The following is a 57,392-nucleotide window of genomic DNA, read 5'->3' as shown; positions in this document are numbered from 1 at the left end:
CGGCACGACGAGGGCGCCAACTTCCTGGAGGCCATGCGCGGCGACTCGGCGCTGGCCAGCGTGCCGGTCCTGATCCATACCGGACACCGTGTAAACCTCGGCCAGGAGCAGGGGCTGCGGGCCCTGGCGGGCGACCGGCCAATGGACTTCCTGGCCAGCCTGGACGATCTGCGCGAGCGCATCACCCTGCACCTGTCCGCCGAGCAGCCGGGCGACGTGCTGTCGCTGGTGCGCCCCGAGGAGCCGCAGCGCCCCGCCGCCCAGGCGGTGGACGACTCCTTTGTCGGCCGGACGGTCCTCGTGGTCGACGACGACGCGCGCAACCTCTTCGCGCTCAGCGGGGTGCTGGAACTGCACGGCTTCCAGGTCCTGCACGCGGACAACGGCCGCAAGGGCATCGAGATGCTGCTCGCCCACCCGGACATCTCGCTGGTCCTGATGGACGTGATGATGCCGGAGATGGACGGTTACGCCGCCACCGCGGAGATCCGTTCGATGCCGCAGTACGCGGAGCTGCCGATCATCGCGGTCACCGCGAAGGCCATGCCCGGCGACCAGGAGAAGAGCCTCGCGTCGGGTGCCAACGACTACGTCACCAAACCCGTCGACACCGGCGACCTCATCGCCCGGGTCCGACGGTGGCTGCCCGCGTGAACGCACGCCGAGACCACCAGCCGACCGCGTGACGTCCCAGCCGAGGAACAGGCCCACCGTGAGTGATCTCCGCCAGCCGCCCGAGTCCCAGAGTCCTGCCGTGGACGACCAGCCCGCCCTCCACGGCAGCGACAGTGACGGGCAGTCCTCTCCCGTCGGCAGGCTGGCGGCGACCGTGGAGCGGCTGCGCCGCGAGGTGCGGGCGGCGCAGGCCGAGGCGGACGGGCGGGCCCTGATCGAACTGGCCAAGGGCATCCTGGTCGAGCGGCTGGGCTGCGGTCCGGCGCAGGCCTCGCGGCAGCTCGCCGAGCTCACGGCACAGGCGGGCGTGACGCCGTTGGAGTTCGCGGTCGAGGTGATCAACCAGGCCTCGCGCGACCGGGTGTCGGAGGTGACCAGCGCCTTCCTCGCCGCCACCGCCGACCCTCCCGGCAGGCACTCCTCCGCCGTACGGCTGCGCACCGCCGAGAGCGGTGTGCTCGCCGCCCAGGACACCCAGGCCGTCGCCGACTCCCTGCTGGAACACGCGCTGACCCCACTGGGCGCGGAGGCGGTGGCCATCTGGGCCCTGGGTGCCGACGGGTCCCTCGCCCTGGCGGGCAGCGCCGGGTTCTCCACGGCCGAGGCCGGACGCTGGCGGCATGTGCCGCCGGGCGTGACGACCGTGGCGCGCCGCGGGCTCGCCGAGCGCACCGGGCAGTGGATCCGCAGTCTGTCCGACACCGGGCTGCCGTCCATCGGCCAGCACCACCACTGCGACGGCGGCCGGGTCGCCGTACCGGCGGAGACCGGCGGGCGCATACACGGCGTATTGGAGATCGCCTGGGCCGCGCCGCTGGAGCCCCCTCCGCCGCAGATCGTCCGTCAGATCGAGGCGCTGGCCGAGCTGTGCGCGCACACCCTGGAGACGTACGCGCTCCACCATCCCGACGGCGCCCCGCTCCCGCACGTCCTGCCGGACGTCTCCGAGCTGATGGACCTGGCCGACGGCCTTCACGACCCGGCGCTGGTGCTGGTGCCGCACCTGGACGCCGACGGGCACCTCGTCGACTTCCGCATCCACCACGTCAACAGCCGTTTCCTCGATCCGGCGGGCCGGCCGCGGGGCGTCGTGAGCGGCGCATTGCTGCTGGAGGCGTACCCGATGGCCGCCGGTCACAGCGAGCTGTTCGAACGAATGGAGCGCGTCTACGCCACCGGCGAGCCCTTCCGCGCCCACCGCATGCGGCTCACCGCCCTGGTGGACGACGTCCCGCTCGCGGCCGTCGCCGACATCAACATCAGCCGGCACGGCGGCAGTGTCCTGCTCATCTGGCGCATCGAGGACGAGACGGCCCGCCTGGCGAGCCTGCTCCAGCACGCCCAACGCCTGGGCCGCATCGGCGGTTTCGAGGAGAACCTGCTGACGGGCGAGATCACCTGGAACGGTCAGCTCTACCACCTCTACGGCAAGCAGGTCTCCGACGCCGCCGTGCCGCTGGAGGAGCTGCCCGCCCACGCCCACCCCGACGACGCCGTCGCCATCGGCCGGTTTCTGCGCACCCTGCTCCACCAGCGCCGTCCCGCGTCCACCGCGTTCCGTCTGCAACGCCCCGACGGGGTCACCCGGCACATCCGGGTCGTGGCGGAACCTGTGCTCGACTCCGCCGGTCAGCTGTATGTCGTGCGCGGCGCCTACCAGGACATCTCCGCCCACCACTGGACCGAGGTCGCCCTCGCCGCCACCCGGGACCAGCTCGCCCACAGCGAGCAGCAGGCCAGCGAACGCAACCGGCTGACTCTTCAGCTTCAGCACGCCATCATGCCCCCGACGCGGGCGCCGCTGGAGGTTCCGGGGCTGGACGTGGCGGTGCGCTACCGGCCCGCGGAGACCCAGCATCTGGTCGGCGGTGACTGGTACGACGCGGTCGTGCTGCCGTCCCGGCTGGTGCTGCTGTGCGTGGGCGACGTCGCCGGGCACGGCATCGAGGCGGCCACCAGCATGGTCGTCCTGCGCAACGCGCTGCGCGGGCTCGCCGTGACCGGCGCCGGGCCCGGCCAGCTGCTGTCCTGGCTCAACATGGTGGCCCACCATCTGACAGGTGCCGTCACCGCCACGGCGGTCTGCGGCCTGTACGACCCCGAGAACAACACCCTGCGCTGGGCGCGGGCCGGGCATCTGCCGCCGGTCCTCGTACGCGGCTCGGATGCGGCACCGCTGCCGCTGGTCAAAGGGCTGCTGCTGGGTGCCGTACCGGAGGCCACGTACGAGGAGCACGAGGTCCAGCTCGCCGTCGACGACACGCTGCTGATGTACACGGACGGTCTGATCGAACGCCGGGACCGGTCCGTGGAGGAGTCGCTGGCGCAGTTCCTGGCGGTGGCGCGTGCGGTCCCGCCCACACTGGACCAGCAGTTGGACCGTCTGCTCACCCACAGCAGGTCCGACACGGACGACGACACCTGCATCGTGGGAATCCGCGTGGCCTGAGGCACGGTCAACCCCGGTAAATGAGCTGGAGGCTTGTGTCCGGGCAGGTGGGGAACGCGTTGTCCCGAACGATCGGGGAGACGTCATGCCACGAGTCAAGGAGTACGCCGTCGCTGCGTCCGGTCGGTGGACGGACGAAGAGGAGGGCCGCCGTCGGCTGCCCGCCGGAGAAGTCCACGCCTGGGAGCCGGGCACGAACCAGACGGTCTGCGGCCTTTCCCTCAGGGCAGGACGTCGTGGGGGCGACACCCGCCCGAGGTGGCACCGCACCACCCCCAGACCGTGAAGGGAATGGGCATGCCCCACAAGAGGAGTCCCAGCGTCTCGGACCGGTTGGCGCGGACCGCCGACGACGTGTTCGGCTGGAGTGACCTGCGGCCGGGGCAGCTGACCGCGATGGAAGCGGTCATGCGGGGCCGGGACACTCTGGCCGTCATGCCCACCGGCGCCGGGAAGTCGGCCGTGTACCAGGTGCCCGGCCTGCTGCTGCCCGGGCCCACAGTGGTGGTCTCCCCGCTCATCGCCCTCCAGCGGGACCAGATCGCCGGCCTGCTCCGTCACGACGACGCCCCGGACGCCGTCGCGGTCAACTCCGCGCAGGCGGCCGGAGAGGCGGACGCCGCCTGGGACGCGGTCCGGCACGGTGACGCGGAGTTCCTGTTCCTCTCCCCCGAGCAGCTCGCCAAGGACGAGGTGGTCGAGCGCCTGGCCCGGGCCGCACCGTCGTTGTTCGTCGTCGACGAGGCCCAGTGCGTCGCCGCCTGGGGCCACGACTTCCGCCCCGACTACCTCCGCCTGGCCCAGGCGGCCCAGCGCGTGGGCAGGCCCCCGGTCCTCGCTCTGACCGCCACGGCCGCCCCACCGGTACGCGAGGAGATCGTGGAGCGGCTCGGCATGGAAGATCCGGCGTTGGTCGTGGCCGGTTTCGACCGGCCGAACATCGCGTTGGAGGTGCGCCGCTTCCTGGGCGACACGGACAAGCGTCGGGAGGTCGTGGAGCGCGCCGCGGCGGAGCCCAAGCCGGGCATCGTCTACACCGCCACCCGCCGGGACGCCGAGGCGTACGCGGACGACCTGGCCGCGCTGGGGCTGTCGGCCGCCGCCTACCACGCCGGGCTGACAGCCGGTGAGCGCTCCCGGGTGCACGATGCCTTCCTGGCCGGCGAGACCGACGTCGTGGTCGCCACCTCGGCCTTCGGCATGGGCATCGACAAGGAGGACGTACGGTTCGTGCTGCACGCCTCCGTACCCGGCTCGCTCGACGCCTACTACCAGGAGATCGGCCGTGCGGGACGCGACGGCGGGCCCGCACTCGCCGTCCTCCACTACCGGCCGCAGGACAGCGGCCTCCAGCGCCTCTTCGCGACGCGCGCGCCCGACGAGGAAACCCTGGGCACGGTCGCGGAGCGCATCCATGCGCGCGACACTCCGACCGAGCCGGACGACATCCGGAAGGAGACGGACCTCTCGCGCAGACGCGTGACAGCGGCGGTCAATCTCCTGGAGCAGGCGGGTGCCGTGCACACCGAGGACGACGGGCGGGTACGCGCCGTTCCCGGGACGACCCCCGAGGACGCGGCCGCACGTGCGGAGGAGGAGGCACGGTCACGCAGCAGACTCGAGCAGTCGAGGCTGGCCATGATGCTGGGGTACGCCGAGACCACGGGCTGCCGCCGCCGCTTCCTGCTCGGTTACTTCGGTGAGCCGTACGACGCCCCGTGCGGGGCCTGCGACGTGTGCGCGTCCCCCTCGTCCGGGGACACCGTCGTCGAGGGGGTGGGCGACACGAGCGACGAGTCCGACTCGCAGGCGGCTGCCGTCGCCTATCCGGCGGGCACACGGGTGCGGCACACCGAGTGGGGACAGGGGACGGTGATGAGTGAGGAGGGCGACCGGATCACCGTGCTGTTCGAGTCCATGGGATACCGCACGCTGTCCCTGGCGGCGATCACCGGCAAGGGCCTCCTCACGGCGGACCCGCTCAGTGCCGCGCCACCACCCGCAACGTCTTGACCGAGGGGTCGGCGGCGTCCGGGATCAGGACGCCGTGGTCGACGCCGCTGCGCAGATAGTCGAGGACCTCGTCGGTGATGACCTCACCGGGAGCGATCACCGGCACACCCGGAGGGTACGGGCTGATCATCTCCGCGGCGATGCGCCCGGCGGCACGGTCGGCGGGGACGTGGTCGACCTCGGCGAAGAAGGCCTCGCGCGGCAGCATGGCCTGCTCCAGTTCCAGGGCCGAGGGCTCGGGCAGACGTACCGGCGGCCTGCGTTCGATGGATTCGGCGCCCTCCGTGAGGGCGCGCAGGGCGTCCAGCAGCGTCTTCTCCGTCTCGTCGTCGTCGGCGTACGTGATCGACGCGCTGATCCGGCAGGTGTCGGAGCCGCCGATGTCCACGTGCTGTTCGGCCCGCAGCCACTCGGAGGCCTGCATGCCGCTGATCCCGAGCTCGCGTACGTCGATCACGACCTTCAGGGGGTCGAACTCGGCGGCGAGCCCCTCCTCCACCACCTCCTGCCCCATGGGCCGCAGTCCCGGCAGGTCTCCGGCCGCCAGCCGGATCCGTTCCGCGCGGTGCAGCGCGGCGTCCAGGAGGTCGTGGCCCTGCTCGACCATCTGGCGGCGCCAGCCGTCCAGGGTCAGGTACACCAGGGACGAGGCACTGGTGGTGCCGAGCAGGTCCTCCCGCTGCTTGAGCGCTTCCGGCGAGACCCGGTCGTACTGGAGGTGGAAAACGGAGCTCTGTTCGATCGCGCCGCCCATCTTGTGGACGCTGGTGACCACCAGGTCCGCCTCGGCGTCCATGCCCCAGGCGGGCAGCCCGGGATGGAACGGCAGGTGGGCGCCCCAGGCCTCGTCGAGGATGAGGGGGATGTCGAACTCGTGGCACACCCGGGCCACGCCCCGGACGTCGGCGCAGGTACCCCAGTCGGTGGGGGTGATCAGCAGCATGGCCTTGGCGTCCGGGTGCTCCTCGAGACGGCGGCGTACGTCGTCGGGCTCCGGCGGATGGGCGAGGTGCCGGTCACGGTCGAACTTGGGATGGACCCAGATCGGTTCGACGCCGTTGACGACCACGCCGGAGATCACGGACTTGTGCGCGTTGCGCGACAGCAGCAGCTTCTCCCCGGGGCCTGCCGCGGCCAGCATGGCCGTCTTGACGGACAGGGAGCTGCCGCACGTGGAGAAGAACGCCTGCTCGGCCCCGACCGCGTCGGCCATCAGTTCCTGTGCCCGGCTGAGCACGCCCTGGGACTGACGGCGGTCGTCCAGCCCGTTGAGGGACAGGACGTCCGAACGGAACACGTCGAGCCCGACGATCTCCGCCACCCGCGGGTCCACGCCGCGGCCCTGCTTGTGCCCGGGCGGACCGAAGACCGTGTCTCCGCGACGCCGGAACTCCTCCAGCGCCTCCAGCACGGGCACCCGCGAGTGATCCATGGTTCCTCCCAAGCCGTCCCGCTGGTCTGAACACCGTGTTGACCGCCTGCGCCCGCCGAAACGCTCGGCGCAGCCGTCCCGGTCCCCCCGGGGGCTCAGAAGGAGTGGAGGTGCCGCTCCATCCAGTCCGCCGCGGTCCGGCGGAACAGGCGCCGGTTGTCCGCGCGCAGGAAGTCGTGCCCCTCGTCACGCAGGACGAGGAGCTCGGCGGGGACACCCCGCTCCCGGGCGGCCCGTACGAACTGTTCCGACTCCCCCGGCGGCACGTTGGTGTCGTGCTCGCCGTGGACGGCGAGCAGCGGGGCCCGCAGCGCGTCGACACGGCTCATCGGTGACAGGGCGCGCAGCAGCTCGCGGTCGCGCTCCGGGTGGCCGTACTTGTGCGCCGCCGATTCCGCGATCCAGGGCTCGGTGCCGGCGAAGAAGGTCAGCAGGTCGGACATGCCGCAGACGGCGACGCCGGTGCGGAAGAGGTCCGGGTGCCACACGAGGGAGGCGAAGGTCAGGTAGCCGCCGTACGAGCGCCCCATCACCGCCAGCCGGGTCGGGTCCGCGGGGCCCGCCGTGACCGCGTGCGCCGCGCAGTCCGCGACGTCGTCGAGCGCGGCGTAGCGGCCGGTGCCCAGGTCGGCGTCGACGAAGGACCGGCCGTGTCCGCCGGAGCCTCGGACGTCGGGGGCGAAGACGTCCAGGCCGCGCCCGAGCAGCTCGTGGTAGAGCGGGTCGAACGTCGGGCGTTCCTGGTCCTCGGGGCCGCCGTGCAGGTGGATCACGCAGGGCGCCGGCTCGCTCGGGGCGCGTCCCGGAGCCCGGTAGTACCAGCCGCTGAGGGGCAGGCCGTCCCTGGCGGCGAGGCGCGAGAGGACAGGTCGTACGGGCGGGCGGCCCGGCGGGACGGCGTCCTCGTCCCGGGAGGACCACGGGGTGCGCAGCAGGGACACGCCTTCGTGGGCCCACCACACGCCGGGACGGCGTTGTGAACCGGACAGTGCCAGCAGCAGCCGTCCCGTCCCGGCCGCCGCGACCCGCGTGACGACCTCGTGGGGCAGCGGTACCGGCCGCGCCGGTCCGGCGGCGTCCGGGGCTCCGTGCGCCGGGGAGGTCTCGACGACCTCGAGTTCACTGGCGCCCCGCACGTTCCAGGCCAGCACGGCCGTCCGCCCGTCGTGTGCCATCGCCAGCAGTTCGAGTCCGCTGTCCTCGCGTTCCGCCACGACGGTCCTGCCACGCGGCGTGCCGTCCGGGCCGAGAGCGACGGCGGACAGGGCCGCGTACTCCCGGTCGGCGTCGCTGCGCAGCCACAGCGTCCGCCCGTCGGGCGAGAACCGCCCGATCCATGGGTCACCGTCGGCGACCCGCAGTTTGAAGGTGGTCGCCGCGTCCGAGGTGCGCCGGACGACCGCCTCCCGCCGCCCGCGCGGCCCCCGGCGCAGCAGTGCGAGCCGGCCGTCGCGGCTGAGGTCGCACACTCGGAGCGTGGGGGCGTCAGGTTCCGTGGCGAGCAGTACGGGTGAGGCCAGAGCGTCGGGATCGATCAGGTAGGCGGACAGTCCTCCGCCCGGCCGGGTCGCCGGTGTCCCGCCCGGCCCCACGGCGTACGCGGTGGGGCCGAGGAGGGTCGCTGGGCCGTCCCTGGCCGTCCAGTGGGCCGGGACGGCGTCCGTCGACTGCCACACCGCCTGGGCGCGGGCGGTGGGTGGTGCGGCGAGGGTGACGGCGACGGCCGAGCCGTCGTGGGCCCAGCAGCCGAGATAGGCGGAACTCTCGGGGTCGGCACCGGCCAGCAGGCGGCGGCCGGTGCCGTCGGGGCGCACGCACAGCACGCGTGAGTGCTCACCGCCGCCCGGCGCGGCGGTGTACGCGATCCAGCGGCCGTCGGGTGACCAGGACACCTCCTTCACGGGATCCGGGGAGGAGTCGAGCAGCCGGATCCCCTCCCCGTCCACGGGCCCGGCCCACAGCTGGGGGACACCGCCCCGGTCGCAGATGAAGGCCACCTCGGTGCCGTCGGGAGCGGCGGAGGGATACCAGCAGCCGTGCGCGTGCAGCCGGGTCACGGCGTCCCGCGGGCCTTCGGCCTCGGGCAACGGCATCGAGGCGGGCGCCGCGGCGTGGGCGGGCCCCTGCGCCGGGGCCGGAGCTGCGGCGCGGGCGTGCTCCTGTGCCGGTGGGGGCGCCGTGGCACTGGCCGGTCCGTGCGCCAGTGCGGGGCCGCCTGCGGCGCGGACCGGCTCCTGCACCGACGTGGGCTCCGCACCACGGGCAGGCAGCCCCGGCGGCGATGCAGGCGCCGCCTCGTGCGGGGACCGGGTGCCGTGTCGCCCGGTCACGTGATTCCGTGCGTCTGCAGCCATGTCTCCAGCAGTGCGACCTGCCACAGGGCGTTGGCGCCTCGTTTGGTCCGGTGCTCGTCGGGCGCCGCCAGGAGCTCGGTCACGTACGACTCCTGGAAGATCCCCCGCTTCTTCGCCTCGGGTGCCGAGAGGGTCTCGCGCACCCGGTCCAGGACGGGGCCCGCCATGTGCCGGATGGCCGGGACGGGGAAGTAGCCCTTGGGCCGGTCGACGATCTCCCGCGGCAGGAGCTTGCGTCCGGCTTCCTTCAGTACGCCCTTGCCTCCGTCGGCGAGTTTGAGCTCCGGCGGGCAGGCCGCGGCCAGCTCCACCAGCTCGTGGTCGAGGAAGGGCACGCGGGCCTCCAGTCCCCAGGCCATGGTCATGTTGTCGACCCGCTTCACCGGGTCGTCGACGAGCATGACGTGTGTGTCCAGTCGCAGCGCCGCGTCCAGGGCGGTCTGCGCGCCGGGAAGGGCCATGTGTTCCCTGACGAAGCGGCCCGACACGTCGTCCGGGGGCAGCATGTGCGGCTGGAGGATCCGCGCCAGGTCGGCGTGGGGACGGTCGAAGTACGTCTCGGCGTACCTCTGCGGCTCCTCCTCGCGCGCGACCGCGGCCAGCTCCGGGTACCAGTGGTATCCGGCGAACACCTCGTCGGCGCCCTGCCCGCTCTGTACGACCTTCACCTCCTTGGAGACCTGCTCGGACAGCAGGTGGAAGGCGACCACGTCGTGGCTGATCATCGGCTCGCTCATCGCGGCGACGGCGTCGTACAGACCGGTCGAGACCCGCTCCGAGGGCACCATCAGCCGACGGTGGTCCGTGCCGAACTCCCGGGCGACCAGGTCCGAGTAGCGGAACTCGTCGCCCTTCTCCCCGCCTTCGGCCTCGAATCCCACGCTGAACGTCTTCAGGCCTCGCTGACCCTCGTCGGCGAGCAGTGCGACGATGAGGCTGGAGTCCAGGCCGCCGGAGAGCAGCACGCCGACCGGCACGTCGGAGACCATCCGGCGGCGTACGGCCGTGCGCAGGGCCTCCAGCACGGCGTCACGCCACTCGTCGGGCCCCATGTCCGCGTACTCGGCGCGACGCGTGTAGGACGGCTGCCAGTAGCGGTGGTCGCGGTGGCTGCCGTCCGGTTCCACCACCCGTACCGTGGCCGGCGGCAGTTTGCGCACGCCGTTGAGGACGGTGCGCGGCGCGGCGACCGTGGCGTGCCAGCTCAGGTACTGGTGGACGGCCACCGGATCGACGGAGGTGTCCACGTCTCCGGCAGCCAGGAGAGCGGGCAGGGAGGAGGCGAACCGCAACCGGTCCGGCGTCGGCGCCAGATACAGCGGTTTGATCCCCAGCCGGTCACGGCCGAGCACGACACGGCCGGTGCGGTGCTCGACGAGCGCGAAGGCGAACATGCCGTAGAAGCGCTCCACGCAGGCGGTTCCCCACTGCCGGTAGGCGTGGAGCACGACCTCCGTGTCGGACGTCGACTCGAAGCGGTGCCCGAGGCGCCCGAGCTCTTCGCGCAGCTCCCGGTAGTTGTAGACGCAGCCGTTGAAGACGCCGGTGATCTCGCCGTCGGCGTCGGTCATCGGCTGGGCGCCGAGGTCGGACAGGTCGATGATCTTCAGTCGTCGGTGCCCCAGTGCCACCGCCCCCTGTGTCCAGACGCCTCGGCCGTCGGGCCCGCGGGCCGCGAGCCGGTCGGACATGCGCTCGACGGCCGCGAGGTCGGGTCGCCTGCCGTCGAAGCGGATCTCGCCGCTCAGACCGCACATGACGCTCCGCCCCCTTCCCAGGAGCCGGCGGACGTGAGCCTGGACGGAAAGCCCGGGTCGCGCCTGCCGGTCGCGACCCGGGCGGTATTGCTGGACATGAACGAAACCTCTCCTCGGCTTTTGTCGGGTGAAGGGCGGACGGGCGGGGCAGTGGGACGCATCGCGCGCAACCGGGTCAGCTGCCCAGGACCTCCGGTGCCCCGGAACCTGCCGGACCCGCGGCTGAGCGCGCGACTCTCCTGCGGGTGAGGAGGGCCGATCCGCGGTGTCGCCGCTGACCGCGGGTGTCCGCGATCAGCAGGTCGGTACAGGCCAGGAGGTCCTCTTCCCGTGCCTTGCGGCGCATGCGCTCGGCGGCGCTGCCGTCGGCCAGGGCCGCCTCGGTCAGATCCCGCACGGTCTGCCAGTCGCCTTGGGCCTCCAGCGCGGGACGCAACCTGGCCAGCAGCCCGCGTACGACGTCGGCGGCAGGCGCCTCCCGGTGGGTCCTCGGATCGACCAGCGCACCCTCCAGGCCGGACCGGGCAGCCCGCCAGGACGCGCCGCGCAGCCATTCGTGGCGGCCGTCGCACACCGCCGCGCCGGACGCGTGCAGCTCGATGGCCTCGGTCACCAGGGCACGGAACAGGCCGGCCACGAGCACGACGGTCTCCGCCCGCGGGCAGGCGTCGCAGATACGGAGTTCCAGCGTCCGCAGGTGCGCGGAGGGACGGACGTCGTAGTAGATCATCCCCGGGTCGCTGATGACCCCGGACCGGACGAGGTCGCGTACCGCGGCGTCGTAGTCGGCCGCGCTCGGGAAGCAGCCGACGGGACCCGCGGTGGGCCAGCGCTGCCAGAGCAGCGTGCGCCAGCTGGCATAGCCGGTGTCGATCCCCTGCCAGAACGGCGAACTGGCGGACAGCGCCAACAGCACGGGCAGCCAGGGAGAGACCGCGCACATCACCCCTACGGCCGTGTCGTGGTCGGGTATGTCCACGTGGACCTGGGCGCCGCAGATGAGCTGTTCGTCGGCCACCTGACGGTACTCCTCGACCATGTGGCGATAGCGCGCGCCGGCGGTGGGGTGTCCGGAGACGGCCGGGGCAAGCGGTGCCGTGCCCGCGGCCACGACCGCGAGCCCCAGCGAGGAGGCGGCCGCGTCGAGCCGCCGCCTGGTTCTGGTGAGGTCGGCGTACAGGCCGGCCAGGGTCGCGTGCACCCCGCTGTTCGACTCCACGGTGGACTGGTGCAGTTCCTTGGTGAAGGTGCGCCGGGGAAGCCGGCGCAGGACCGCGTCGGCACGCGGCACGAGCAGTCCGCTTTCCACTGCCAGGATGTGGAATTCCTCCTCGACTCCGATGCGCATGTCCACAGTCGCTCCTTGAGATCGCCGAAAGTCCCGCCTGTCTCAGGGTGACCCCCAAGTGCCCAGGACATCGACTGATACGCGTAGAAATGCGCGTTTGAAGCAGATCATCCACAGATGAGCAGTGCTCTGGGTCAGCTGTCGGTGGTCCTGTCGACCAGCGCGCCGTACGCCGGCTGCAGCGCGTCCGCTCCGGCCGGCGCGGCCGGCGTGCCCATCGCGGTGCGCGTCGCGCGAGGCCACAGGAGGCAGGTCACCAGCTCGGCCACGGTTTCCTTGCCGGTCTCGGGCTGCGCCTCTTCGTGCAGTTCGGCGGGGCCCTGCGGACCGACGTACGTCGTGAAGGGGGCGCGCAGCGGGCTCGTCACCGGCGCCTTGCTGAGCAGCCGGCTGAGCCGGAACGTGGCCACCGAGGTCAGGAGCACGTCCCAGGGTTCCGGCCGGTCGGGCAGTGGGCGTCCGCGGAGCCGTACCGCTGCCGCCCAGCCCGACGTGTACACGCCGAACGCCGCCATGGTCGCGAGATAGCCGCGCAGGGGCCGGTCGTGCGTGCCCGCGTAGCGGCCCGTGCGCCGGAGGAACGCCCGTGCCCGTCGTCTGATGCGGTTGTCAGTAGGTGTGGCCATGGGCGGATCCCGCCCTGATTCGTTCTGGTACCGATCCGGTTCCCCGCTGCTCCCGTCTCGCTCTTCTCGTCCGTGCTCCCCGCAGCACCGTCGGCCGGGCGCGCCGCGGGGACGGCCGCGGACAGGCCCAGACGACGTCGTCGCACGCTATGGGCAGTCAGGTGATCAGGGTTTGGACACCGCGTGGCGCCCGGCCCTCCCGGAAAGTGGGACGTGGCGGGAAGGCCGGGCCGAAGCGGTCGGCCCGAGGAGCCGCAGCCAGCGGCAGGCCATGGCCAGCAGGCCCGTGAACACGGCCAGGAGCAGCAAGGAGGTCCACATGGGCCGGCTGCCGGGGGAATCCCCCATCGTCCAGGCCGACGATGCCGTCCACAGGACGACGCCGGCCGCGTAGAAGGCCCGGATGCGACGCAGTTGCCTTGCGGCCCTGGCCGCCGTGGTGTCGTCGGTGTGTGTCATGCCGCTCCGTGTACCCCGATCGGGGTCAGTTCGTCTGCGAGCTCGTTCCGCTCTGCCGGGACACCTTGTCGGTCACGTCGACGGTGTCGGCGGACGGAGGCGCGGCAACGTCGACTTCGGTGCCGAAGCCGCTGAAGTCCATGACGACCTTCGCCTGGGCCTGCCGGGCGGATGTGCCGGCCCCGGCGGTCTGCGCCGTGTCCTTGACGGTCATCCGGATCTGCTGACGGCGGGTGAGTCCGTCCTCGTCGATCCAGAGATCGACGGGCACGTCGTCGCCCAACTGCGCGCGCAGCTGGCGTTCTTGGGCCGAGTCGCCCTCGGCCAGCTTCGACAGGTCGAGGTCGACCCGGTAGTGCGTGGTGGACACGCCGTTCACGGTCTCCTCCCCCACCTTCCGCACGTCCTTCTCGGACAGGGACTTGGTGTAGGCGAAGGAGTTCGCCGGGTCGCTCATCGCGGGGCCACCGTCGCCCTGCGAGCGATTCAGTCGCTGCAGGTCCACCTTCATCCAGCTCTTGCCCTCGGGCAGTTGGCCGCTTGCCGCAGGAGGCTTCTGGTAGAGGACCTGGTCCACGATCCGCTGTTCGAGCTGCTGGCCGCCCTGGCCCAACCGCATACGGCTCGTCCCGTCTTGCAGGTCCAGCACGCCGGACCCGGTGATCGTCTCGCTGTTGGCGCCCGCGGCGACGGTGGTCGCCAGCTTGATGCGGGCCGTCTTCGCCTGCGTGGTCTTCTTGTTGGTCGCCTGGACTACCTGAGCCGGCGAGGACTGCGGCTGTCCCGGTGAGGCGGACCGATCCGCGCTGCCGGCCCCGCCTGCCCCGTCGTCGCCGCATCCCGTCAGCAAGGCGACCGACACGACGCCGCCGGCGCCCAGAGCGGCTAAGCGAGAAGTACGTAAGGACGGTTTCATCACGCCTGACATCCCTTCATCACTTTGTGGTGGGAAAGGTGCTGTGCACCACCGGATGCCCCACCAACAGCCCGCTATACGCGGCCCTCTGCTGTCGTGGGCCGCACAAGACGGCCTGCGGGTCCGGCACAAGCACATAACAAGACACGTGTCCTGCGTACTATCACTAAGACAGCGGCGTGCGGCAGAAACCGACACCGCAGCAGCGGATGCAGGCGAGACAGCACGCCCATTGGATTTTCGCGGAGGCCGCAGGCGCGCGCACTGCGGGCCACGGCCCCAGGAAGAGGTGCGACCCATGTCCGAAACCGCCCCCGGCATCACCGAGTTGACCTCCCAGTACGGCACCCAGGTGGCCGGTGACCTCGAGCGCAACCTCAAGGAACAAGAGCGCCTCAGCGGGGAAATCGAAGCGCTCCAGGGTCAGTTGGCAGCTCTGCAGCACGACCACGCAGTCCTGCTGAACATCCAGCAGGTCCTGGGCATCCCAACGCCATTGGGCTTGACCGCCACCCCACCCGGCGCAACGGTCCCCGCTCCCCGTAAGAAGGCCGCCGCCCCGGACAAGCGGGCAGGCACCCGGAAATCCACCGCACCGGCCGGAAAGCAGACCGGAAAGAAGACGAAGACAGCCGCCAAGGCTTCGACCACCCGGTCGGGGCCCTCCCTCGTCGACCTTGTCCGAGGGCATCTGGCCGACCAGAGGGAGCCCCGCTCAGCGGCCGAGATCTCCACCGCGCTGGGCCGGCAGTACCCCGAGCGCGCGATCAAGGCCACCGTCGTGCGCACCACACTCGAGGGACTCGTGGCCAGGAACCAGGCCCAGCGCACCAAGCAGGGGGCCTCGGTCTTCTACACCTCACCCGACGCGAGCGAACCTGCCGCGCACACCGAGGACAACTCCCGGCAAGCGGACTGACGAACACCGCGCCGAGGATCGTTCAGCGGGCCGGCCGTGAGGGACGGAAACCGCCCCCGCCCCGTCCCTGCCATCCGGCGGCCGCGAGGACCGCGGCCGCCGCTCCGGTGCCCAGTACGGCACCGGCGACCACGTCGCCCGGATAGTGCACCCCGGTGTGGATCCGTGAGTAGCCCACCGCGCACGCCAACAGGCCCAGCGGCACCGTGACGACGGGAAGCGCGGGCCCCACCGCCGCCGCGAAGGCGACCGCGGACGCCGTGTGCCCCGAGGGAAAGGACGCGGATGCCGGCATCGGCACGTGCCGCCCCGGAAACGGCGAGTCCTCGGCCCGGTGCGGACGCGGTCGGCGTACCAGGCGCTTGCCGAGCATGTTCGCGCTCGCCGAGGCGACACCGATGGCCGCGACGCCGAGGGCGGCGGCACGCCGGGGCCGCCCGGGGCACAGGGCGAGCAGTCCGGCGATCGTGAACGAGATCTTGGAGTGGTCCGCCGCGGCCGACAGCCGGCGCAGGGCGTAGTCCAGGGCCGGTGTTCTGGTGACCGTCACGGCCTCGTACAGCGCCTGGTCGAGGGCCGCGAGATCCCGCAACAGCTCGCGGGAGGTGCGCTGTTGGCGCTGCGGTCGGTCAAGCATCGCTCTGCTCCTGGTTCTTGACGGCCGGGAAGGGAGTCCGTTCGAGGGCCAGTCGGACGACACGGCGCCAGTCGACGGACGGGGCAGTGTACGGCGCGCCGGGACGGTTTCTCGGTACCCGCACGCGCAGGGCCCTGGGTCGTACGGTGCACACGACCGGCTGGGGCAGCAGCAGCGCCTCTCCGTCCACGGCCACCGGGACGGTCTCCGCGTCGGCCTCGACGACCACCCGGCGCGCGGTCGAGGAGGTGATCCCGCTGGCGCGTTCGCCGCGCAGCGCGAGTTCGGCGGCCTGTGCCGCGCCTTCGATCCGCAGACTGATCACACCGAGTCGGCCTCCGTCGAGGTGGGATCTTCGTCCGCCGCCCATGGGGCCGGCCTGCACGTAGGGATTGTTGCTCACCAGCAGCGCGTGCGGGGCTTCGATCCGCTGGTCGTCCGCCGTGGCGGTCAGCTGGGCTCCGGCCTCGCCGACCAGCAGGTCCGGCAGCAGGTCGAGGGTGGTGGACGCCTTGGCCTCGCGGTATTCGGGGCTCTGCACGATCTCCGCGTACATCCCGAACGACACCGTGTTGACGAAGGGCAGGCCCGCCACGTCGCCCAGATCGACACGGATCTCCACGCCGTGCGAGAGAGCCTTCAGACCGGTGGCCGGGTCGTCGCGGTCCAGGCCCAGGTCCATCGCGAAGTGGTTGCGGGTCCCGGCGGCCAGGACCACGAACGGCACGTCGTGTTCGGCGGCCACCGCAGCCACCAGGGCCTGGGTGCCGTCACCGCCGGCCACGCCGAGCAGATCCGCGCCCTCCGCGACGGCCTGGCGAGCGAGCGCCGCAGGGTCGGGGCTGTTGTCCACGTCGAGCAGGATCACCCGGGCACCCAACGCCTCGGCCCGCTCCACCAGTCCGTGCTCGGCGACCTTTCCGCCGCCCGACAGCGGATTCATGATCAGCACCGGTCTGCGGGGCGGCCGGACGGGATGCGAGTGCATGCCACGGGGTGTCCGCAGCCGACGCAGTGCGCTTCTCGCGCAGGCCAGTGCCGTCGCCCACAGGCCCAGCGCCGCCGCCGCGAACGGCCACAGGCCGGACACCGCGTACATGACCAGGACGGCGACGGGCGCGGCGACTGCCAGCAGGGCGCCGCACAGACGCGCGACGCCCCGATGTGCCAGAGCCCACCAGATGCCCGCGCCGGCCAGGGCCAGGCCCACCAGCCCCAGCAGCGGGAGCAGCCACTGGCCCGCGGCCACGACCGCCGCGACCACGCCTGCCAGGCAGAGCAGAGCCAGCCGGGCCAGCGTCCGCGCCGCGGTACCGGAGCCGTCCGGCTCCACCTCGTTCATCGTCCGGGTCGCCTCTCACGGATCGGTGACCCAACGATCTCATGTTGTTGCTCTCGCTGCCGGGGGCCGCCCCGGTCCACTGCGGTTCAGCGGGTCACGACATGCCGCTCGTCGGGGACACAGTGGGTCATGGTCAGTCCCTCGACGTCGCGCGGAGGGTTCTTGCCGAGGTTCGACAACCGCTTGCGGTCCTCGTCGGTGAGATCCTGGCCCACCAGCGGCTCGAGCCCGGCGACGTCCTCCGGACTGATGCCGAGCCCCTCGCCGACCCGCAGGCCCAGGTCGTTCTCGACCAGCAGGAAGTGCCACACCATGCGCTCCTGCACGGGACGGTCGCACTGGGAGATCAGGTCGGTGAAGTTCTTCACCAGATCGTCGCGCTCCCACTCCTCCAGGAGCAGGTACCGCTGGCCCGCCTGCAGGTAGTCGTTGGTACGGGGGATGCGCTTGCGCGTGAGCCGGCCGTGGATCTCCGGGCCCTGTTCGTCGTGCGTCGGGTACTGCGCCTCACGCATGCCCCCGGTGATGGACGGCTCGTAGTTGACGTGCGGGTTCTCGCCCGCGCCGTCCACGTGGTAGGTCATCTGGCCGTCGCGCTGGTTGGTGCGCACGTCGGCGTTCTTGGCCTGGTTGACCGGGAGCTGGAGGTAGTTCGGGCCGACCCGGTGGCGCTGGGTGTCGCTGTAGGAGAAGGTCCGGCCCACGAGCATCTTGTCGTCGGAGAAGTCCAGTCCGTCGACGAGGACGCCGGTGCCGAAGGAGATCTGCTCGTTCTCGGCGAAGAAGTTGTCCGGCATCCGGTCGAGCACCATCCGGCCCACCGGCTTCGGCGGGAAGTCCTGCTCGGGCCAGGTCTTGGTGTCGTCGAGCGGGTCGAAGTCCAGCTCGGGATGGTCGTGGTCGTCCATCATCTGGACCAGCAGCTCCCACTCGGGGTACTCCCCGCGGGCGACCGCCTCGTACAGATCCTTGGTGGCGTGGCCGAGCGAGTCGGCCTGCACGTTGGCGGCGTCCTCCTCGGTCATCGAGCGGACGCCCGGCTTGGGCATCCAGTGGTACTTGACCAGCTTGGTCTCGCCGTCGGCGCTGACCCACTTGTAGGTGTTGACGCCGAAGCCCTGCATGTGGCGGTAGTCCGCGGGGATCCCACGCGGGCTGAACAGGTTGACCAGCATGTGCATCGACTCCGGTGTCTGCGACATGAAGTCGAAGATGCGGCGCGGCTGCTGCTCGAAGGTGACCGGGTCGGGTTTGAGGGCGTGGATGACGTCCGGGAACTTGATCGCGTCCCGGATGAAGAAGACGCCCAGGTTGTTGCCCACCAGGTCCCAGTTGCCGTCCTCGGTGTAGAACTTCACGGCGAAACCACGGGGGTCACGGGCGGCCTCGGAGGAGTCGCGCCCGCCGATGACGGTGGAGAAGCGAACGGCCAGGTCGGTGCGCCTGCCGCGGTCCTGGAACAGTTTGGCCCGGGTGTACCGGCTGATCGGCTCCTCGCCCCAGGCGCCGTAGGACTCGAAGTAGCCGAAGGCGGTCACACCGCGAGCGTGTACGACGCGCTCGGGGATGCGTTCCCGGTCGAAATGGCTGATCTTCTCCAGGAACTGGTAGTTCTCCAGCGTGGCGGGCCCGCGGGCGCCGACGGTGCGCTGGTTCTGGTTGTCGTGGACCGGGTGGCCCTGGCGGTTGGTGAGCACCTTGCGGTCGTCCGCCGGAGCGGGACCGGTACCGGACACATCCGTCATGATCTGGGGCTCCTTAGGTTCTCGGCAGGTGACAGCCCTCGGCACAGCGGGCAGCCGCCGGCCGGTGTTCGGCGGATCCCCCGAGTACCCGATCGGCTCGTGCCACTCACGTCACGCGTCCGCCATCAGTGCGTCGTCGTCGGGGCGGACGCCGGACAGCTGACGGCGGGCGGCTGCCAGGGCGGAGTCGATGTCACGGGTGCCCGTCGCGATGCACAAGGTGTAGGACACGTCCTCGAGGCGCTGCCGCGCCCCGGCGCTGCCCTCTTCCGCGTGCAGAACATGCAGCGCCTCGTAGCGCTCGAGCAGGTCGGTCAGAAGGGCGGGGTGGGCCATGAGCATGATTCGCTCTCCTCCATCTGCGCAGGGGAGTGAGGGCGGTCGCATCCGCCGCGTCACTCGGACTGTCGCGGGAGAGGCCTCGGCGGACACACCAAGGAGAGCCGCATTCGGCCGCTTCCGCGGTGGGCCTGTGATCCCAAGCACCTGCCGCCCGTCTGCCCGGGCCGCCTCGGCCCAAACCAGGCTCCCGTTCAGCTCTTTTTCTCAGTGCGAGTCCGCCTGCGGATCCGCCTCAGCTGTTCCCGGCGCGGGCCGCCCGGTGGGCGTGCCGCTCGGCGGACGTCGGGCGTAACGGCTGGCACGTCGGGGATCCACAGCCGTACGCTGCGCCGATGCCGCTGGCCGGGGTTTGCCCGTCCGGGGCGAGCGCCGACCCACGGGCCGAGCGGGCTGGACGCTCTTCCCTGTGCTCTCGTGCCCGCGTCAGTCCCGGCGGGCGTAGACGTCGCCGTTGACCGTGGTCAGCGTCAGGGTGTGGTCGCGGTCGGCGCGCTGTGCCGGGACGGCCACCGTGGCGCGGCCGTTGTCGGTGGAGGCGGTGACCCGGTAGGCCGGGCTGTCGTGGGGCACGGTGACGTCGACCGAGCCGTTGACGGTCGCGGCGCTGACGCCCGACGGGACTGCGGCACATCCCACCACCACGTCGCCGTTCGTGGTTGCGGCGTGCACCCGCTCGGCTGCCACGCTCGTCGCGCGCACCGAGCCGTTGCGGGTGGACAGCCGTACGTCGGCGTCGTCGCGTCCCGAACGGGTCACCGTCACATCGCCGTTGACGGTCGTGATGTCCAGCGCGGCGGCGACGCCCGCCACGTCGACGCCGGCGTTGCGGGCGGTGGCCGTGACGCTCACCCCGTCGGGGATTTCCACGTACGGCATCCGAGGGCAGCCCTCGCCGCCCGTGGCCTGGTCGGTGCACGACAGGTCGAGCGTCCACACCTTCCCGCGGTGGGACCAGTGCTCGTCGACGCGGTCGTCGACGGCGACGCCGCGGCCGTCGGCCGGGCGCAGCCGCAGGCCGTTGTCGGTGGCGATCACCACGTGTTCCCCGGAGCCAGCCGCGCGGAACGCTCCCGCCGCCTGCGGGCCACCGGAACCCCCTCCGTCGTCGTCGCTGCACGCCCCGGCGAGAGGCAGCAGCGCCAGCACCACCATCAGGCGCGTCAGGCGCCGTGTCGGCATCGCCTTCATACAGCCTCGGATGCCCCGGTTCGCCATAGCCATGGCAAGGGCGGCGGACGGCGGGGCAGAACCGTCCGGGCCTACGGCACCGGGACCGAGTCGGTCTCCGTCTCCCCCTCGGCCGCCGCGAGCGCCTTGTTGCGGCGCACGGAGGACCAGAAGGACCAGCCGATCAGGACGACACCGACGAGACCGGTGATGAGCTCGTTGATCTCGTACTGGATGGTGACCATGAGGATCACCGCGAGGGCGCCGATCGCGTAGTGGGCGCCGTGCTCCAGGTAGACGTAGTCGTCGAGGGTGCCCTGGCGGACCAGGTACACGGTCAGGGACCGGACGTACATCGCGCCGATGCCCAGGCCCAGCGCCATCAGGACGATGTCGTTGGTGATGGCGAACGCGCCGATCACGCCGTCGAAGGAGAACGAGGCGTCGAGAACCTCAAGATAGAGGAACATGAAGAACGCCGCCTGGCCTGCCAGCTTGACCGGCGATCCGTTCCCGCCGGAGCGTTCGGCTTCTTCCTCGCGTTCCTCCTCCTCTTCGAGTTTGTTCTCGAAGTAGCCGGAGAGGCCGCCGACGACCATGTAGGTGATCAGACCCGCGATACCGGAGATCAGGACGGTCTGCGCCTTGTCGGCGTGCGCGCCGCCGTGCTGGTGGGCGTGGGTCGCGAAGGTGAACGCGGTGACCAGCAGGACGACCAGCGCGATGCAGACCGACAGCATGTCGACCTTGCCGAGCTTGGCCAGCGGCCGCTCCAGCCAGGCCAGCCACTTGATGTCCCGGTCCTCGAAGATGAAGTCCAGGAAGATCATCAGCAAGAACATGCCACCGAACGCGGCGATCGCCGGGTGCGCGTCGGTCACCAGCTGCTGGTAACGGTCCTTGTCGGTCACGGCCAGCTGGACCGCGTCGTACGGATTGAGCTTCGCGGTGATGGCGACGATCACGACCGGGAAAACCAGCCGCATGCCGAACACGGCGATCAGGACACCGATCGTGAGGAAGATCTTCTGCCAGAAGGCGTTCATCTTCTTCAGGATTCCGGCGTTGACCACCGCGTTGTCGAACGACAGCGAGATCTCCAGCACGGCCAGGATCGCCACGATGCCGAACGCGGCCCAGCCGTCGTACAGCACTCCTGCGGCCAGGCCGAGCGCGGTGACCGCGAACGCCCAGCGAAAGGTCTTCAGAATCACTGGCACCAAGTCCTGTTTTCGGGGTTCACCCGGGTGGCGGGCGCAAACGGCCCGTGGGGTCACGGGCGTTGTCTATCACGGTCGTGCGTCGCCGAGGTGGCGCGGGGTGCCGGCCCGGGCGCCCTGGCGGGTGTCGGACCGGCTGCCCGGATCATGTTCGGGCCGGTGCTCGTACGGCGAGGAGGGCGACGTCGTCGTCGTTGGTGACGTGCCGGACCCGGCGCAGCACCTGGTCGGTGAAGGAGGCCAGCGGGCGGTGGGCGAGGGCGGCGGCGTGTCTGCGCAGGCGCTGCAGGCCCTCGTCGAGGGTTTGGCCGGGCGCCTCGATCAGGCCGTCCGTGTACAGCAGCAGCGTGGAGCCGGGCGGCAGCGGGGCGGCAGCGTCGGTACGGGGTGTACGGACTCCGGTGCCCAGGAGGATGCCGTGGCCGTCGGTCAGATAGCGGGCCAGGCCGTCGTGGCTGATCAGGAGGGGTGGCGGGTGGCCGGCATTGGTCCAGGACAGTGCCCAGTTGCCGCCCTCCCGCTCCTCGACCCGGGCGAAGATCGTGGTGGCCATGGTGACGTCGGTGATGTGCATGACCGCCTCGTCGAGCCGGGCGACGATCCGGCTCGGGGGTTCCTGGTGGGCCCAGGCGTAGGCGCGGAGCATGTTGCGCAGTTGTGCCATGCCGGCCGCGGCCTCCAGGTCGTGGCCGACGACGTCTCCGACCGCCAGTGCGGTGGCGCCGTCGGAGAGGGAGAAGGCGTCGTACCAGTCGCCGCCGACCTGTGAGGCATCGGGTGCGGGCAGATAGCGGGCCGTCATCTGCAGTCCGGGCACCCGTGGCATCTGGGGCAGCAGGTGGTTCTGCATGGTCTCGGCGACCTTGCGCTGACGCTGGTACAGACGCGCGTTGTCCAGGGCCAGGCCGGCGCGGCGGGCGATGTCCTCTATGAGGGGGAGATCGGCGTTGGTGAAGTCCGCCGGATCCTTGGCGCGGCCCAGGGTCAGTGCGCCCAGGACCGCGCGTGTGCTGCGGATGGGGGCGATGGCGGCGGAGCGGATACCGGTGGCCTCGAACAGGCGGTGCTGTTCCACCGCGATGCCGGAATCCGGTTCCTGCTGGTAGGTCTCCGGTCCGGCCAGAGTGGAGGCGACCCCGCGCAGGGCTCTGGACAGGGGCATCGGCGATTCCTCCGGGACCGGCGGCATCGGTCCCTGGAGGTCCTCGTGGTGCACCAGGGTGTCGTTCTCCGCGTGGACGACGGCGGTGCGCCACACCTCGTCGCGCTCGGTGATCAGATCGACGACGGCCCAGTCCGCCAGCCGGGGCACCACCAGGGCCAGCAGCCGGCGCAGCGTCTCCTCGGCGTCGAGAGTGGACGTCAGCCGGGTGGTGGTCTCGGCCAGCAGGGCGAGCCGCTCGAGTTCCGGCAGCGGGTTGGCCGCCGTCTCCGGTCGTCTGGCGGCCTCCGGCGGGCGCTGGGCGTGGACGAGCACGAGCGTGGCGGCTTCCCGACCGTCCACGACGTACGGCGTGATCAGCCACGACACGGGCAGCAAGGAGCCGTCCCCGCACTCGAAGTGGTCCCCCTCGGCCTGGGCGGTGCGCCCGGCGTGGAAGGCCTGCCGCATGTCGCACCGGCTCCTCGGCAAAGGGTGGCCGTGGGCGTCCCGGTGCAGCAGGTCGTGCGCGTCGCGGCCCAGGAAGTCCGCGGCGGGCCGGGCCAGCAGCTGTTCGGCATGGGCGTTGACGGCGACGACGCGGCCCTCCTCGTCCACGACGTACGCCGCGGTCCCGATGGCCTCCAGGGCTCCGGTGAGCCCCGCGGCGGGTGTGGCCGGGGGTCGTTTCCCGGGGGTACCCGCGTCCTCCGCCGCTGTCATGTCTCCCTCTCCTCGCTGGTCGGCCCGCCGTCCCTCGCCCGTCGGCGGCATTCTCGTTCGGGGGTACTGCCCTTCCCGTCTGCCCCGACACCCATGTATCCAGCCTCGCCTGTGAGCGAGACCTCGCAACCCGGTCGGCAGGCCGGCCGTGCCGTCTGCAGGAGAGTCGCGACGCCTTCGCGCCCCCTGACGCTTCCGTGCGCCGGGTACGTGTGGCCGAATCCCCCCTGCTTTCAAGGCACTTGGCCGCGCACTGGGTATCCGTCAAGTCACGGGTGGAGACAGGCGGCATGGGGAGGGCTGGGCTGTGGCACGCCTATCGTGGACGTCCGGCCCCATCCCGTCACGCCGATCACGCAAGCGTCATGTGGTGCGCGCGCTGCGGGCCCGGGGGCTCTACGGGCCCAGGTTCCGTGACGTACTGCCCGCCTTCGCCGGTGTCGTGGCAGCCGTGTGCGCGGTGGCAGCCGTGCTCGCCGCGGGATACCGCGCTGCCGGGATCGTCGTCCCTGTCGCCGGTGTCGCGTTCCTGGCCCTGGTCGTCACGGCCGCGATACGGCACGCACGCCCTGGCGCTCGGAGACGTCTCGGCTACTACACCGCGGACGAACTGCTCGAACTCGACACCCAGGGACTCGCGTTGGCGGTGGCGCGGATGCTGCGACGGGACGGGTGGCGGGTGCGGTTGATGCCCGCGCCGGACCGGCCGCGTCTGTGCGCCCGGGACACGGCCGGCCGTCGGATCGATGTGGCCTTCCGGCCGGTGGCGGAACCCCTCCCCGACGAGGACGCGCCGCATCCTCACCCGCACCGCGGGGACCAGGAATCACCCCTGCGCCTGGTCGTCCATCGCGGTGTCTTCTCCGCCCGGGACATCCGGTGGGCGCGGCGGGAGGAGACGATCCGCCTGCTCGACGGGTCCGCTCTGCGGCAGTGGGCGGCGGGGACGCGGCTCAACGACCTGCTGTCGCAGGGACGGTGAGCAGCGGCCGGTACGCCCCTGCCGCGAAGTCACGTCTCCGCGTCTGCCTCTCCCCCGTCAGATCCGCCCGCCGGTCAAGCGGGTGATCGGACCGTGCACGTGACGACCGGCGCGTCGGCCGGCCGCGTACGACGTCGCGGTCAGCGCGGTCACGCCGACACCCACGCCTGCGGCGATGAGCTTTCGCTGGGCTATCACCGTCCAGGCCGTCTTGGCGACGGCCGCGGCCTGCCCCGAGGCGGCGATGACGGTCTGACGGCCCGACTCGACGCTCTTGGCCGCGGTCTGCGCGGCACCACTCGCCGTCCTGGCCGTCCGCTCCGTCGCCGCCTTGCCCGCTGACGCAGCGTCATCCGTCTTCGCGGCCGCCTTGTTCGCCACCTTGGTCGCCGGGGCGGTGGCCTTCGCCGTGGTACGGCGGGCCTTCGCCGCCGCGGCCTGCTTGGTCCCGGAATCTTGGTTCGTCTGCTCGTTCGATTCACTCATGGACAACGCGTTACCGCTCGCTTCAACGGCAAACACGCTCCGTCGAAACGGCCCGATGCGGTGACGCACCGGGCCGTCACCTTTCATCTGTCTCAGCCGATGTGGAAGCTGTCCCCGTAGACCTTCCAGTCCAGTGGCGGGTTCAGGTCGAGATTGCCCTGGCGCAGGAAGACGCGTTGGGCGGTGTCGACCCGGCTGGTGTCGCTGTGCGCCTCCTCCTGCTTCATCGCCCACACCCGTGCGTCGAGGAAGGCGTTCAGGTACGTCGTTTCGTCGCCGCCCTGCGCCGGGGGCCTGGCCTGGCGCAGGGCCCGGCGGCGGATGCTGCTGAAGCTGGTCGAGTCGCCGCCGTCGCCGTGCATGACGATGGCGTCGTAGTAGGCGAACTGACCGAGCACACGCAAGCCGTCCGCCTTGCCCTGCCTGACGGCGGGGTTGAAGTAGACGCGGTCGCGTTCGTCGTTCTGTGCCTGCTGGAACGCCGTGTCCCGGGCGGCCTTGCGCCAGTCGTCGGGGAAGTTCGGGTCCAGGCCGTCGTGCGAGTCGCTGCCGTCGACGCGGCGCAGTGCCGGCAGATACCTGGCGAGGACGTTGCCGGGCTTGCGGTCGGCGTACAGCTCGACGAGGTCGAGCATGTCTCCGGTGCCGGAGCAGAAGCCGATGATGCCGGCGGTGTAGCCGCGGCCGTCGCCTATGTCCTCGATGTACTTGTACTGCGCCTTCCAGTCGAGCGAGGAGTTCTCCGCGCTCGACACCAGCTTCATGGCGATCTCCTTCTTCGCGGGGTCGTCGAGGCCCGCTGCGGCCGCGGGCGCCGCCGCGGCGCGCGGAGGGCTGAACATGGCGGCGCAGGTCGCCGCTCCCATCAGAGCGAGCAGGGTGCGGCGGGAGGTGTGGGCGGCCGGTGGCACTGTGTCAGGTTCCACGGGGACTCCAAGTGGAGGTGGGGGGTGGAGAGTTGGTCCAGACCTGATTGTTAGGAATGTTTCCTACCAGTGCGGGGCGCGATCAGTAACCCACTGCGCGGGAACTTCGTAGGTTCGAACGAATGATGTTCAGTGAGACTTGAGTTCGACCGGCCGGTCGAAGACGGGGGCTAGCTCCGCAGGGCGTCCTTGACGAACACGAGGCCGTCACCGGTGGCCAAGTGGGCCGGATCGAGCGGGGCGTAGCCGAACCAGGGGGACTCACGGGGCGCGGGCGGTGTGTCGCCGAGAGCGGTGGCCAGTCGCCGGGCGTCGATGAGGCAGGGGTCCTGCGGGAGGGCGTACAGGAGTCCTTCGACGGTGTCCGGCGTCGGTGTGTCCACTCCCTGGTGCCGGATCGTGCCGAGGGCCGTGGCCACGAAGGCGTACTCCGCGCCGAGTCGGGCGCTCACGAGCGCACCTGCGCTCCACCACTCCACCCGGCCCTCCCACATCTGCATCGCGCTCTTCTCCCGCTGGAGATGGGAGTTGTGGGCGTGGACGAGTGCCGGGCCCCGCGCGGCGACGGCGAGGAGGTTGTCGGCCATCATCGAATCCCGCAGTGCGCACAGGCGCGCCATGCGGGTCGGTGAGGTGTCGGCCATCGAGTGGTGGTAGCGCAGCAGGCCGGTCGCGGTACGGCCGTACAGGCGCGCCCGCTCCCAGTCGTCCCGGGAAGTCGCCGTGACCAGGTGGGGTGTCTGGACGTCGAGCAGCGTCACCAGATCGTCGGCGAGCAGACGCAGTCGGCCCGCTGCGGCCGACTGCCCGACGGACCGGGACGGGTCCCTCATCACGGCGGGATCGGTCCACCGGCCGTCGGTGCCCAGCAGGTGGTCGAGCGTTTCCGCGGTGCAGGGGAGCAGATCCGCGTCCACCCGGGCCGCCAGGTAGCCGTGGAGTGCGGTGAGGGCCTGCCGGGGGCTCGCGGCGCCGGTGACCTCCAGCGGGCCGTCGAAGCCGGCGAAGCGGAGCCGCTCGGACGCGGGCCTGCCGTCGTTGTGGGCGCGCATCCAGCGCACGAGTTCGCGGTTGGCCGAACAGGCGCCCCAGCCGTGGCTGAATCCGCGCTCCATCACCTCGTCGAGGGTGCCGGTGCCCGAGCTGACGTAGTCGTCCACCGCCAGGCCCCTCAAGCAGTCGCTCTCGATCGCGATCGTCCGGTAGCCCTCCTGCTCGACGAGCTGACGGAAGAGCTCGTTTCGCAGTGCGAGCAAGGTGTCCTCGCCATGGGTGGGCTCGCCCAGGGCGAGCAGCCGGGGCCGGGCCGGGAGCAGTCCCATGAGGGCGGCAGCGTCGACGGCCTGGGCGGTGTCCTTGATGTCAGTCGCCATGCCTTCAACGCTATCGTTGAACCCTCGGTTGAAACTTTTTCGCGATATCGTCGCTGACGTGGGACGAAAGCTTCAAAACGAGGGTCGGCTCAGGCCGGTCGATCTGGCGCGCGGGCACGGTCTGTCCACCCAGGCGATCAGGAACTACGAGGAGGCCGGCATCCTCCCGGCCGCCGGTCGCACGCCGCACGGCTACCGGACCTACACCTCTGTGCACGCGGGTGCCCTGCGCGCCTTCCTCGCCCTGGTACCCGGCCACGGCCACCGGACGGCGACGTCGATCATGCGGGCGGTGAACGAGGGCGCCGCCGAGGAGGCGTTCCGTCTCATCGACGAGAGCCATGTCCAGCTCCTCGACGACCGGCGGACCCTCGAGGCCGTGGAGCGGGCCCTGCGCGACCTGGAGGCCGGCACGGCGTCCGAGCCCGCAGCGGTGGCCGGGCCCGGCGGCACCTTCATCGGACCGCTGGCGGCCAAGCTCGGGATCCGGCCCGCGACGCTGCGCAAATGGGAGGGCGCGGGGCTGGTGCGCCCGCGCCGCGACGCGCTGACCGGTTATCGCGTCTACGACGAGGCCGACGTACGGGACGCCCGGCTGACCCACCAGCTCAGGCGGGGCGGCTATCGGCTGGAGCAGATCGCACCGTTGATCGCGCAGGTGCGGGAGGCCGGAGGCCTGGAGCCGCTGGAGGCCGCGCTGCGCGACTGGCACGGCCGGCTGTCCGCCCGCGGACGAGCGATGCTGACCGGGGCGGCGGAGCTGGAGGCGTACCTCCGCGAACGCGGATGAGACCTCGGCCGCCGGCCGTCCCGCCTCGGGTCTGGCGGTGGCCTCAGAAGTGCCGTGGCAGTCGGACGACCTGGACGAAGAAGTCGTCGATCTGACGGACGGCGGCGATGAACTGGTCCAGGTCCACCGGCTTGGTGACATAGGCGTTCGCGTGGAGCTTGTAGCTGCGCAGGATGTCCTCCTCGGCCGCGGAGGTGGTGAGGACGACGACGGGGATGTGGGCCAGGTCCGGGTCGGACTTGATCTTCTCCAGGACCTGTCGGCCGTCGTACTTGGGGAGGTTGAGGTCGAGGAGGATCAGGTCGGGCCGGGGCGCGTCCGTGTGGTCGCCGCGTCGGTAGAGGAAGTCCAGTGCTTCCTCGCCGTCCCGGACCACATGGAGCGTGTTGCCGATCTTGTTGTCCTCGAAGGCCTCACGAGTCATCAGCTCGTCGCCGGGATCGTCCTCGACGAGGAGCACGTCGATGGGGCTGGCGGCGGGGGTGGTCATGTCAGGGCCTTTTCCTCGGTGCCGATACCGGATGTCTCCGGGTTTTCCGTGACGGACGGGAGTGTGAAGCAGAAGCGGGTGCCGTCCGTGTGGACGGTGTCGATCCAGATCCTGCCTCCGTGTTGTTCCACGATCTTCTTGCACAGTGCCAGACCGATTCCGGTGCCACCGTAGGCGTCCCGCCCGTGCAGCCGCTGGAAGATGATGAAGACCTTCTCCGTGAACTGCTCCGGGATGCCGATGCCGTTGTCGGTGACGGTCATCAGCAGGCTGTCGGGGTCGTCGGGGTCGGTTCCACAGGTGATGGACACGTGCGGACTGCGGTCGGGGTCGCGGAACTTGAGGGCGTTGCCGACCAGGTTCTGCCAGAGCATGGTCAGCAGGGTGGGGTCCCCGACGACCTCGGGCAGGTGTTCCGGGCGGTCGACGCGGGCGCCGGACTCCTCGACGGCCGTCCCGAGGTTGGCCAGCGCCTTGTCCAGTGCCTGGTCGAGACCGACCGGCAGCCGGGCGTCGTTGACGCGTCCGACCCTGGAGAACGTGAGCAGGTCGTTGATGAGGACCTGCATGCGCCGGGCCCCGTCGACCGCGAAGTCGACGTACTGCCGGCCGCGGTCGTCCAGCGTGTCGCCGTAACGCTTCTCCAGCAACTGGCAGAAGGAGGCGACCTTGCGCAGGGGCTCCTGCAGATCGTGGGAGGCTACGTAGGCGAACTGTTCCAGTTCGGCGTTGGAGCGGCGCAGTTCCTCGGCCTGGGCGTCCAGGTCGGCGGCCTGCCTGGTCAGCTCCTGCTCCTGTTCACGGGAGGCCTCGAGTTCGGCCACGACGTGCCAGCGCATGCCCTCGACGGCGTTGGCCACCGCGGTCAGATCGGCCGGGCCGCCGCCGGTGATGACGTAGGCGAAGTCTCCACCCGCCACCCGCCTCGACGCCGTGCCCAGCGCCTCCAGGGGGCGTGTCACCAGGACCCGGACCAGGACGGCACAGGCGACACCGGCCAGCAGGAAGGCCGCGACCATGCCGGCCAGGACCGAGTCGCGCACGTTCCGTTCATGGGCGAGGTGGGAGCGGCCGTCCTCCACCGCCTTCGCGAGGTCGGTGTTCTGCTTCTTCCACAGGGTGCGCAGCCGGTCGAACTCCTTCCTGCCCTGATCGGCCTTCTGCTGGTCCAGCGGCTTCGGCCGGCCGGGGGTGACGGAGACCGCGAGGGGCTCGGCGTAGGTGCGGCGCCAGTCGGCCGCCTGGCTTTCGATCGCCTTGAGGTCAGCCAGCAGTTGGGGCCGGTCGTCTATGAGCCGGTGCAGCCGGGCGGCCGAGCTCGCCTCGTTCTGTTTGCCCTGGGTGTACGGGGCGAGGAACTGCCGGTCGGCGGCGATCGCGTAGCCGCGGATGCCCGTCTCCTGGTTGACCTGCGCCGCTTGCAGCCGGTACGCCTCGGTCTGGGCGGGCTGGATGCGGCGCAGCAGTTGGTCGCTGACCTCCGCCGTCCGGCCGAGCAGGTGGGCGCCGATCACGCTGCCGACCAGCACCAGCAGCGTCATGACAGCCAGAGCCAGGTAGAACCAGCCCTGCACGGTCAGCCGGCGTCCGATCCGCACCGCGCCCATTCCTCGCCTCACCATGTGCTCCGACACCACGCTCCCGCTCACTCAGTTCCAGTTCAGATGGACGACGGCCACATCGTCGGCCAGGCCGCCCCGCGCCTCGGCGAGGCTCTCGGCCTTCTCGATCAGCCGGTCCACGAAGGCCTCCGCGTCCAGGGCGGCGCCTTCGCGGGCGAGGGCCAGCAGCCCTTCCTCGCCGAGGCGTTCCGTGCCACGGCTCACATGCCCCTCGAACAGGCCGTCGGTGAAGAGCACCACCGACGTTCCCGCCGGAACCGGCAGTTGTGCCGTCGGCCATCTCGCGCCGCCGGGGACCATGCCCAGGGCCGGTCCGCCGGGCACCTCCACCCACTCCACATCCGTTCCGGTGCGCTGGAGCAGGCCGTGATGACCGGCTCGTACGACGTGGGCCTGCTGCTCTCCCGGGACGGCGGCCAGCGTCACGAGGGTCGCGAAGACCTCGTCACGGGCCCGTTCGGCCATCAGCAGCTCCTCGAGCCGGGCCATCTGCTGCGCGCCGGTGATGCCGCTGAGGACGAGGGTGCGCCAGGCGATCCGCAGGGCGACGCCCAGGGCCGCTTCGTCCGGGCCGTGCCCGGAGACGTCCCCGATGAGGGCGTGGAGGGTGCCGTCGGCGCTCTGGACGATGTCGTAGAAATCGCCGCCCAAAAGGGTCTGCGCGCGTCCGGGCCGGTAGCGGGCCACGACGCGGACGCCCTCGGCGCGCAGGAGGGGGCGGGGCAGCAGTCCCCGTTCCAGGCGGGCGTTCTCCTGTGCCTGGAGCGCGCCGGCCTGCAGGGCCACCGCCGCCTGCTCGGTCTGCTTGCGCTGGATCGCGTAGCGCACCGCCCGCCCGAACAGCTCGGGCTCCACCCGGCCCTTGACCAGGTAGTCCTGTGCGCCGGCCGCGACCGCGGCGAGACCGGTCTGCTCCTCGGCGAGCCCGGTGAGGACCACGATGGCGACCTGCTCGGCCAGCCCCTGGACCAGGGAGACCGCCTCAAGTCCATGCGCGTCCGGCAGGTGCAGGTCGAGCAGGACACAGTCGGGCCTCTCGGTGGCGAGCACCTCGGCGGCCTCGGTCATCGACCGCACCCAGCGCAGCCGCATCTTCACGGCGCCGTCGGCGACCAGTTCCTCCACGAGCAGCGCGTCGCCGGGATCGTCCTCCACGAGGAGAACCGACGGCTCCCGGTGCTCCCACCCCGTCTCGGCGCCTGCTGCCGTCGCCGACACCAACTCGGCAGCCCCAGTCCCCGGGATCACTGCGGTCCCGACCTCCCATACGTGTCGTTTGCCTCCAGACGTTGCCCAGCACAACGATGGGAGCGTAGTCAGAGCGACGATCCGATCTTCACATGTCATGGAGAAGGCAACAGGGCCCATCGCTGCACCGCGCGGGGTCCTCCGCCGTGTGGCAGTGCCCTGCCCGTGTCAGCCCTCATCGCCGTCGTCATCGTCCGCCCATCCCGAGATTGCAGTCGTTCTGCCGCGGTTACCCCCGATGGGCGTCACCATGCAGGGACGGGTCCAGAAAACGACCTTCCGCGACACACCTTCTCCACATCTGCGGCCCTTCTCCGGGCCTCCGGTTCCGATCGGCCTGACGGGGAACCGGGTAGGTCGTCAGAAAGGAGTCGCCGTGACCACCTACGTGATCACCGTCCCCGGCACGTTCCTGCGAGGGATCCCCGACAGCGTCCGCTCCGACATCGGGCGAAGGCTCCGGCCCCAGGATCCCAGGAACACGGATCTCGGGGAGAGCGAGGAGCTGAGTGTGCTGACCGTGGAGGAGGACGGCATGTTCGCCGCCCGGGTCGAGGTCGAGGCCTCGGACCGGACGCAGGCCGAAGCCGAAGCGGTACGGCTGGTTTCCCGGGCCCTGCGTGACAGCGGCCTGGCCGAGGAGGAATCGCCGTTGGGCGCGGCGGTCGTGACCGGCATCGACAGCGAGTTCTGAGGCAGGCGCCGAGGCGGCCGTCCGGTTCGCGGCTGGTACGGGGGATGGCGCCGCCGAGTCCTTCGGGCGAGGATGTTCCTTCGCGCAAGTGCGGTCCGCCCACCGCGGTTCACGGTCCTTCGGTGCCCCGCGCGGCAAAGGGCGGACGGCGTCGGCCGCCTGAAGGAGCCTCGGGATGGGTTCACACGCAGCGCCGCACCACCACAAGCGAATCCTGGTGATGGTCTCGAGCCTCCTGCTCGTGGGAGGCGGCCTTCTGGGCCTTCCCCGGGCCGACGGGGCACCCGCTCCGGCCGACGCCTGCCGTACCACCGCCGCGCACTTGCCCCGCGGTGACTGCGGGCCCTTCTGGCAGGTCCTCGCCGAGGACTTCAACGGCGACCGCGTGCCACTGGGTTCCTTCAGCGACTGCGAGCACGACGTCGACACCTCCGCGGCCTACTGCGGAGGCCTGAAGGGGAAGTACCGCGACAACTGGTGGGCGTATCCCACCGGTTGGCCCGACACGGCAATCAGCAGGGGGCGGGAGGTGGTGGGGGTCTACCACCCGGAGGACACCGTGAGCGTCGGTCCCGCGGCGAACGGCGACGGAAGGATGTCCGTCCGGATGTGGCGCCCCGCCGACGGTGGCCCCGTGCATGCCGCGGCGCTGGTGCCGCGCGCGGTGATGCAGATGAAGTACGGCAAGTACAGCGCGCGCATCAAGGTCACGAAACTCGCGCCCGGCTACAAGTCCGCGTGGCTGCACTACGGCGGAGGCTGCGAGATGGACCACCCCGAAGGCGAGTGGACCGGCTCGCTCAGCGCCTTCCACCATCCCTGCGGTGGAGGTGAGCAGGGCTACTTCCCGGGAAGCGACGACTGGACGCGGTGGCACACCGTGTCCACCGAGTGGACTCCGGGCCACGTCCGGTTCTTCGTCGACGGCCGGCAGACGGGTCATGACACCCGTGACGTGCCGGACCGTCCCCTGTCCTGGGTACTCCAGAACGAAAGCGCTCTGGAGGGCCCGGGGGCGGCACCGGGAAGCAGCGCGCAGCTCGACATCACGTGGGTCGCGGCGTATGCGTACGGCTGGAAGTGACAGGTAGGACAGACGGGTTGACGAGTTCGTCGGTGACCCACCGGGCGACGTGGGCGGGATAGGGCGGCGGCAGGCCGAGGACCAGGTGGGTGAAGCCCGCGTCGATCGCTTCGGTGATCGCGTCGCGGGTGGAGCCCGGACGGTCGTAGGAGACCGGCAGGTGGATCGAGCGGGTGATCTCGGCCGGGTCGCGGCCGATCTCCCCGCAGTAGCGGTCCAGCAGGGCGCTGCGGCGGATGACGTCCTCGATGTCACCGCCGGGGATGTTCCACAGGTCGGCGTGTTCGGCCGCGATGCGCAGGGTCGCGGCCGAGCGGCCGCCGATGAGGATCGGGGGGTGGGGTCGCTGGACCGGTTTGGGGTTGCCGAAGGCTCCGGTGAGGTGGTGGTGGGTGCCGTGGTGGTCGAAGGGTTTCTCCTCGGTCCACAGGCGCTTGATCAGCGTGCAGGCTTCCGCGAGGCTGCTCACCGCTTGCGCGGAGTCGTGGAAGGGCAGGCCGTGGGCTTCGTACTCGCGCCGGGCCAGGGGGTGGTCGGGTCGGGAGCCGACGCCGATGCCGAAGTCGAGGCGGCCGCCTGAGACCACGTCGACGGTTGTGGCGATCTTGGCCAGCATCGCGGGTGGCCGGAAGCGGTTGCTGGTCACCATGACGCCGAGCCGTAGGCGTCGGGTCCGGGCGGCCAGGGCCGCGAGGAGGGTCCAGCCTTCGTGGGCCGGGCCGTCGGGATCGCCTCCGATCGGCATGAGGTGGTCGAAGAGCCAGGCGTGCTCGATGGCGGGGATGGTGTCCGCCTCGCGCCAGACCCGCAGGATGTCGTGGTAGTCGACCTGCATGGGGGCGGTCATGATCCCGAAGCTGGGCGGGGGTCGGTGCGGCATGGACGGTGGGTCCCTTTCGTCCTGGGGTCTCCCCCGGCGGTCAGCGGCGGCGCAGTGACGGATCGAGGAGCGCGGGCGGGGTGTCGAACTTCTCGTCCGGGGCCAGGTCGGTGCCGGGGGCGACGATCTCGTCGATCGCGTCGAGCACGTCGTCGGTGAGGACGGTGTCCGCGGCGGCGAGTTGGGCGCGCAGGTGGTCGACCGTGCGGGGGCCGACGAGGGCACTGGTCACGCCGGGGTGCGCGGTCACGAAGCCGAGGGCGAGCTGGATGAGCGTGAGGCCGGCCTCTTCGGCGACCGCGGCCAGCCGCTCGACGGCGTCGAGCCTGGTCCGGTTGGCGGGGATCGCGGTGTCGAATCGCGCGGGCAGGAACGCCGAGCGGTGGGTGGTGATGTCCCGGCCCGCGCGGATGGCGCCCGACAGCCAGCCCGAGGCCAGCGGGCTCCACACCAGCACGCCGAGGCCGTACTCCTGGGTGACGGGCAGGACGTGGGTCTCTATGCCGCGCTGGAGGATGGAGTAGCTGGGCTGTTCGGTGACGTAACGGCTCAGGCGGTGCTCGTGGGCGGCCCACTGGGCCTGCACGATGCGGTGGGCGGGGAAGGTGGAGGAGCCGAAGTAGCGGATCTTTCCGGCGCGTTGCAGGTCGGTGAGGGCGGACAGGGTCTCCTCGTCGCCGGTGTTCGGGTCCCAGCGGTGGATCTGGTACAGGTCGACGTGGTCGACGCCGAGGCGGCGCAGGCTGGCGTCCAGTTCGGTGACCAGCCAGCGGCGTGAACTGCCCTGGTGGTTGCGCTCGTCGCCGATGGGCATGCCGGCCTTGGTGGCCAGCACGATGTCGTCGCGGCGCCCGGCGACGGCCTTGCCGACCATCTCCTCCGACTCGCCGTCGCCGTACATGTCGGCGGTGTCGATGACGTTGATGCCGGCCTCGAGAGCGGCGTCGACGATCGCGGTGGCCTCGTCCTGGGTGGTGCGGCCGATCCTGCCGAAGTTCATCGCGCCGAGCGCGAGGGTGCTGACCTGGACACCGGTGCGGCCCAAGGTGCGGTACTGCATGAAGGTTCCTCCGTGACGGGTGCGGCCGTGCGGCATGGCACGGCTTGGTCGCCGGGGCTCCGCTCTGCCATCATGAGCAAACGGAACCTCGTTCCGGAAACGATAGCGGAACACTGTTCCGTTTTTGCAAGGAGACGGAGGAAGCGGCACGGTGAACGACGACTCGGAGCGCGCGGCCCCACGCCGGAAGGACGCCCGGCGCAACAAGGAGACCCTGCTCGACGCGGCCGCCGCGGTGTTCGTCAGCAAGGGCGTGGAGGCACCGGTGCGTGACATCGCCGCCGAGGCCGGTGTCGGCCTCGGCACGATCTACCGGCACTTCCCCACCCGGTCGGACCTGATCATCGCCGTCTACCGGCACCAGGTCGACGCCTGCGCCGAGGCCGGTCCCGCCCTGCTGGCGAGCAGCGAGACGGCGCATGCCGCGCTGGAGCAGTGGATCAGCCTCTTCGTCGACTTCCTGGTCACCAAGCACGGGCTCGCGGGCGTCCTGCAGTCCGACAACTCCGGCTTCGAGACACTGCACGCCTACTTCCTCGACCGCCTCGTGCCCGTGTGCACCCAGCTGCTCGACGCCGCGGCCACGACCGGTGAGATCCGCTCCGGCGTCAGGGCGTACGAGTTGATGCGCGGGGTCGGCAACCTCTGCATCGGCGCGGACAGCGATCCCGACTACGACCCGCGGCGGCTGGTCGGGATCCTCATTGCGGGTCTGCGTCTGCCGCGCTGACGCTCCCCGGCTGGGCGCGGTCGCCTGGGGCCGGCCGCGCTCGGCACACGCGCGCGAGCCGCAGCCGAGGGACGTCGGCACCCCCAGGCGCCAGGCTGTGACCCGGCTCACCAGGAAAAGGTGACAGAGGGTTGTCGCGGACGGCTGTGACCGTGGATGCGTGATGATCACTGATGAGGACTGCCTCGCCGAGACCCTTCCTTCAACGCACAGTTCGCAGCGCCGGCGCGCGGGTTCGGCCCGAAGCGGGCCCAGTCCGTAGAGCAGTGCCGCGACGGCGAGAGCCAAGACGCCGGACCCTGTGTCCTGCCGGCTCACCGGGAAGACGGTGAGGGCGCGTCCGTGAAGAACCGGCCGCCGTGGACCACCCTCAGAATGGCGTTCCAGGCCACGGGGCCGGCCACGATCACCGCGGGGCGACGGACGCGGGTGGCAGCGGCCGGCAGCACCGCGGCGGCGATCGCCGCCAACGCGGCTCCGTACCCCATCTCACCCCAGTCGATCATGGCGCTCCCTCCGCAGGGGGCCATCCCCGCGGTCCGGTCCTCGGGTTACGAGGGTCCGAGCCGAAGGGCGCGCGCACGGCCATCGCGAACGAATGACGGAAATCCGGACGAGCCGCCTCTTTGCGGATCCGGCCTCCGGCCGAGGTGATCGATGACCGATGATGGGCGAGACATGACCATGCTCAGCACGCCCAGTACGCCGCCGCACCACGCGCCGCTTCCCGCCCTGCGGGCTGCCGTGTTCGCGGTCGTCGGGACGGTACTCGGGGTGAGCGCGCACCATCTGGTCGCCGAGGGCCCCGCGCCGTGGCCGCAGAGCCTGTTCGCGGCACTGGTGCTCTTCGGCGTCGGTCTCATCGGTACGAGGCGTCCTCGCTCGCTGGCCACGGTCGTGGCGACGTGCGGGGCCGGGCAGGCCGGACTGCATCTGTGGCTGATGACCGAGCACGCGGACGACTCGTCGGCGTCCATGGTCATGTCCGGCCACATGCGTCACGCCACCGGTGCCGACCAGGCCTGGCACGAGCACATGCACAACTCGGTGGCCATGACGGCCGTACACGCCGTGGCGGCCGTACTCGTGGCCGTGCTGCTGCACCGCGCCGACACCGTCTGCTGGTCGCTGGCACGCGGGCTGACGTCTGCGGTCGAGGCGGCCCGGGCTCGCATCTCCGTGGTCCGGGCACTGCTCGACGGCCGCCCGATCCGGACCGGCCTCGCACCATCGGCGCTCGCCCCGGCATGGCTGGATCAGCCGCCTCTCAAGCAGGCGCTCCTCGTGGACGTGGTGGTGCGGAGGGGCCCTCCCCGGGCAGGGCTCGCTCTCACCGACTAGTCACGTCGAGGCGAACGCTCCACAGGACGCCGCCCCGCGCACCCCCATGCCTGGAGACACCCATGTCCCGTACCACCCTGTCGCGCCTGGCCCTCGCGTCGGCCGCGACCACCGCCCTCGTACTGCTCACCGCCGTCCCGGCCGCCGCCCACGTGGAGGTGGAGTCCGACAAGGCCCAGGCCCTCGCCCAGAACGTCGAGATCGCCTTCGATGCCGAGTCGGAGTCCGCCACCGCCGGCATCACAGAGATCCGGGTCGTCCTGCCCGAGGGCATCGCCCCGGCCGACGTGGCGTACGGAGAGGGTCCCAAGGGCTGGAAGTTCACGGCGAACGACGACGGGTACACCGTCAAGGGCCCCGCCGTGAACGCCGGTGTCAACGCCGAGTACTCCGTCGTGGTCAAGCAGCTGCCCGACGCGAAGGAACTGGCCTTCAAGACCCTCCAGTCCTACAGCGACGGCCGTACCGACCGCTGGATCGAGCTCGACGAGAACGGGGAGAACCCCGCCCCTGTGCTCCAGTTGAAGGCCGCCGCACCCGGCGCGACCCCGATCAGCCCCTCCCCCACCGCCTCCGAGAGCCCGTCCCCGACCCCGACCCCCGAGGAGACGACCGCCTCGGCGACCCCGCAGGCGGCGGACACCGAGAAGGACGACGACGGCGGACTGTCGGCGGGCGCCTGGACCGGCATCATCGCGGCGATCCTCGTCGCGGCCGCGGCCGTGGCGTTCTTCGTACGGCGCCGAGGTGCCGCCCAGTAAGACCCAGCGAGACCCAGTAAGAGGGAGCGTGGGCCCCGCACGACGTCTCCTCAGTCGTGCGGGGCCTTCCCGCTCACCCGGTGGTCGGCGTGGCTGAGCGCCTCCACGACCAGCCGCCGCAGATGCCCGTCGCTGAGCCGGTAGTAGATGTGCCGCCCCTCACGACGGGTGTCCACGAGCCCGGCCAGCCGCAGCTTCGCCAAGTGCTGACTGACCGCCGTGCGCGAGGCGTCGATGCGCTCGGTGAGCGAGCCGACGTCCGACTCCTCCTGCGCGAGCAGCCACAGCAGATGCAGCCGGGTGGCGTCGGAGAGCATCGCGAACACGCCGGTCGCCTCGGCGAGTCGCGCACTGTCCAGGGCCCGTAGATGCGCATCGGCCGCAGGTGAGACGGAGTGGCTTTCTGGCATGGGGCCAGCCTAGAGCCACCGGTACGGCACGGGACGCCATCGACTTCCAGCCATCATGTGCGCAGGTGCGCACATGATGGCTACACTGGCCGGACCGACCACCGGACCGCCATGCCCGGGAGCCGCCCGCATGCTCACCGTCCTGCGCAACCGCGCCTACCGCCACCTGTTCGCCGCCCAGGTCATCGCCCTGGTCGGCACCGGGCTGGCCACGGTCGCGCTCGGCCTGCTGGCCTACGACATCGCGGGCGCCCGGGCCGGGTCCGTGCTCGGCACCGCGCTCGCGATCAAGATGGTGGCGTACGTCGCGATCGCCCCGGCCGTCGGAGCGGTCGCCGACCGGATGCCGCGCCGGACGCTGATGGTCTCGGCGGACCTGATACGCGCCGGGGTCGCGCTGCTGCTGCCCTTCGTCGACCAGGTCTGGCAGGTCTACGCCCTGGTCTTCCTGCTCCAGTCCGCCTCGGCCGCGTTCACCCCGACCTTCCAGGCCGTCATCCCGGACGTGCTGCCCGAGGAGCGGGACTACACACGCGCTCTGTCCATGTCACGGCTCGCGTACGACCTGGAGAGCCTGTTCTCCCCCGCACTGGCGGCCGCGCTGCTCTCCCTGATCACCTACAACTGGCTGTTCACCGGCACCGTGCTCGGCTTCCTCGCCTCGGCCGTCCTGGTGGTCTCGGTCCTCCTCCCGAAAACCAGGGCCGCGCTGAACTCCCGCCCGCGCGCCAGGGCCACCGCCGGCACCCGGCCCTTCTTCACCGTCCCGGAGCTGCGCGCCCTGCTCGCGCTCAACCTCGCGGTCGCCGCCGCGAGCGCGATGGTGACCGTCAACTCCGTCGTCTACGTCCGTGACTTCCTCGGGCTGTCGACAGATGCCGTGCCCCTCGCACTCGGTGCCTACGGGGCCGGGTCGATGGTCGTGGCGCTCGCCCTGCCTCGTGTGCTGGATCGGGTTCCGGACCGGTCGGTGATGCTGCCCGGCGCCGTGCTGCTCGGCTTCGTCTTCGCCGCGCTCGGCGCCATCACGGCCGCGCAGAGCGGAAGTTGGCGCTGGCCAGTCCTCCTCGCGGTGTGGGCCCTCTTCGGTGCCGCCTGCTCGATGGTGCTCACCCCGACCGGACGGCTCGTCCGCCGCTCGGCGCCGGCCGAGGAGCGTACGGCCGCTTTCGCCGCCCAGTTCTCCCTCTCGCACGGCTGCTGGCTGCTGACGTACCCGCTCGCCGGCTGGCTCGGCGCGGAGGCCGGACTCCAGGCGGCCGTGCTCGCGCTGGGCGGGATCGCGCTGGCCGCCTCCCTGCTGGCCGTACGCCTGTGGCGGAAGCCAGTGTCCGTCGAGCACGAGCACACCGACCTCCACGACGGCCACCCCCACCTCACCAATGCCACGTGGGGCAGGGCCGGTTGGCGGCACAGCCACGGCTCGGTGGCCGACGAGCTGCATCCGGTGTGATCCCGATCCGCGTACGCGGATCTCTCAGGTGACGGTGACGGTCGTCGTCGCGGTGGCCTGGTCGACGTCCTGATCCTCTTCGGCTGCGCCACGGCCACCGTACTCGCGCTGCCGGCCGTCACGGTGCTGGGCCGCGAACGGGCTCTTCGCCCTCGACGCTGCCGAAGTCTCGGCAGGCGTACTCACCGAGCACGGTCATCGGCAGTGGAGGGTGGGTCCGGCAGTACGGCCCGCCCCGCTGCCCGGTGTTCCGCCGCCGCTACCGGGTCGCTCTCGTCGAGGATGGCCGCGATGCCCTCGCGGGCCAGGGCCTCGGCATGGCGGTGGCCCAGTTTCGGGGCCAGTTCCAGGGCCTGATGGTGCAGGCGCAGGGCCTGGTCGGGCAGGCCTGCGAGGCGGCAGGTCTCGCCGTAGGCGCTGAGGAAGTGGATCTTCCAGTGGTCCTCGAACAGTTCGTCCAGCAGAGCGAAGGCCTGCTCGTGACGTGTCAGGGCCTCCTCGTAGCGGCCCATTCGGCGCAGGGCGACGCCGAGGCAGTTCAGGCACCATGCCTCGTTGTGCTGGTGTCCGTCCTCGCGGGCCAGCGCGAGCGCCTGGTGGAGGTGGCCGACGGCCTCGTCGGGGTCCTCGTGGGCGATGGCCACGCCCAGCGTGATCAGGGCCGTCAGGGTGGGCGGCCATGCTCCGTCGGCGTGTGGGGCCTCCAGCGCCGTTCGGGCCAACTGCGCCGCCTCCTCCCGGTGTCCCAGTTGCAGCAGCGCCCAGGCCTCGTACGCGGTCGCGTGGGCCGTGCCCATCGGGCAGTCGGCGTCCGCGTACAGCTTCCCCGCCAACCGGAACAAGGCCAGCGGCTCCTCGACGTATCCCTCGTCCCACGCCAAGTAGCCACGTCTCATGGCCAGTTCGGCCTCCGCGCGGATGTCCCCCGCCCGCGACACCAGCGATGCCGCCGCCTCGTACGCGGCACTCGCCTCCGCCATGCGGCCCGCGTTGTAGCGGGCGAATCCCAAGTCGCTGTGTACCTCGGCCAGTTGCAGGGGGTCACCGAGGCGTCGGGCGGCGGCCAGGGACCTCTCGAAGAGGCCGTTGAGCATCGTGGTGCCGCAGCGCCGGGCGAAGTACGCCCGCATGAAGCGCGGTAGTTCGCACAGGTGCCGGTCGGCCCCGGCGCCCTCCGCCGCCTCGAAGGCGGCCAGCAGGTTGAGGTACTCGGTGCCGAACCAGATGAGGGCCGCGATCTTGTCGTCGAAGTGGGGCAGCTCGGCCGGTGGGCCGTCCACGGTGGCCTCGCGGCTCAGGGACAGGAACGGCATCGCGGCATCCGCTGCGGCCGCCGCATGCACGTAGTAGTCGAGCACCCGGGTCAGCGCCCGGTCCCGTTCCGCCGGGGAGTCCTGCTCCATGGTGGCGCGGCGGGCGTGCTGGTGGACCAGGTCGTGCAGGCGGTAGCGGCCGGCCGCCGGCTGCTGGACGAGGTGCGCGTCCAGCAGGTCCTCCAGCATCTCGCGGGCGCTGCGCAGCGGCACGTCGGCCAGGGCGGCTGCCACGTGTTCGTCGAACGAGGACCCCGGCAGCAGGCCCAGCAGACGGAACAGCCGGGCCTTGGCGCGGTCCAACTGCCGTACGGACATGGCGAACGCGGTGTCGAACTCGCTCGCTCCCTCCGCCATCCTCTCGACGAGGATGCCGACGGTCCAGCCCGGCCGGTGCCGCAGCCGGGCCGCGGCCAGCCTCAGGGCCAGCGGCAGCCGGCCGCACAGGCGCAGGACCTCGGCCGTGGACTCGGGGTCACGGGCCAGGCGCCCCTCGCGGCCGTCGGCCTCACCGCTGGCGCGGGCCAGCAGTTCGGCGCTCTCCTGCTCGGTCAGCACGTCCAGCGACACCGGAGGGACCTCGTCCAGGCCGAGCAGCCGGTTGCGGCTGGTGATGAGGGCGACGGAAGGGCCGGCGCCGGGCAGCAGCGGGCGGACCTGTTCGGCGTCGGCGGCGTTGTCGAGGACCACGACGGCTCGCCGGTGAGCCAGTTCGGATCGCCAGCAGGCGGCCAGCTCCTCCACACCGCCTTCCTGCGGGACCTTCTCGGAGGGCACATCGAGGGCGGCGAGGAGGGTGCGCAGGGCGCGGTCGGGGTCGAGCGGCTTGCGGCCCTCGGTGAAGCCGTGCAGGTCCAGGTAGAGCTGGGCGTCGGCGTAGTCGGCGGTGAGCCGGTGCGCGGCGTGCACGGCCAGGCAGGTCTTGCCGACGCCGGCCATGCCGTCGACGGCGATCACCCGGCTGTCGCCCAGCCCGTCGAGCACGGCCGTGATCTGGGCCTCGCGTCCGGTGAAGTCGGGTACGTCGCGGGGGAGGTCGTTGCGGGGCGGGCGCGGGGCACCGGCGGGCGGCGACGGGGGGTGAACCTGGCGAGTGGTCTTCGGCGGTGCCGGAAGGGGGTTGGAGGCCCGCTCCCACAGCGGGCGCAGCGGGCGGGGGTCGCGCTGGACGAGGCGGCACAGGGCGATCACGGCAGGCCACGGCGGAACGGTCTGGCCGCCGAGGTAGCGGGACAGCGACGACGAGCTGAGACCGGCGTCCCGTGCGAGGGCCCGTACGCCCCGCTTCGACAGCTCCTGGAGCAGGCGGAGCCGGGCAGCCAGCTCCTCCTGCGGGTCTCCGACCATCGTCCTGTCGTGCTCCACCACTGCTCCCCGTCCCCCTGTCCCGCCCCGGCCCAACTCTTCCAGGCTGGATCGTGCCTGTTCAAGGCCGTTTCGGCTGTCCCACGGTGTCCCACGGCCGTCGTCCTGACAAGCCCTCTCGGCTGAGATGGAATCACGCCCCGACGGACGGGGCACAGCCCGACAGAGGAGAGATTCCTGATGCAGTCCCGTATGCAGAACCCCGCCGTCGTCCTGTCCGACGCGATGCAGCCCATCCAGCAGCTCTTCAAGGCCGTGCACTCCGGTGGGGTGGACGGGCAGACGCTGGAGCTGGTGCATCTGCGGGTCAGTCAGATCAACGGCTGCAGCGCCTGTGTCGACGGCGGCGCCAAGACGGCCCGTAAGGCGGGAGTGAGCGACGATCGGCTGGCCACGGTCGCCGCATGGCGCGAGGCCCCCTACTTCACCGAGGAGGAGCGGGCGGCGCTCGCGCTGGCCGAGGCGGCGACGCGGCTCGCCGACCGCCCCGACGCGGTGAGCGACGAGGTCTGGGACACGGCCGCCACCTACTTCGACGAGAAGCAGCTCGCCGCGATCGTCCTGATGATCAGTGTGACTAACCTGTTCAACCGGCTCAACGCCACGACCCGGCAGATCGCCGGCGCGTGGGGGTGAACGGCGCGGCAGTCCGGCATGAAGATGTCCCCGACCACTCGTAGACCAGGAGGAACCGTCATGGCGGCCGGCACACGGAAGACGACCAGGAAGACCGAGACGTTCACCGCCGAGGAGCGCGCCGCGATGAAGGAGCGCGCCCAGGAGGTGAAGGCGTCGGCGCGCCGCGGCTCGCGTGCCGACAAGGCGGCGGAGGACGAGGCCGCCGTGGTCGCGAAGATCGCCGAGATGGAGGACGCGGACCGGGCCATGGCCGAACGGATCCACGCCGTCGTCAAGGCGAGCGCACCCGGCCTGGCGCCGAAGCTCTGGTACGGCATGCCCGCGTACGCCAAGGACGGCAAGGTCGTCTGTTTCTTCCAGAGCGCGCAGAAGTTCAACGCGCGGTACGCGACCTTCGGCTTCAACGACAAGGCGAACCTCGACGAGGGCACGATGTGGCCGACCGCCTTCGCGCTCACGCAGCTGACCGCGGCCGACGAGGCGCGGATCGGGGAGCTCGTGAAGAGGGCGGCGGGCTGAGGCCCGGGGCTGCGAGCAGGCAGAGGTGCACAAGGTGGAGCCGACGACCAGCCGACGATCTCAAGGGCTGTTCGTCGGCCTGTGCACGGTGGATGTCATTCAGCTCGTGGACCATGTGCCGGGCTCCGACGAGAAGCTGACGGCTCGTGAGCAGGTGGTGGCCGCGGGCGGTCCCGCCGCGAACGCGGCCGTGACCTTCAGCCATCTGGGTGGCGGGGCCAGGCTGCTCACCGGGATCGGTTCCCATCCGCTGGGAGTCGCGGTGGCGGCGGATCTGCGGAAGCTGGGGGTGAGCGTGTCGGACCTGGCCGCCGATTCTGTCGAGCCGCCCGCCGTGTCGTCCATTCTGGTCACCGAGTCGAGCGGGGACCGCGCCGTGGCGTCGACCAACGCGACCGGATACCGTCTCACGCCGCCCGACGATCTCGACGCGCTGGTGGCCGCCTGCGACATCGTCGAGTTCGACGGCCACCACATGGAGCTTGCGACGGCGATCGCCCGCGCCGCGCGTGCCGCCGGCCGGAGGACCGTTCTGGACGGGGGCAGCTGGAAGGCCGGTACGGAGGAGCTGCTCCCGTCGATCGACGTGGCCGTCTGCTCGGACGACTTCCGGCCTCCCGGCACGCACACCCCGGCGGACGTCCTGCGGTTCCTGAGGGAACACGGGGTTGTCTGGTCGGCGGTGAGTCGCGGAGCGCGGCCCATCGAGTGGGCGGGCCCCGAAGTCGGGGGCACCGTGGACGTACCCGCCGTCCGGGTCGCGGACACGCTGGGCGCCGGTGACGTCCTCCACGGGGCGCTCACCCATCACCTCGCCACTCAGGGGGACTTGACCCCGTACGGCTTCGGCGCAGCCCTGCGCGCCGCGGCGGTGGTGGCCGCACGGGCGTGTGCCTCGTTCGGCACCCGGGCCTGGATGCAAGGACGATGAAGGACATCGGATCTATCGCATTCCATTGACGCGCAGCAACCCCATCTCTATGTTGCAACGCGGGATAGCTCCGATGATTCGCCCTTGCTGAGCCCGCTTGGAGGCACCGTGTCCAGCCCCTCCGCGCCCGATCCGTCCAGACGCGCCGTGCTCGCCACCGGATCCGCTCTCGGCGGCACACTCCTGGCGTCGGGTCTGCCTCTCACGCAGGCGACGGCAGCCGACCGTACCGAGGCCGCCCCGCCGGCCGGCGACCCCTGGCGCACCGTTCTCGACGACGCCGACCTCGTCTGGCAGCGGATGCCGACGGCCTGGTACGAAGGCCCGTTCCTCGGGAACGGCTTCCTCGGCTCCGGGATCTACGCTGAGCCGGGAGCCGCCTCGACGGCGGTGCGCTTCAACATCCAGCACTCCGAAGTGCAGGACCACCGTCCCGAGTTCGGCTCCCTCTTCGGTCTCGCCCGGCTGCCGATCGGGTACTTCACACTGGAGCCGGTGGGCGCGATCACCGGGCTCGACTGGCGGCTGTCGCTGCGCGACGCCGAGTTGACCGGCACGCTCACCACCGACAAGGGCACCTTGGCCCTGCGCGCCCTGATCCACAACGACCGCTCGGTCCTGGCCGTGGAAGTGACCGCGAGCGAAGGCGAGCGCGGCTTCCGGTGGGTGTTCCATCCAGCGGACGCGATCAGCCCGCGGGCCGCCTTCAAGCCGCTGCCGGACGGCTACCAGGGCAATCCGCCCGCCCAGGTCGCCGACCACGACGGGATCACCGCCGCCGTGCAGCCGCTGCTGGCAGGCGGGCAGCACGTCACCGCGTGGCGGGAGCGGGCCGGGGGCCGGACCCGGACGCTGTACGCGCACGTCGCGCACTCCTACCCCGGGACCACGGCTCTGGGCCGGGCCCTCACAGCGGTCCGCCGGACGGAACAACTCCCCTACTCCGCCCTGGCGGTGGACCACCGCGCCTGGTGGCACGCCTACTACCGCAAGAGCTTCCTGTCCCTCCCCGACGCCCGTATCCAGCGCTTCTACTGGATCCAGCTGTACAAGACCGCCTCCGCCGCCCGCCGTGACGCCCCCGTGATGGCGACGAGCGGGCCCTGGCTGGAGCCCACACCCTGGCCCAACACCTGGTGGAACCTGAACGCCCAACTGGAGTACTGGCTCATCCACGGCTCCAACCACCTCGAACTGGACGCCATCACCCGGGCGTTGAGCGAGTCCCGGGACAACCTCGCCCGTGAGACGCCGACGCCGTACCGCGCCGACTCGCTGGGCATCCCGCGCACCACCGACCCGCAACTGGTCAACGGCGCGGCCAGCACCCTCATGGGATACGGCGTCGGCGTCCCCGGCCAGGACCCTCCCACCCCCGAAGTCGGCAATCTGACCTGGGCGCTGCACAACGTCTGGCTCAGCTACCGGCACACGATGGACAGGTCGATCCTCCAGGACGTGCTGTTCCCCCTGCTGCGCAAGGCGATCAACTACTACCTGCACTTCCTCGAGCCCGGCCCGGACGGCAAGCTGCACCTGCCCGCCACCTTCTCCCCGGAGTACGGCGGCGACTCGCGCGACTGCAACTACGACCTGATGCTCCTGACCTGGGGCTGCCGAACCCTGCTCGACTCCGCCGAACTCCTCGGCATCGACGACCCGTTGGCGCCCCGCTGGCGCGAGGTGCTGGCGAGACGGGTGCCGTATCCGACGGACGCGAACGGCTTCATGATCGGCGCGGACATCCCCTTCGCGAAGTCGCACCGCCACTACTCCCACCTGCTCGCGGTCTACCCGCTGTACGAGGTCACCGGCCGCACGCCCGACGAACGTGCCCTGATCGAGAGGTCGTTGGCACACTGGGTGGGCTTCGAAGGTGCCCTGCAGGGCTACACCTTCACCGGCGCCGCCTCCATGTCCGCGCTGCTCGGCAAGGGCGAGGACGCCCTGGGGTACCTCGGCGAGCTGATGAGCCGTTTCATCAAGCCCAACACGATGTACCAGGAGTCCGGGCCGGTCATCGAGACACCGCTGTCGGCGGCACAGTCACTGCACGACATGGTGTGTCAGTCGTGGGGCGGGGTCATCAGGGTGTTTCCCGCCCTGCCCGGCGCCTGGGCGGACCTGGTCGTGCACGACTTCCGTACGCAGGGCGCCTTCCTGCTCGGCGCCCGGCGTGAGGACGGCGCCACGCGCTGGGTGCGGCTGGTGAGCGAGGCGGGTGCGCCCTGCGTCGTACGGCACGGGATCGCGGGTCCCGTCGACGTACGCGACGGACGGGGGCGCCCCCTCCGGCACACCGAGGTCGGCGACGGTGCCCTTCAAGTGGCCCTGCGCAAGGGGGAGTCGGTGCTCATCACGGCCAAGGGCGACCGTCCCGACCTGACGGTCGCGCCCGTGCGCCCGAACGAGGACGCGCCCCGCTGGGGGCTGCCCCGCATCTGACGGGTCTCACCGCCTGCGGCCCCGGCCGCTCACGGACCAGCCGCTTCCGATGCCCGCCACGTGCAGGGCGAGCACCATGAGACCGAGCAGCATGATGTTCGTCGAGCTGAAGGTGTCGTTGGTCGAGATGTCCGCAGCGTTGATCAGAAAGGAGATGAAGAACAGGACCGCGGAGATGATGGCGAGCATGGTGCCCGTCCCTTCGATTGTCTGAGGTAGTCACGCTGGGTACAACCCGCATGCCCCCAACTCCCCGGTACATGTGGGGAAAACGTAACGTTCGACCAGTCGGACATTGTTCGGAACCTCTTGACGTCCCCGTCCCACGCGATTGACACTCTCGCAACACGACGTCACACAGCCGAAACGGCAGGGTGCCCCCGCCGAGGCCCCGCCACGCCTCAGCAGGGGAACCCCACATGACGTACTTCGCACGTCCGCGCACCCGCGCGAGACGCTGGACGGACCGCCTCGCGGGTCTGACCGCCGCGTCACTGCTCCTGGGCCTCGCCGCCCCCATGGTCCCCGCCCAGGCGGCGGACACCGCGGACGTCACGGAGGGACTGGCCCTCTGGTACAAGCTGGACGGCGCCTCGGGCACCACCGTCACCGACGCCTCCGGCAACGGCCGCGACGGCACGGTGAACGGGACCGCCGACTGGTCGGACCCCGCGCAGGGGCTCGCCTTCAACGGCTCCGACACCTCCATCAAGGTGCCGGACGACGTCATGAAAGGCATGGACTCGATCACCGTCTCCACGGACGTGCTGATCGACTCCGCACAGACCACGCCGTACTTCGTCTACGGCTTCGGCAACTCCAGCGGCGGCAACGGCAACGGGTACCTGTTCGCCACCGGCAACTCCCTGCGCACCTCGATCGCGACCGGGAACTGGTCGACCGAGCAGACCACGAAGCCCTCCGACTCGCACAACCTCACCCGCGCGGTGTGGAAGCAGCTCACCTACACCCAGACCGGCAACACCGGTGTCCTGTACGAGGACGGCGTCGAGGTCGGCCGCAACACGGCGGTCACCATCACGCCCGGCGCCATCGGATCGGGAACCACCACCGCCAACTACATCGGCAAGTCGGTCTACTCCGGCGACAAGCTCTTCAAGGGCCGGATCCGTGACTTCCGGGTGTACGACCGGGCCCTCGCGGCCTCCGAGGTCGAGCAGCTCTCCCTGCCCGTCGCCGTCCAGGGTGTCTCCGACGACAAGGCCGCGCTGAGCCTGGGCGACACGAGCGGGGTCACGGCCGACCTGAACCTGCCGAAGACCGGCACGGCCGGCGGGTCCACCATCACCTGGGCCAGCGACAACACGGATGTGGTGAGCGGCTCCGGCAAGGTGACCCGTCCCGCCGCCGGTGAACCGGACGGCCACGCCACCCTCACGGCGACCCTGAAGAAGGGCACCGTGACCGACACCAAGAGCTTCGACGTCACGGTCCTGCCCGATTTCGACGACGCCACGGCCACCGAGCGGGCCGCCCAGTCGCTCACCGTGCACAACCTCGACGACGTACGCGGAAACCTGACCCTCCCGGCAGCGGGCGACTACGGCACCACCGTCTCCTGGTCCTCCGCCGACGAGAAGGTCATCGAGGACGACGGTGTGGTCCACCGCCCCGCGCACGGCGACGGCTCCACCACCGTCGAACTGACCGCCACCGTCACCAAGGGCGAGGCGAAGGCGACCCGCACCTTCACCGCGAAGGTTCCCGAACTCCCCGCGAACGAAGCCCTCAAGGGCTACATGTTCAGCTACTTCACGGGTGAGGGCACCTCGGACGGCGAGCAGCTCTACTCGGCGCTGAGCAAGGGCAACGACCCCATGAAGTGGCGGGAGTTGAACGACGGCAAGCCGGTACTGACCTCCACGCTCGGCGAGAAGGGCCTGCGCGACCCGTTCATCATCCGCTCCCCCGAGGGCGACAAGTTCTACCAGATCGCCACCGACCTCAGGATCTACGGCAACGGCGACTGGGACGCGGCCCAGCGCTCCGGCAGCAAGTCCATCATGATCTGGGAGTCCACCGACCTGGTCCACTGGACGAACCAGCGGCTCATCAAGATCTCTCCGGACAGCGCGGGCAACACCTGGGCGCCGGAGGCGTTCTACGACGCGAAGCTCGGCGAGTACGTGGTCTTCTGGGCGTCGAAGCTGTACGACAACGAGGCGCACTCCGGCGACACGTACAACCGCATGATGTACGCGACCACGCGCGACTTCTACACCTTCAGCGAACCCAAGGTCTGGATCGACCGCGGCTACTCGGTCATCGACTCCACGATGATCCAGAACAACGGCACCTACTACCGTCTGTCGAAGGACGAGCGGAACAACAGCTCCTCCACGCCCAACAGCAAGTTCATCTTCGAGGAGAAGAGCGACTCGATCCTGAACCCGTCCTGGACCGCGGTCGCGGAGGGCATCGGAAAGGGCGCGATGAACGCCGCCGAGGGTCCCCTGGTGTTCAAGTCGAACACCGAGGAGAAGTGGTACGCGTTCCTCGACGAGTTCGGCGGACGCGGCTACATCCCCTTCGAGACGACCGACCTCGACTCCGGCAACTGGACACCGGTCGCCGACTACGACCTTCCGGCCAAGCCGCGCCACGGCACCGTCCTGCCCGTCACCCAGGCGGAGTACGACCGGCTGCTGCGTGCCTACCAGCCGGACCAGCTCGTCGAGAGCGTCGAGTCCGTGAAGGTGAAGACACGGACCGGCCAGGCGCCGGTCCTGCCGGCCACCGTGATCGCGAAGTACGCGGACGGCGTCGACCGGCCCGTCGCCGTCACCTGGGCGGACGTCCCGGTGTCGAAGTACGCGCAGGCCGGCACCTTCACGGTCACCGGCAGCCTGCCCGACGGCGCCGCGATACCCGTCCAGGCCGAGGTCACCGTGTCCGACGAAGGACCCGACGTCCCGGCCGACCTGCTGGTGCACTACGGCTTCGACGAGACCGGCGGCAACATCGCGGTCGACTCCAGCGGACACGGCTACCACGGCACCTATGTCGGCACCCCCGGCTTCGGCACGGGGGTGCGGGGCGGCTCCTTCAAGATGTCGGGAGACGCGACGGGTTCGCCGTACGTCAAGATCCCGAGCGGTGTGCTGAAGAACGCCGACAGCGTGACCGTGTCGACGTACGCCAAGTGGAAGGGGGGCAACAGCTTCCAGTGGCTGTTCGGGCTCGGTCCGGACAGCGACAAGTACCTCTTCGCCACCCCCTCCAACGGCGGCAACAGTCTCTACTCGGCGATCACCAAGGCGAGTTGGTCGGCGGAGTCGAAACTGACGGCGGGCTCCCAGCTCACGCCCGGTGAGTGGCGGCACGTCACAGTCACCCTCGACGGGGCGAGCGGCACGATGGTCCTCTACGTCGACGGCGTCGAGGCGGCCCGTACGACGACCACCGTCAAGCCGTCCGAGCTGTACGACGCGAACAAGGGCTACAGCGGCTACATCGGCAAGTCCCTGTACGCGGCCGACCCGTACTTCGGCGGCGAGGTCGACGACTTCCGCATCTACGACCGGGCCCTTTCGGCCGCGGAGGTCATGGAGCTCAGCGGTAACACCGCGGGCATCGCCAAGGCCACGCACCCGGCGCTGAAGGTCGACGCCATCGTCGACAACGCGGGCGGCAAGGTCACGCTGCCGATGCGGGAGGGCACCGATCTCACCGCGCTGGCACCGGAGTTCACCCTCGCGCACGGAGCGGCGATCAGCCCCGCCTCCGGCAGCGTGCAGGACTTCAGCAAGCCGGTGACGTACGAGGTGACCGGGTCCGACGGCAAGAAGCGCACCTGGACGGTCTCGGCGCTCGTCATGAGGAGCCCGGTCCTGCCGGGGCTCAACGCCGACCCGAACATCGTGCGGTTCGGCGACACCTTCTACATCTATCCGACGACCGACGGCTTCGAGGGCTGGAGCGGCACGCAGTTCAAGGCGTACTCCTCCACCGACCTGGTCCACTGGAAGGACCACGGCGTCATCCTCGACCTCGGTCCGGACATCTCGTGGGCGGACAGCAGGGCCTGGGCGCCGACGATCGCCGAGAAGGACGGGAAGTACTACTTCTACTTCTGCGCCGACGCCAACATCGGTGTCGCGGTGTCCGACTCGCCGACCGGCCCCTTCAAGGACGCACTGGGCCGACCGCTGCTCAAGGCGGGCCAGTTCAGCGGCCAGATGATCGACCCGGCCGTGTTCACCGACGACGACGGTCAGTCGTACCTCTACTGGGGCAACGGGCACGCCTACGTGGCGCCGCTCAACGACGACATGACGTCCGTCGACCTCACGAAGATGAAGGACATCACGCCCAGCGGCTACAACGAGGGCTCCTTCGTCATCAAGCGCAAGGGCACCTACTACCTCACGTGGTCGGAGAACGACACCCGTGACGAGAACTACCGTGTCGCCTACGCCACCGGCCCCTCCCCCACCGGCCCGTGGACGAAGCGGGGCGTGATCCTGGAGAAGGACCTCTCGCTCGGCATCAAGGGCCCCGGTCACCATTCGGTCGTCCAGGTGCCGGGCACCGACGACTGGTACATCGCCTATCACCGGTTCGCGATTCCCGGCGGTGACGGCATGCACCGCGAAACGACCGTCGACAAGCTGGAGTTCGACTCCGACGGCCTGATCAAGAAGGTCGTGCCCACCCTGACGAGCATCGACCCGGTGAGCATCGTGCACGCCGGCGAGGACGTCGGCGGGAAGGAGGGCGACGCGATCGCGCTGCACGGCACGATCTCCGGTGCGGGCACCCCGAAGTGGACCGTCGAGGAGGGGGCGCCCTGCTCCTTCGCCGACCCCGGCTCGGCCGCGACGACGCTCACCTGCACCGACAACGGCACCTACACGGTCACCCTCACGGGCGGGCGCAGCAAGGACACGGCGACGGTCGAGGTGGCCAACGCGGCGCCCGCGGTTGTCTCCGCCACAGGTCCGCAGTCCCCCGTGCCGGTCGGCAAGCGCACAGTCGTCACGGCCGACTTCACCGACCCGGGCACGAGTGACACCCACACGTGCGTGGTCGACTGGAAGGACGGGAGCGCGCCGCAGTCCGGCACGGTCAGCGCGTCCGGCTGCCGCGCCGAGCACCCTTACACCAAGGCGGGAATCCGCCGTCCGGTGATCACCGTCACCGACGACGACGGCGCCTCGGACAGCAGGACGCTTCCCGAGCTGATCGTCTACGACCGCTCTGCCGGTCCCGCGCTCGGCACCGGCGTCCTGGGCTCCCCGGCCGGTGCCTACCCCGCCAAGCCGAGCCTGACGGGCAAGGCCGCCTTCTCCTTCGCCGCGGCCTACCTGCCAGGAGCCTCGGCGCCCGTCGGCGAGGCCTCCTTCGACTTCGGCCCGGCCAGGCTGAAGTTCCGTTCGACCGGCTCCGACTGGCTCGTGGTCACCGGCTCCCGGGCCGTCCACCAGGGGTCGGGCACGGTCGACGGCAAGAGCGGATACGGCTTCCGGATCACCGCCACCGATGCCCCGGACACCTTCCACCTCAGGATCTGGAAGAAGTCCGGTGGTGAGGTCGTCTACGACAACGTCACCGGATCGAAGATCACCGGCATCATCGCCGTGGGCTGGAGCCGCCGGTAAGAACCCGGTCCCGCCACCGCGCCGAGCCCCGCCGACAGACACCACGTCGGCGGGGCTCGGCATTGGCATCTGTTCACGGACATGGCCCATTAACCGCTGCGCAACCTCTTTCGCACGGAGGAACCTCGTGGCATGCTCACCGCCCAACGCAATTATGAACGTCGTTCACATCCATGAAAAGCACATGGGAAGGGCGAACGGACATGAGCAATGCGCACACGGGCCCCATGGAACCTCTGAATGTCATGGGCATGACCAGACGAACCCTGCTGGGAAGCGCGGTCGCCGTGGCGGCCGGCGCGGTCACCACGCCGGCCGCACAAGCGGCCGAAGTCCCGTCACTGTGGCGGGAGTTCAGCCGCACTCCTCTCACCCATCCGCAGATCCCGTACGTCGGCCGCGCAGGATGCCACGGCGGGGCGACACGCTTCCCGCGCCACCGAGTCGTCGCCGACGTCCGCGACTTCGGCGCCGTGGCGGACGGGACGACCGACTCCGCCCCCGCGATCAACCGTGCCATCGCCGCTGCCGGAAGGGCCGGCGGTGGCACGGTCACCATCCCGCCGGGCACGTTCCGCATCGACGACGTGATCCGCGTGGACCGCTCGAACGTGGTGCTCAAGGGCGCCGGCAGCGGTCGTACGACGTTGTACGCGACGAAGAACCTCACCGAGCTGATCGGGACCTACGGCTCCCGCTACGGAGGCGACAAGTCGTCCTGGTCATGGGCGGGCGGGCTGATCTGGCTGGCGCCCCGGGCCCGTTGGGTGTCGCTCGTCGCCGCGATCAGGGCCAAGGCGTGGCCCTTCGAGGGCTGGACCGGCAACCGGCGCGACGAGTGGCGGACGCTCACCGACCTCGCCCCGGCACGACAGGGCTCCTGGACGGTGACGGCCGCCGACACCCGCTCACTGCGGCCCGGGGCCCTGGTCCTCCTCCGGCTCGCGGACGACGCGGACCACACCCTCCTGGAGCACATGTGCGGCGGCGGGCCCGGCCCCGAGGCGTACTTCTGGGACGACAAGACGAAGCTGACGTCGTACGTGCCCTACGAGTGGCCCGTCCGCATCGCCCGCGTCCACGGCCGGAAGGTCACCCTCGAACGACCGCTCCCGCTCGACCTGCGCCCCGAGTGGGCCCCGCAACTGACCACCCATGTGGCGGAGTTGAGCGGATCGGGCGTCGAGGGCCTGACCCTGGAGGCGCCCGAGACCCCGCAGCAGCCACACCTGCTGGACAAGGGGCACAACGGCGTCGTGCTGCAGTGCGCGTACGACTGCCGGGTGGACGACGTGACAGTCCGTCATGTCGACAACGGCTTCGGCCTGGTGGCCGCCTCCGCCTGTACTCTGCGCCGCACGCGCGTGGCCGGCCGCGGCTCCCATCACCCCTACTTCTGCCGCGAGGGGTCGCACGACAACCTCATCGAGGACTTCACGATCGAGGAGCGCACCAGCCCCGCGCCCGCGGGCACCCAGCTGCACGGCATCAACGTCGAGGGGCTGTCGTCATACAACGTCTGGTCGCGCGGCGACATGCGGATGGGCACCTTCGACAGCCATCGCGGCCTGCCCTTCGCCAATGTCCGCACCGACATCACCCTGAACAACAACGGCCGCCACGGCGGTGACGCCAGCGCGGGTCCCCTCTTCGGCGCCCGGTTCACCCACTGGAACATCCGCGTCACCAACGGCCGCGCCGGGCTGGTGAAGATCGACGGTCTGGCGCCGTACTCCGCGACCGTCGGCATCGACGAGGTCAGGGAGTTCGACCAGATCGACGTCCCCGACTTCACGGGTCATCTGCACACACGCCTTGAGCTGTACGGCAGTGCGGAATCGGTGCGGCCACGGAACCTGTACGAGGCCCAGCGCCGGCTGAACGGTGTGGTCCGATGAGCGCGCGGGCCCGCCGGTGGGTCGTCCTCGCGACAGCCCTGGCCGCGCTCACCACAGGGCTCTGCGCACCGGTGGCGGCACGGACCGCGCCCCCACCGCACACCGCGGTCCTGGACGGCGCCCGGCTGCAGCAGACGAAAGCGCGGCTCGATCGTGGTGATCCGCAACTACGGCGCGCGGTGCGGGCGTTGACGTTCCGCGCCGACAAGTGGCTGGACCAGGGCCCCTGGACCGTCGTCGACAAGCCCAGGCCCGCCCCCGGCGGCGACGTCCACGACTACCTCAGCCAGGCCCCGTACTGGTGGCCCTCCCGGACCCCGACCGCCGACAACCCATGGGGCTGCCCGTACGTCCAGCGTGACGGCGAGCGCAATCCCGAGGTCGACTCCGGCACCGACCGTCAGGATGTCGAGAAGGTCTTCGACTCCGCGTACGACCTCTCCCTCGCCTGGTACTACACCGGCGAAAGGCGGCACGCACGCAAGGCCGGGCAGGTGCTGCGCACCTGGTTCCTCGACCCGGCCACGAGGATGAACCCCCACCTGGACCACGCCCAGTTCATCCCCTGCAAGTACGACGGGCGGGCCATCGGCATCATCGACTTCTCGCAGTCGTACACCAGCGTCCTCGACGCGCTCGCCCTGCTGGACACCGGCGCTCCGGGCTGGAGCGGGAAGGACCGCACCGGCATGAGGGAGTGGAACACCGCCTTCCTCGGCTGGCTCAAGGACAGTGACTTCGGCAAGCAGGAGGCGGCCGCCACCAACAACCACGGCACCTTCTACGACATGCTGCTCGCCGGCCTCGCCTGTGCGACCGGCGACAGGGCCCTGGCCCGCCGCACGGTTCTGGACGCCCGCGGCAAGCGCATCGCGCCGCAGATCGCGGCCGACGGCAGCCAGCCGCAGGAGCTGACCCGCACCCGGAGCTGGCACTACTCGACCTTCGACCTGGTCGCCTACACCCGGCTCGCGGCCATCGGCCGGCATGTCGGGGTCGATCTGTGGGCGTACCGAGGCCCGGACGGGCAGAGCCTGTTCAAGGCGGTGGACTATCTGTTGCCCGCCGCGACCGGAGTCGCCGCATGGCCCCATCCGGAGCTGGAGTTCCTCCGGTACGCGGCGACCGACGTCGTGCACGCGGCCGCCGACGCGGGCGACGCGCGGGCGCGCAGGGCTGTTCCGCTGCTGGAGGCGCCACCGGGCGGCGACCTGTGGGCGCTGCGCCCGGCGGCGGAACAGCTGGACTCCATCGCGGGGTGAGAGCCCCCGTCAAGCACAACCCGTGTGCCCCCTCGGGGCGGGACCGTCGCGGGGGTCACGCGCTCTTGCGCCCGACCCCCGCGTACACCCAGTACTCCGACGGGTTCTCCGGGATGCCCTCGTTCTCGTCCGGACGCCACAGGGGTACGTGGACCAGGCCCGGTTCGGTCAGCTCGAAGCCGGTGAAGAGGTCCTGGATCTCCTGGTGGGAGCGGACGGTGACCGGTGAGGTGGCCCGGGAGCGGTACAGCTGGGTGACCGCGGCGGCCGTGTCGGGGCGATCCTGGTTGGTGGCGTGGGACAGGGCCAGCCAGCTGCCGTCGGGCAGTGCGTCCCGGAAGGCGGCGACGATTCCGGCCGGGTTCTCCTCGGGCGCGACGAAGTGCAGGATCGCGACCATGAGCACGGCGACCGGCTGGTCGAAGTCGATCAGCTCGCGCACCTGCGGCGAGGCCAGGACGTCGGCCGGCCGCCGGATGTCGGCGTCGACGATGTCGGCGTACGGGTTGTCGGCAAGCAGGGTGATGCTGTGGGCGACGGCCACCGGATCCTTGTCGACGTAGACCACCCGGGCCCGCGGGCTCGCCGCCTGGGCCACCTCGTGGACGTTGCCCTGCGTCGGTATCCCCGAGCCGAGGTCGATGAACTGCCGGACACCGGACCGGGCCAGGAAGCGCACCGCCCGCCCGAGGAAGGCCCGGTTGGCGCGGGCCAGCGTGCGCACCTGGGGGTCGATGGCCGTGACGGCCGCCACCGCTTCCCGGTCGATGGCGAAGTTGTGCTCCCCGCCCAGCATCGCGTCGTACATCCGGGCTACGCTCGCCTTGTCCGGATCGGTCCCTGGCGGCAGAGCATCCGTGTCGGTCACCAGAACGTCCTTTCCCACCAAGGTACTTGACGACTCATCATATAGTTGCTGTCTACGTCTGGCGATCAGTTGTCCCGCGCCGGGCGCCCGGACCCCCACCCGGAAAGGCACCACGACCCTGCGGAACGAACCGCACAGCCGCTCCGACGACACCCCCGCCGCCGTGCCCCCGCCCCGCCGGTCGGCCTTCTCCCCCGCGGCCGACGTCATCGGCTCGGAACTCGACCTGGGGCTGACCGGCAGCCATGTCGTGCACGCGCTGACGCCCGGTTTCTGCGACGCGGCGTCCCTCTATCTGCTGGAGCGGTGGCGGCGCGAGGAGACCACGTACGCCGGCGCGGACCCCGCCCAGATCGAGGCCCGCAGGCTGGCCCTGCGGGTGGGCACGGACGCGCCCGAGTCCTGGGAGCGCACCCTGCCGGTCGGCGAGGTGCTCGTCTTTCCCCGCGAGACCCCGTACGCCCGCGCCCTGGTCGACGGACACGCACAGTTGCTCGACTCGGTCGACGACCACACGGCCGAACGGCTCGCCGCCTCCGCCGATGAGGACGCGCGCATCGGCGAACTCCTCAAGACGCGCTCCTTCCTCGTGGTGCCGCTGCGGCTGCGGGGCGGGGCGATCGGCTTCGTCGCCTGCTCCCGCGGACCGGACCGCGGGCCGTTCCTGACCGCGGAGATCGCGGCCGTGGAGTCGCTGGCCGCGCGGGCCTCGGTCGCCCTGGACAACGCGCGCCGCTACGAGCACGAGCGCCGCACCGCCCTGGCCATCCGGGGCAGCCTGCTGCCGGGCACGATCCAGGAGGTCGAGGGCTGCCGCATCGCCCACGGCTCCCTGCCCGCCGGACAGGGCTCGATCATCGGCGGTGACTGGTTCGACGTGCTGAGACGGCCGGGCGACCGGGTCAGCCTGATCGTCGGGGACGCCATGGGGCACGG

At 70.9% G+C, this 57,392-nt stretch carries 49 protein-coding genes (2 of these 49 cut by a window edge); 21 read left to right on the top strand and 28 right to left on the bottom strand.

What is annotated here, in order from left to right:
* The 4 genes from M2157_RS45485 to M2157_RS45470 form a co-directional block, all read left to right on the top strand.
* Nucleotides 1–654 carry the final stretch of a HAMP domain-containing protein gene (locus M2157_RS45485; protein ID WP_280855273.1) on the top strand. 3,621 nt of this gene lie to the left of the window's left edge, so only the last 654 of its 4,275 coding nucleotides appear in the window; the start codon falls outside the window, past its left edge; the stop codon is at nt 652–654.
* Between the two features lie 100 nt (nt 655–754).
* A complete protein-coding gene (locus M2157_RS45480; RefSeq protein WP_280868371.1) occupies nt 755–3,124 on the top strand; it encodes a SpoIIE family protein phosphatase in 2,370 nt (789 codons plus the stop codon).
* An 85-nt stretch (nt 3,125–3,209) separates the two neighbouring features.
* On the top strand, nt 3,210–3,410 hold the full coding sequence (locus tag M2157_RS45475) for a hypothetical protein (RefSeq protein WP_280868125.1): 201 nt from the start codon (nt 3,210–3,212) through the stop codon (nt 3,408–3,410).
* A gap of 11 nt (nt 3,411–3,421) precedes the next feature.
* Nucleotides 3,422–5,137 carry a RecQ family ATP-dependent DNA helicase gene (locus M2157_RS45470; RefSeq protein WP_280868124.1) on the top strand — a complete coding sequence of 572 codons (1,716 nt, stop codon included), beginning with the start codon at nt 3,422–3,424 and terminating at the stop codon, nt 5,135–5,137.
* Here the strand turns inward: M2157_RS45470 and M2157_RS45465 are convergent.
* From M2157_RS45465 to M2157_RS45435, 7 genes are all read right to left on the bottom strand, one after another.
* Nucleotides 5,106–6,569 (bottom strand): ornithine decarboxylase, encoded by a 1,464-nt coding sequence (locus M2157_RS45465; RefSeq protein ID WP_280868123.1) that lies wholly within the window; start codon nt 6,567–6,569, stop codon nt 5,106–5,108. The two genes, M2157_RS45470 and M2157_RS45465, sit on opposite strands and share 32 nt — an antisense overlap.
* 95 nt (nt 6,570–6,664) lie before the next feature.
* The gene (locus M2157_RS45460; protein ID WP_280868369.1) at nt 6,665–8,662 is read right to left on the bottom strand and encodes a prolyl oligopeptidase family serine peptidase; all 1,998 of its coding nucleotides are present in this window, start codon (nt 8,660–8,662) and stop codon (nt 6,665–6,667) included.
* A gap of 233 nt (nt 8,663–8,895) precedes the next feature.
* Complete coding sequence (locus M2157_RS45455; protein ID WP_280868122.1) at nt 8,896–10,680, bottom strand: N-acetylglutaminylglutamine amidotransferase; 1,785 nt, start codon at nt 10,678–10,680, stop codon at nt 8,896–8,898.
* A 175-nt stretch (nt 10,681–10,855) separates the two neighbouring features.
* Nucleotides 10,856–12,028 carry a glutamate--cysteine ligase gene (locus tag M2157_RS45450; protein ID WP_280868121.1) on the bottom strand — a complete coding sequence of 391 codons (1,173 nt, stop codon included), beginning with the start codon at nt 12,026–12,028 and terminating at the stop codon, nt 10,856–10,858.
* A 134-nt stretch (nt 12,029–12,162) separates the two neighbouring features.
* Complete coding sequence (locus tag M2157_RS45445; protein ID WP_280868120.1) at nt 12,163–12,654, bottom strand: DUF1360 domain-containing protein; 492 nt, start codon at nt 12,652–12,654, stop codon at nt 12,163–12,165.
* A gap of 165 nt (nt 12,655–12,819) precedes the next feature.
* Nucleotides 12,820–13,113: a hypothetical protein gene (locus M2157_RS45440; RefSeq protein ID WP_280868119.1), complete on the bottom strand. Its 294-nt coding sequence runs from the start codon at nt 13,111–13,113 to the stop codon at nt 12,820–12,822.
* 25 nt (nt 13,114–13,138) lie between these two features.
* On the bottom strand, nt 13,139–13,975 hold the full coding sequence (locus M2157_RS45435) for an LppX_LprAFG lipoprotein (protein WP_280868118.1): 837 nt from the start codon (nt 13,973–13,975) through the stop codon (nt 13,139–13,141).
* A 352-nt stretch (nt 13,976–14,327) separates the two neighbouring features.
* On the opposite strand from M2157_RS45435, the gene M2157_RS45430 reads away from it, so the two are divergent.
* Entirely contained in the window at nt 14,328–14,948 is a 621-nt protein-coding gene (locus tag M2157_RS45430; RefSeq protein ID WP_280868117.1) for a hypothetical protein, read from the top strand.
* 22 nt (nt 14,949–14,970) lie between these two features.
* On the opposite strand, the gene M2157_RS45425 is transcribed toward M2157_RS45430, so the two are convergent.
* From M2157_RS45425 to M2157_RS45395, 7 genes are all read right to left on the bottom strand, one after another.
* The gene (locus M2157_RS45425) at nt 14,971–15,585 is read right to left on the bottom strand and encodes a phosphatase PAP2 family protein (protein WP_280855284.1); all 615 of its coding nucleotides are present in this window, start codon (nt 15,583–15,585) and stop codon (nt 14,971–14,973) included.
* The gene (locus tag M2157_RS45420; protein WP_280868116.1) at nt 15,578–16,927 is read right to left on the bottom strand and encodes a diacylglycerol kinase family protein; all 1,350 of its coding nucleotides are present in this window, start codon (nt 16,925–16,927) and stop codon (nt 15,578–15,580) included. The genes M2157_RS45425 and M2157_RS45420 overlap by 8 nt, the downstream gene beginning before the upstream one ends.
* Nucleotides 16,928–17,013: 86 nt before the next feature.
* Nucleotides 17,014–18,672 carry a catalase gene (locus M2157_RS45415; protein ID WP_280868115.1) on the bottom strand — a complete coding sequence of 553 codons (1,659 nt, stop codon included), beginning with the start codon at nt 18,670–18,672 and terminating at the stop codon, nt 17,014–17,016.
* Nucleotides 18,673–18,783: 111 nt separating this feature from the next.
* Nucleotides 18,784–19,014 carry a DUF5133 domain-containing protein gene (locus M2157_RS45410; RefSeq protein WP_280855287.1) on the bottom strand — a complete coding sequence of 77 codons (231 nt, stop codon included), beginning with the start codon at nt 19,012–19,014 and terminating at the stop codon, nt 18,784–18,786.
* 423 nt (nt 19,015–19,437) lie between these two features.
* Nucleotides 19,438–20,193: a DUF4097 family beta strand repeat-containing protein gene (locus tag M2157_RS45405; protein ID WP_348541824.1), complete on the bottom strand. Its 756-nt coding sequence runs from the start codon at nt 20,191–20,193 to the stop codon at nt 19,438–19,440.
* A gap of 80 nt (nt 20,194–20,273) precedes the next feature.
* Nucleotides 20,274–21,395, bottom strand: coding sequence for a DUF475 domain-containing protein (locus tag M2157_RS45400; protein ID WP_280868114.1), 1,122 nt, complete (start codon nt 21,393–21,395; stop codon nt 20,274–20,276).
* A 151-nt stretch (nt 21,396–21,546) separates the two neighbouring features.
* Complete coding sequence (locus tag M2157_RS45395) at nt 21,547–23,265, bottom strand: SpoIIE family protein phosphatase (protein ID WP_280855290.1); 1,719 nt, start codon at nt 23,263–23,265, stop codon at nt 21,547–21,549.
* Between the two features lie 370 nt (nt 23,266–23,635).
* Here M2157_RS45395 and M2157_RS45390 point away from each other — a divergent pair, with 370 nt between their 5' ends.
* A complete protein-coding gene (locus M2157_RS45390) occupies nt 23,636–24,247 on the top strand; it encodes a hypothetical protein (RefSeq protein WP_280855291.1) in 612 nt (203 codons plus the stop codon).
* Nucleotides 24,248–24,304: 57 nt separating this feature from the next.
* Here M2157_RS45390 and M2157_RS45385 read toward each other — a convergent pair whose 3' ends face one another.
* The 3 genes from M2157_RS45385 to M2157_RS45375 form a co-directional block, all read right to left on the bottom strand.
* On the bottom strand, nt 24,305–24,733 hold the full coding sequence (locus tag M2157_RS45385; RefSeq protein ID WP_280855292.1) for a hypothetical protein: 429 nt from the start codon (nt 24,731–24,733) through the stop codon (nt 24,305–24,307).
* A 92-nt stretch (nt 24,734–24,825) separates the two neighbouring features.
* Nucleotides 24,826–25,599, bottom strand: a complete 774-nt coding sequence (locus tag M2157_RS45380; RefSeq protein WP_280868367.1) for a chitosanase — start codon at nt 25,597–25,599, stop codon at nt 24,826–24,828.
* 230 nt (nt 25,600–25,829) lie between these two features.
* Nucleotides 25,830–27,032, bottom strand: a complete 1,203-nt coding sequence (locus M2157_RS45375; protein ID WP_280868113.1) for an erythromycin esterase family protein — start codon at nt 27,030–27,032, stop codon at nt 25,830–25,832.
* A 58-nt stretch (nt 27,033–27,090) separates the two neighbouring features.
* Here M2157_RS45375 and M2157_RS45370 point away from each other — a divergent pair, with 58 nt between their 5' ends.
* Nucleotides 27,091–27,822: a TioE family transcriptional regulator gene (locus M2157_RS45370; protein WP_280868112.1), complete on the top strand. Its 732-nt coding sequence runs from the start codon at nt 27,091–27,093 to the stop codon at nt 27,820–27,822.
* Between the two features lie 43 nt (nt 27,823–27,865).
* On the opposite strand, the gene M2157_RS45365 is transcribed toward M2157_RS45370, so the two are convergent.
* The 3 genes from M2157_RS45365 to M2157_RS45355 are packed head-to-tail and all read right to left on the bottom strand — an operon-like array spanning nt 27,866 to nt 31,182.
* Nucleotides 27,866–28,312 carry a response regulator gene (locus tag M2157_RS45365; RefSeq protein WP_057614041.1) on the bottom strand — a complete coding sequence of 149 codons (447 nt, stop codon included), beginning with the start codon at nt 28,310–28,312 and terminating at the stop codon, nt 27,866–27,868.
* A complete protein-coding gene (locus M2157_RS45360) occupies nt 28,309–29,919 on the bottom strand; it encodes a sensor histidine kinase (RefSeq protein ID WP_280868365.1) in 1,611 nt (536 codons plus the stop codon). Before M2157_RS45360 ends, M2157_RS45365 begins: the two co-directional genes overlap by 4 nt.
* A 42-nt stretch (nt 29,920–29,961) precedes the next feature.
* On the bottom strand, nt 29,962–31,182 hold the full coding sequence (locus tag M2157_RS45355) for a SpoIIE family protein phosphatase (RefSeq protein WP_280855294.1): 1,221 nt from the start codon (nt 31,180–31,182) through the stop codon (nt 29,962–29,964).
* A gap of 376 nt (nt 31,183–31,558) precedes the next feature.
* Between M2157_RS45355 and M2157_RS45350 the strand changes: the two genes are divergently transcribed.
* Nucleotides 31,559–31,876 (top strand): hypothetical protein, encoded by a 318-nt coding sequence (locus tag M2157_RS45350; protein ID WP_280855295.1) that lies wholly within the window; start codon nt 31,559–31,561, stop codon nt 31,874–31,876.
* A gap of 175 nt (nt 31,877–32,051) precedes the next feature.
* On the top strand, nt 32,052–32,960 hold the full coding sequence (locus M2157_RS45345) for a glycoside hydrolase family 16 protein (protein ID WP_280868111.1): 909 nt from the start codon (nt 32,052–32,054) through the stop codon (nt 32,958–32,960).
* Here the strand turns inward: M2157_RS45345 and M2157_RS45340 are convergent.
* Both M2157_RS45340 and M2157_RS45335 read right to left on the bottom strand, forming a co-directional pair.
* Nucleotides 32,923–33,840 carry an LLM class flavin-dependent oxidoreductase gene (locus M2157_RS45340; RefSeq protein WP_280868110.1) on the bottom strand — a complete coding sequence of 306 codons (918 nt, stop codon included), beginning with the start codon at nt 33,838–33,840 and terminating at the stop codon, nt 32,923–32,925. The two genes, M2157_RS45345 and M2157_RS45340, sit on opposite strands and share 38 nt — an antisense overlap.
* Nucleotides 33,841–33,880: 40 nt before the next feature.
* A complete protein-coding gene (locus tag M2157_RS45335) occupies nt 33,881–34,900 on the bottom strand; it encodes an aldo/keto reductase (RefSeq protein ID WP_280868109.1) in 1,020 nt (339 codons plus the stop codon).
* A 151-nt stretch (nt 34,901–35,051) separates the two neighbouring features.
* Here M2157_RS45335 and M2157_RS45330 point away from each other — a divergent pair, with 151 nt between their 5' ends.
* Complete coding sequence (locus M2157_RS45330; RefSeq protein WP_280868108.1) at nt 35,052–35,630, top strand: helix-turn-helix domain-containing protein; 579 nt, start codon at nt 35,052–35,054, stop codon at nt 35,628–35,630.
* Between the two features lie 314 nt (nt 35,631–35,944).
* On the opposite strand, the gene M2157_RS45325 is transcribed toward M2157_RS45330, so the two are convergent.
* Nucleotides 35,945–36,136 carry a hypothetical protein gene (locus M2157_RS45325; RefSeq protein WP_280868107.1) on the bottom strand — a complete coding sequence of 64 codons (192 nt, stop codon included), beginning with the start codon at nt 36,134–36,136 and terminating at the stop codon, nt 35,945–35,947.
* A 172-nt stretch (nt 36,137–36,308) separates the two neighbouring features.
* Here M2157_RS45325 and M2157_RS45320 point away from each other — a divergent pair, with 172 nt between their 5' ends.
* Together M2157_RS45320 and M2157_RS45315 are read left to right on the top strand one after the other, a co-directional pair.
* Complete coding sequence (locus M2157_RS45320; protein ID WP_280855301.1) at nt 36,309–36,971, top strand: hypothetical protein; 663 nt, start codon at nt 36,309–36,311, stop codon at nt 36,969–36,971.
* Between the two features lie 62 nt (nt 36,972–37,033).
* On the top strand, nt 37,034–37,732 hold the full coding sequence (locus M2157_RS45315) for a DUF1775 domain-containing protein (protein ID WP_280868106.1): 699 nt from the start codon (nt 37,034–37,036) through the stop codon (nt 37,730–37,732).
* 50 nt (nt 37,733–37,782) lie between these two features.
* On the opposite strand, the gene M2157_RS45310 is transcribed toward M2157_RS45315, so the two are convergent.
* Complete coding sequence (locus tag M2157_RS45310) at nt 37,783–38,142, bottom strand: metalloregulator ArsR/SmtB family transcription factor (RefSeq protein ID WP_280868105.1); 360 nt, start codon at nt 38,140–38,142, stop codon at nt 37,783–37,785.
* Between the two features lie 130 nt (nt 38,143–38,272).
* On the opposite strand from M2157_RS45310, the gene M2157_RS45305 reads away from it, so the two are divergent.
* Nucleotides 38,273–39,595 carry an MFS transporter gene (locus M2157_RS45305; RefSeq protein ID WP_280868364.1) on the top strand — a complete coding sequence of 441 codons (1,323 nt, stop codon included), beginning with the start codon at nt 38,273–38,275 and terminating at the stop codon, nt 39,593–39,595.
* 24 nt (nt 39,596–39,619) lie between these two features.
* On the opposite strand, the gene M2157_RS45300 is transcribed toward M2157_RS45305, so the two are convergent.
* Nucleotides 39,620–39,781: a hypothetical protein gene (locus M2157_RS45300; RefSeq protein WP_280855305.1), complete on the bottom strand. Its 162-nt coding sequence runs from the start codon at nt 39,779–39,781 to the stop codon at nt 39,620–39,622.
* Nucleotides 39,778–42,273 (bottom strand): tetratricopeptide repeat protein, encoded by a 2,496-nt coding sequence (locus M2157_RS45295; RefSeq protein WP_280868104.1) that lies wholly within the window; start codon nt 42,271–42,273, stop codon nt 39,778–39,780. The genes M2157_RS45300 and M2157_RS45295 overlap by 4 nt, the downstream gene beginning before the upstream one ends.
* Before the next feature lie 180 nt (nt 42,274–42,453).
* Between M2157_RS45295 and M2157_RS45290 the strand changes: the two genes are divergently transcribed.
* From M2157_RS45290 to M2157_RS45275, 4 genes are all read left to right on the top strand, one after another.
* A complete protein-coding gene (locus tag M2157_RS45290) occupies nt 42,454–42,909 on the top strand; it encodes a carboxymuconolactone decarboxylase family protein (protein ID WP_280868103.1) in 456 nt (151 codons plus the stop codon).
* A gap of 60 nt (nt 42,910–42,969) precedes the next feature.
* Nucleotides 42,970–43,431: a DUF1801 domain-containing protein gene (locus tag M2157_RS45285; RefSeq protein WP_280868102.1), complete on the top strand. Its 462-nt coding sequence runs from the start codon at nt 42,970–42,972 to the stop codon at nt 43,429–43,431.
* A 25-nt stretch (nt 43,432–43,456) separates the two neighbouring features.
* Nucleotides 43,457–44,362 (top strand): PfkB family carbohydrate kinase, encoded by a 906-nt coding sequence (locus M2157_RS45280; RefSeq protein WP_280855308.1) that lies wholly within the window; start codon nt 43,457–43,459, stop codon nt 44,360–44,362.
* 108 nt (nt 44,363–44,470) lie between these two features.
* Nucleotides 44,471–46,807: a glycoside hydrolase family 95-like protein gene (locus M2157_RS45275; RefSeq protein WP_280868101.1), complete on the top strand. Its 2,337-nt coding sequence runs from the start codon at nt 44,471–44,473 to the stop codon at nt 46,805–46,807.
* Between the two features lie 6 nt (nt 46,808–46,813).
* Here M2157_RS45275 and M2157_RS45270 read toward each other — a convergent pair whose 3' ends face one another.
* Nucleotides 46,814–46,996, bottom strand: coding sequence for a hypothetical protein (locus M2157_RS45270; RefSeq protein WP_266554017.1), 183 nt, complete (start codon nt 46,994–46,996; stop codon nt 46,814–46,816).
* Nucleotides 46,997–47,226: 230 nt separating this feature from the next.
* Here M2157_RS45270 and M2157_RS45265 point away from each other — a divergent pair, with 230 nt between their 5' ends.
* From M2157_RS45265 to M2157_RS45255, 3 genes are all read left to right on the top strand, one after another.
* Complete coding sequence (locus tag M2157_RS45265; RefSeq protein ID WP_280868100.1) at nt 47,227–52,428, top strand: family 43 glycosylhydrolase; 5,202 nt, start codon at nt 47,227–47,229, stop codon at nt 52,426–52,428.
* Nucleotides 52,429–52,673: 245 nt separating this feature from the next.
* Nucleotides 52,674–54,326, top strand: a complete 1,653-nt coding sequence (locus M2157_RS45260; protein ID WP_280858897.1) for a glycosyl hydrolase family 28-related protein — start codon at nt 52,674–52,676, stop codon at nt 54,324–54,326.
* Nucleotides 54,323–55,588 (top strand): alginate lyase family protein, encoded by a 1,266-nt coding sequence (locus M2157_RS45255; RefSeq protein WP_280855311.1) that lies wholly within the window; start codon nt 54,323–54,325, stop codon nt 55,586–55,588. The genes M2157_RS45260 and M2157_RS45255 overlap by 4 nt, the downstream gene beginning before the upstream one ends.
* Before the next feature lie 55 nt (nt 55,589–55,643).
* On the opposite strand, the gene M2157_RS45250 is transcribed toward M2157_RS45255, so the two are convergent.
* Complete coding sequence (locus M2157_RS45250) at nt 55,644–56,456, bottom strand: SAM-dependent methyltransferase (protein WP_280855312.1); 813 nt, start codon at nt 56,454–56,456, stop codon at nt 55,644–55,646.
* 163 nt (nt 56,457–56,619) lie between these two features.
* Between M2157_RS45250 and M2157_RS45245 the strand changes: the two genes are divergently transcribed.
* Nucleotides 56,620–57,392 carry the 5' portion of a GAF domain-containing SpoIIE family protein phosphatase gene (locus tag M2157_RS45245; RefSeq protein WP_280855313.1) on the top strand. Its footprint extends 535 nt past the window's final position, so only the first 773 of its 1,308 coding nucleotides appear in the window; the start codon lies at nt 56,620–56,622; the stop codon falls past the right edge of the window.

This window comes from Streptomyces sp. SAI-127 (genome assembly GCF_029894425.1).
Taxonomy (GTDB): Bacteria; Actinomycetota; Actinomycetes; order Streptomycetales; family Streptomycetaceae; genus Streptomyces.
This window is presented reverse-complemented; position numbering and strand designations above follow the sequence as displayed.

Excerpts from the sequence above, each read along its gene's own strand:
- M2157_RS45340 (WP_280868110.1), bottom strand. The coding sequence starts at position 33,840 with ATGCCGCACCGACCCCCGCCCAGCTTCGGGATCATGACCGCCCCCATG.
- M2157_RS45405 (WP_348541824.1), bottom strand. The coding sequence starts at position 20,193 with ATGCCGACACGGCGCCTGACGCGCCTGATGGTGGTGCTGGCGCTGCTG.
- M2157_RS45410 (WP_280855287.1), bottom strand. The coding sequence starts at position 19,014 with ATGCTCATGGCCCACCCCGCCCTTCTGACCGACCTGCTCGAGCGCTAC.
- M2157_RS45285 (WP_280868102.1), top strand. The coding sequence starts at position 42,970 with ATGGCGGCCGGCACACGGAAGACGACCAGGAAGACCGAGACGTTCACC.
- M2157_RS45440 (WP_280868119.1), bottom strand. The coding sequence starts at position 13,113 with ATGACACACACCGACGACACCACGGCGGCCAGGGCCGCAAGGCAACTG.
- M2157_RS45320 (WP_280855301.1), top strand. The coding sequence starts at position 36,309 with ATGACCATGCTCAGCACGCCCAGTACGCCGCCGCACCACGCGCCGCTT.
- M2157_RS45475 (WP_280868125.1), top strand. The coding sequence starts at position 3,210 with ATGCCACGAGTCAAGGAGTACGCCGTCGCTGCGTCCGGTCGGTGGACG.
- M2157_RS45420 (WP_280868116.1), bottom strand. The coding sequence starts at position 16,927 with ATGAACGAGGTGGAGCCGGACGGCTCCGGTACCGCGGCGCGGACGCTG.
- M2157_RS45255 (WP_280855311.1), top strand. The coding sequence starts at position 54,323 with ATGAGCGCGCGGGCCCGCCGGTGGGTCGTCCTCGCGACAGCCCTGGCC.
- M2157_RS45305 (WP_280868364.1), top strand. The coding sequence starts at position 38,273 with ATGCTCACCGTCCTGCGCAACCGCGCCTACCGCCACCTGTTCGCCGCC.
- M2157_RS45310 (WP_280868105.1), bottom strand. The coding sequence starts at position 38,142 with ATGCCAGAAAGCCACTCCGTCTCACCTGCGGCCGATGCGCATCTACGG.
- M2157_RS45365 (WP_057614041.1), bottom strand. The coding sequence starts at position 28,312 with ATGACCACCCCCGCCGCCAGCCCCATCGACGTGCTCCTCGTCGAGGAC.
- M2157_RS45415 (WP_280868115.1), bottom strand. The coding sequence starts at position 18,672 with ATGACGGATGTGTCCGGTACCGGTCCCGCTCCGGCGGACGACCGCAAG.
- M2157_RS45290 (WP_280868103.1), top strand. The coding sequence starts at position 42,454 with ATGCAGTCCCGTATGCAGAACCCCGCCGTCGTCCTGTCCGACGCGATG.
- M2157_RS45470 (WP_280868124.1), top strand. The coding sequence starts at position 3,422 with ATGCCCCACAAGAGGAGTCCCAGCGTCTCGGACCGGTTGGCGCGGACC.
- M2157_RS45325 (WP_280868107.1), bottom strand. The coding sequence starts at position 36,136 with ATGATCGACTGGGGTGAGATGGGGTACGGAGCCGCGTTGGCGGCGATC.
- M2157_RS45315 (WP_280868106.1), top strand. The coding sequence starts at position 37,034 with ATGTCCCGTACCACCCTGTCGCGCCTGGCCCTCGCGTCGGCCGCGACC.
- M2157_RS45345 (WP_280868111.1), top strand. The coding sequence starts at position 32,052 with ATGGGTTCACACGCAGCGCCGCACCACCACAAGCGAATCCTGGTGATG.
- M2157_RS45260 (WP_280858897.1), top strand. The coding sequence starts at position 52,674 with ATGGGCATGACCAGACGAACCCTGCTGGGAAGCGCGGTCGCCGTGGCG.
- M2157_RS45380 (WP_280868367.1), bottom strand. The coding sequence starts at position 25,599 with ATGGGAGCGGCGACCTGCGCCGCCATGTTCAGCCCTCCGCGCGCCGCG.
- M2157_RS45455 (WP_280868122.1), bottom strand. The coding sequence starts at position 10,680 with ATGTGCGGTCTGAGCGGCGAGATCCGCTTCGACGGCAGGCGACCCGAC.
- M2157_RS45385 (WP_280855292.1), bottom strand. The coding sequence starts at position 24,733 with ATGAGTGAATCGAACGAGCAGACGAACCAAGATTCCGGGACCAAGCAG.
- M2157_RS45270 (WP_266554017.1), bottom strand. The coding sequence starts at position 46,996 with ATGCTCGCCATCATCTCCGCGGTCCTGTTCTTCATCTCCTTTCTGATC.
- M2157_RS45425 (WP_280855284.1), bottom strand. The coding sequence starts at position 15,585 with ATGCTTGACCGACCGCAGCGCCAACAGCGCACCTCCCGCGAGCTGTTG.
- M2157_RS45450 (WP_280868121.1), bottom strand. The coding sequence starts at position 12,028 with ATGCGCATCGGAGTCGAGGAGGAATTCCACATCCTGGCAGTGGAAAGC.
- M2157_RS45265 (WP_280868100.1), top strand. The coding sequence starts at position 47,227 with ATGACGTACTTCGCACGTCCGCGCACCCGCGCGAGACGCTGGACGGAC.
- M2157_RS45375 (WP_280868113.1), bottom strand. The coding sequence starts at position 27,032 with ATGGCGACTGACATCAAGGACACCGCCCAGGCCGTCGACGCTGCCGCC.
- M2157_RS45465 (WP_280868123.1), bottom strand. The coding sequence starts at position 6,569 with ATGGATCACTCGCGGGTGCCCGTGCTGGAGGCGCTGGAGGAGTTCCGG.
- M2157_RS45360 (WP_280868365.1), bottom strand. The coding sequence starts at position 29,919 with ATGGGCGCGGTGCGGATCGGACGCCGGCTGACCGTGCAGGGCTGGTTC.
- M2157_RS45460 (WP_280868369.1), bottom strand. The coding sequence starts at position 8,662 with ATGCCGTTGCCCGAGGCCGAAGGCCCGCGGGACGCCGTGACCCGGCTG.
- M2157_RS45335 (WP_280868109.1), bottom strand. The coding sequence starts at position 34,900 with ATGCAGTACCGCACCTTGGGCCGCACCGGTGTCCAGGTCAGCACCCTC.
- M2157_RS45430 (WP_280868117.1), top strand. The coding sequence starts at position 14,328 with ATGTCCGAAACCGCCCCCGGCATCACCGAGTTGACCTCCCAGTACGGC.
- M2157_RS45445 (WP_280868120.1), bottom strand. The coding sequence starts at position 12,654 with ATGGCCACACCTACTGACAACCGCATCAGACGACGGGCACGGGCGTTC.
- M2157_RS45395 (WP_280855290.1), bottom strand. The coding sequence starts at position 23,265 with ATGACAGCGGCGGAGGACGCGGGTACCCCCGGGAAACGACCCCCGGCC.